General features: G+C 55.9%; 56 protein-coding genes (1 of these 56 running past the window's edge). 35 read left to right on the forward strand and 21 right to left on the reverse strand.

Features of this window, described 5'->3' with window-relative positions:
• Positions 1–65: 65 nt before the first annotated feature.
• The 6 genes from RT120_RS09115 to ftsY form a co-directional block, all read right to left on the reverse strand.
• Positions 66–1,169 carry a branched-chain amino acid ABC transporter substrate-binding protein gene (locus tag RT120_RS09115; RefSeq protein WP_312981990.1) on the reverse strand — a complete coding sequence of 368 codons (1,104 nt, stop codon included), beginning with the start codon at positions 1,167–1,169 and terminating at the stop codon, positions 66–68.
• Positions 1,170–1,428: 259 nt separating this feature from the next.
• Entirely contained in the window at positions 1,429–2,694 is a 1,266-nt protein-coding gene (locus RT120_RS09120; protein ID WP_312981992.1) for a 4-aminobutyrate--2-oxoglutarate transaminase, read from the reverse strand.
• Between the two features lie 890 nt (positions 2,695–3,584).
• A complete protein-coding gene (gene rpoH, locus RT120_RS09125) occupies positions 3,585–4,442 on the reverse strand; it encodes an RNA polymerase sigma factor RpoH (RefSeq protein WP_125292615.1) in 858 nt (285 codons plus the stop codon).
• 254 nt (positions 4,443–4,696) lie between these two features.
• Positions 4,697–5,752 (reverse strand): permease-like cell division protein FtsX, encoded by a 1,056-nt coding sequence (gene ftsX / locus RT120_RS09130; protein WP_312981993.1) that lies wholly within the window; start codon positions 5,750–5,752, stop codon positions 4,697–4,699.
• A complete protein-coding gene (ftsE, locus tag RT120_RS09135) occupies positions 5,745–6,413 on the reverse strand; it encodes a cell division ATP-binding protein FtsE (RefSeq protein WP_125292617.1) in 669 nt (222 codons plus the stop codon). The genes ftsX and ftsE overlap by 8 nt, the downstream gene beginning before the upstream one ends.
• 2 nt (positions 6,414–6,415) lie before the next feature.
• Positions 6,416–7,888 carry a signal recognition particle-docking protein FtsY gene (gene ftsY, locus RT120_RS09140; protein ID WP_312981995.1) on the reverse strand — a complete coding sequence of 491 codons (1,473 nt, stop codon included), beginning with the start codon at positions 7,886–7,888 and terminating at the stop codon, positions 6,416–6,418.
• Between the two features lie 193 nt (positions 7,889–8,081).
• Here ftsY and rsmD point away from each other — a divergent pair, with 193 nt between their 5' ends.
• Entirely contained in the window at positions 8,082–8,678 is a 597-nt protein-coding gene (gene rsmD / locus RT120_RS09145; protein ID WP_312981997.1) for a 16S rRNA (guanine(966)-N(2))-methyltransferase, read from the forward strand.
• Positions 8,668–8,934 carry a DUF1145 family protein gene (locus RT120_RS09150; protein ID WP_312981998.1) on the forward strand — a complete coding sequence of 89 codons (267 nt, stop codon included), beginning with the start codon at positions 8,668–8,670 and terminating at the stop codon, positions 8,932–8,934. The genes rsmD and RT120_RS09150 overlap by 11 nt, the downstream gene beginning before the upstream one ends.
• Positions 8,935–8,951: 17 nt before the next feature.
• Here the strand turns inward: RT120_RS09150 and RT120_RS09155 are convergent, their stop codons facing one another.
• Positions 8,952–9,311, reverse strand: a complete 360-nt coding sequence (locus RT120_RS09155) for a DUF2500 domain-containing protein (RefSeq protein WP_312982074.1) — start codon at positions 9,309–9,311, stop codon at positions 8,952–8,954.
• 141 nt (positions 9,312–9,452) lie between these two features.
• On the opposite strand from RT120_RS09155, the gene RT120_RS09160 reads away from it, so the two are divergent.
• Positions 9,453–10,079 (forward strand): lysoplasmalogenase, encoded by a 627-nt coding sequence (locus RT120_RS09160; protein ID WP_312982000.1) that lies wholly within the window; start codon positions 9,453–9,455, stop codon positions 10,077–10,079.
• Positions 10,080–10,174: 95 nt separating this feature from the next.
• A complete protein-coding gene (zntA, locus tag RT120_RS09165; protein WP_312982001.1) occupies positions 10,175–12,397 on the forward strand; it encodes a Zn(II)/Cd(II)/Pb(II) translocating P-type ATPase ZntA in 2,223 nt (740 codons plus the stop codon).
• A gap of 455 nt (positions 12,398–12,852) precedes the next feature.
• Here the strand turns inward: zntA and RT120_RS09170 are convergent, their stop codons facing one another.
• From RT120_RS09170 to tusA, 4 genes are all read right to left on the reverse strand, one after another.
• A complete protein-coding gene (locus RT120_RS09170) occupies positions 12,853–14,139 on the reverse strand; it encodes a TRAP transporter large permease (protein ID WP_312982002.1) in 1,287 nt (428 codons plus the stop codon).
• Positions 14,140–14,149: 10 nt separating this feature from the next.
• Complete coding sequence (locus tag RT120_RS09175; protein ID WP_312982003.1) at positions 14,150–14,659, reverse strand: TRAP transporter small permease; 510 nt, start codon at positions 14,657–14,659, stop codon at positions 14,150–14,152.
• A gap of 42 nt (positions 14,660–14,701) precedes the next feature.
• Complete coding sequence (locus RT120_RS09180) at positions 14,702–15,679, reverse strand: TRAP transporter substrate-binding protein (RefSeq protein WP_312982004.1); 978 nt, start codon at positions 15,677–15,679, stop codon at positions 14,702–14,704.
• Positions 15,680–15,866: 187 nt separating this feature from the next.
• On the reverse strand, positions 15,867–16,112 hold the full coding sequence (gene tusA / locus RT120_RS09185; protein WP_125292627.1) for a sulfurtransferase TusA: 246 nt from the start codon (positions 16,110–16,112) through the stop codon (positions 15,867–15,869).
• 171 nt (positions 16,113–16,283) lie between these two features.
• Between tusA and RT120_RS09190 the strand changes: the two genes are divergently transcribed.
• From RT120_RS09190 to RT120_RS09205, 4 genes are all read left to right on the forward strand, one after another.
• Entirely contained in the window at positions 16,284–16,949 is a 666-nt protein-coding gene (locus RT120_RS09190; protein WP_312982005.1) for a 7-cyano-7-deazaguanine/7-aminomethyl-7-deazaguanine transporter, read from the forward strand.
• A gap of 71 nt (positions 16,950–17,020) precedes the next feature.
• Entirely contained in the window at positions 17,021–17,578 is a 558-nt protein-coding gene (locus tag RT120_RS09195) for a DcrB family lipoprotein (RefSeq protein ID WP_125292629.1), read from the forward strand.
• A gap of 264 nt (positions 17,579–17,842) precedes the next feature.
• Entirely contained in the window at positions 17,843–18,547 is a 705-nt protein-coding gene (locus tag RT120_RS09200) for a hypothetical protein (RefSeq protein ID WP_312982007.1), read from the forward strand.
• A 205-nt stretch (positions 18,548–18,752) separates the two neighbouring features.
• Positions 18,753–19,232, forward strand: a complete 480-nt coding sequence (locus RT120_RS09205) for a type VI secretion system tube protein TssD (protein ID WP_312982008.1) — start codon at positions 18,753–18,755, stop codon at positions 19,230–19,232.
• 143 nt (positions 19,233–19,375) lie between these two features.
• Here the strand turns inward: RT120_RS09205 and RT120_RS09210 are convergent, their stop codons facing one another.
• Positions 19,376–20,584: an MFS transporter gene (locus RT120_RS09210; RefSeq protein WP_312982010.1), complete on the reverse strand. Its 1,209-nt coding sequence runs from the start codon at positions 20,582–20,584 to the stop codon at positions 19,376–19,378.
• A gap of 199 nt (positions 20,585–20,783) precedes the next feature.
• On the opposite strand from RT120_RS09210, the gene RT120_RS09215 reads away from it, so the two are divergent.
• From RT120_RS09215 to acpT, 20 genes are all read left to right on the forward strand, one after another.
• Positions 20,784–21,833 (forward strand): AI-2E family transporter, encoded by a 1,050-nt coding sequence (locus RT120_RS09215; RefSeq protein ID WP_312982076.1) that lies wholly within the window; start codon positions 20,784–20,786, stop codon positions 21,831–21,833.
• A 506-nt stretch (positions 21,834–22,339) separates the two neighbouring features.
• The gene (locus RT120_RS09220) at positions 22,340–22,729 is read left to right on the forward strand and encodes a hypothetical protein (protein WP_312982012.1); all 390 of its coding nucleotides are present in this window, start codon (positions 22,340–22,342) and stop codon (positions 22,727–22,729) included.
• Positions 22,730–22,797: 68 nt separating this feature from the next.
• Positions 22,798–23,868, forward strand: a complete 1,071-nt coding sequence (locus RT120_RS09225) for a methyltransferase (RefSeq protein ID WP_312982013.1) — start codon at positions 22,798–22,800, stop codon at positions 23,866–23,868.
• Positions 23,869–23,918: 50 nt separating this feature from the next.
• Entirely contained in the window at positions 23,919–24,641 is a 723-nt protein-coding gene (locus RT120_RS09230) for a beta-ketoacyl synthase chain length factor (protein WP_312982015.1), read from the forward strand.
• A complete protein-coding gene (locus tag RT120_RS09235; protein ID WP_409515036.1) occupies positions 24,620–25,456 on the forward strand; it encodes a lysophospholipid acyltransferase family protein in 837 nt (278 codons plus the stop codon). Before RT120_RS09230 ends, RT120_RS09235 begins: the two co-directional genes overlap by 22 nt.
• Entirely contained in the window at positions 25,437–25,694 is a 258-nt protein-coding gene (locus tag RT120_RS09240) for a phosphopantetheine-binding protein (protein WP_125292640.1), read from the forward strand. The genes RT120_RS09235 and RT120_RS09240 overlap by 20 nt, the downstream gene beginning before the upstream one ends.
• 13 nt (positions 25,695–25,707) lie before the next feature.
• On the forward strand, positions 25,708–25,959 hold the full coding sequence (locus tag RT120_RS09245; protein ID WP_312982019.1) for an acyl carrier protein: 252 nt from the start codon (positions 25,708–25,710) through the stop codon (positions 25,957–25,959).
• 3 nt (positions 25,960–25,962) lie between these two features.
• Positions 25,963–26,553 carry a hypothetical protein gene (locus RT120_RS09250; RefSeq protein WP_312982021.1) on the forward strand — a complete coding sequence of 197 codons (591 nt, stop codon included), beginning with the start codon at positions 25,963–25,965 and terminating at the stop codon, positions 26,551–26,553.
• A complete protein-coding gene (locus tag RT120_RS09255; protein ID WP_312982022.1) occupies positions 26,550–27,908 on the forward strand; it encodes an AMP-dependent synthetase in 1,359 nt (452 codons plus the stop codon). The genes RT120_RS09250 and RT120_RS09255 overlap by 4 nt, the downstream gene beginning before the upstream one ends.
• The gene (locus RT120_RS09260; RefSeq protein ID WP_312982024.1) at positions 27,895–28,248 is read left to right on the forward strand and encodes a hydroxymyristoyl-ACP dehydratase; all 354 of its coding nucleotides are present in this window, start codon (positions 27,895–27,897) and stop codon (positions 28,246–28,248) included. Before RT120_RS09255 ends, RT120_RS09260 begins: the two co-directional genes overlap by 14 nt.
• Positions 28,239–29,945, forward strand: a complete 1,707-nt coding sequence (locus tag RT120_RS09265; RefSeq protein ID WP_312982026.1) for a glycosyltransferase — start codon at positions 28,239–28,241, stop codon at positions 29,943–29,945. The genes RT120_RS09260 and RT120_RS09265 overlap by 10 nt, the downstream gene beginning before the upstream one ends.
• A gap of 3 nt (positions 29,946–29,948) precedes the next feature.
• Positions 29,949–30,371, forward strand: coding sequence for an acyl-CoA thioesterase (locus RT120_RS09270; protein ID WP_002436590.1), 423 nt, complete (start codon positions 29,949–29,951; stop codon positions 30,369–30,371).
• Positions 30,368–30,970 carry an outer membrane lipoprotein carrier protein LolA gene (locus tag RT120_RS09275; RefSeq protein WP_312982028.1) on the forward strand — a complete coding sequence of 201 codons (603 nt, stop codon included), beginning with the start codon at positions 30,368–30,370 and terminating at the stop codon, positions 30,968–30,970. The genes RT120_RS09270 and RT120_RS09275 overlap by 4 nt, the downstream gene beginning before the upstream one ends.
• Complete coding sequence (locus RT120_RS09280; RefSeq protein WP_312982030.1) at positions 30,942–33,266, forward strand: MMPL family transporter; 2,325 nt, start codon at positions 30,942–30,944, stop codon at positions 33,264–33,266. Before RT120_RS09275 ends, RT120_RS09280 begins: the two co-directional genes overlap by 29 nt.
• Positions 33,263–33,841: a DUF3261 domain-containing protein gene (locus RT120_RS09285; protein WP_312982033.1), complete on the forward strand. Its 579-nt coding sequence runs from the start codon at positions 33,263–33,265 to the stop codon at positions 33,839–33,841. Before RT120_RS09280 ends, RT120_RS09285 begins: the two co-directional genes overlap by 4 nt.
• Position 33,842: 1 nt before the next feature.
• Positions 33,843–35,009 carry a beta-ketoacyl-[acyl-carrier-protein] synthase family protein gene (locus RT120_RS09290; protein ID WP_312982035.1) on the forward strand — a complete coding sequence of 389 codons (1,167 nt, stop codon included), beginning with the start codon at positions 33,843–33,845 and terminating at the stop codon, positions 35,007–35,009.
• Positions 35,009–35,485, forward strand: a complete 477-nt coding sequence (locus RT120_RS09295) for a hotdog family protein (protein ID WP_312982037.1) — start codon at positions 35,009–35,011, stop codon at positions 35,483–35,485. The genes RT120_RS09290 and RT120_RS09295 overlap by 1 nt, the downstream gene beginning before the upstream one ends.
• Positions 35,482–36,213 (forward strand): 3-ketoacyl-ACP reductase FabG2, encoded by a 732-nt coding sequence (locus tag RT120_RS09300; RefSeq protein WP_312982039.1) that lies wholly within the window; start codon positions 35,482–35,484, stop codon positions 36,211–36,213. Before RT120_RS09295 ends, RT120_RS09300 begins: the two co-directional genes overlap by 4 nt.
• The gene (locus RT120_RS09305; protein WP_312982041.1) at positions 36,210–37,439 is read left to right on the forward strand and encodes a beta-ketoacyl-ACP synthase; all 1,230 of its coding nucleotides are present in this window, start codon (positions 36,210–36,212) and stop codon (positions 37,437–37,439) included. Before RT120_RS09300 ends, RT120_RS09305 begins: the two co-directional genes overlap by 4 nt.
• Before the next feature lie 2 nt (positions 37,440–37,441).
• Complete coding sequence (gene acpT / locus RT120_RS09310) at positions 37,442–38,050, forward strand: 4'-phosphopantetheinyl transferase AcpT (protein ID WP_312982042.1); 609 nt, start codon at positions 37,442–37,444, stop codon at positions 38,048–38,050.
• On the opposite strand, the gene RT120_RS09315 is transcribed toward acpT, so the two are convergent.
• On the reverse strand, positions 38,047–38,460 hold the full coding sequence (locus tag RT120_RS09315; RefSeq protein WP_312982044.1) for an NlpC/P60 family protein: 414 nt from the start codon (positions 38,458–38,460) through the stop codon (positions 38,047–38,049). The genes acpT and RT120_RS09315 overlap by 4 nt on opposite strands.
• Before the next feature lie 522 nt (positions 38,461–38,982).
• On the opposite strand from RT120_RS09315, the gene RT120_RS09320 reads away from it, so the two are divergent.
• Positions 38,983–39,417: a hypothetical protein gene (locus tag RT120_RS09320; protein WP_312982045.1), complete on the forward strand. Its 435-nt coding sequence runs from the start codon at positions 38,983–38,985 to the stop codon at positions 39,415–39,417.
• On the opposite strand, the gene RT120_RS09325 is transcribed toward RT120_RS09320, so the two are convergent.
• Positions 39,412–40,158, reverse strand: coding sequence for a transcriptional regulator (locus RT120_RS09325; RefSeq protein WP_312982046.1), 747 nt, complete (start codon positions 40,156–40,158; stop codon positions 39,412–39,414). The two genes, RT120_RS09320 and RT120_RS09325, sit on opposite strands and share 6 nt — an antisense overlap.
• Positions 40,159–40,661: 503 nt before the next feature.
• Here RT120_RS09325 and RT120_RS09330 point away from each other — a divergent pair.
• Together RT120_RS09330 and RT120_RS09335 are read left to right on the forward strand one after the other, a co-directional pair.
• Positions 40,662–41,546, forward strand: coding sequence for an SDR family oxidoreductase (locus tag RT120_RS09330; RefSeq protein WP_312982048.1), 885 nt, complete (start codon positions 40,662–40,664; stop codon positions 41,544–41,546).
• A 51-nt stretch (positions 41,547–41,597) separates the two neighbouring features.
• Entirely contained in the window at positions 41,598–43,430 is a 1,833-nt protein-coding gene (locus RT120_RS09335) for a glycoside hydrolase family 15 protein (RefSeq protein ID WP_312982050.1), read from the forward strand.
• A gap of 43 nt (positions 43,431–43,473) precedes the next feature.
• Here the strand turns inward: RT120_RS09335 and RT120_RS09340 are convergent, their stop codons facing one another.
• The 6 genes from RT120_RS09340 to RT120_RS09365 all read right to left on the reverse strand — a co-directional run bounded on the left by RT120_RS09340 (position 43,474) and on the right by RT120_RS09365 (position 49,681).
• Positions 43,474–44,688 (reverse strand): diguanylate phosphodiesterase, encoded by a 1,215-nt coding sequence (locus RT120_RS09340; protein WP_312982052.1) that lies wholly within the window; start codon positions 44,686–44,688, stop codon positions 43,474–43,476.
• 921 nt (positions 44,689–45,609) lie between these two features.
• On the reverse strand, positions 45,610–46,374 hold the full coding sequence (locus RT120_RS09345; protein ID WP_312982054.1) for a diguanylate cyclase: 765 nt from the start codon (positions 46,372–46,374) through the stop codon (positions 45,610–45,612).
• Positions 46,368–46,781: a DUF1987 domain-containing protein gene (locus RT120_RS09350; protein ID WP_312982056.1), complete on the reverse strand. Its 414-nt coding sequence runs from the start codon at positions 46,779–46,781 to the stop codon at positions 46,368–46,370. Before RT120_RS09350 ends, RT120_RS09345 begins: the two co-directional genes overlap by 7 nt.
• Positions 46,774–47,355 carry a SiaB family protein kinase gene (locus RT120_RS09355; protein ID WP_312982058.1) on the reverse strand — a complete coding sequence of 194 codons (582 nt, stop codon included), beginning with the start codon at positions 47,353–47,355 and terminating at the stop codon, positions 46,774–46,776. Before RT120_RS09355 ends, RT120_RS09350 begins: the two co-directional genes overlap by 8 nt.
• 7 nt (positions 47,356–47,362) lie before the next feature.
• Complete coding sequence (locus RT120_RS09360; RefSeq protein WP_312982060.1) at positions 47,363–48,583, reverse strand: SpoIIE family protein phosphatase; 1,221 nt, start codon at positions 48,581–48,583, stop codon at positions 47,363–47,365.
• A 132-nt stretch (positions 48,584–48,715) separates the two neighbouring features.
• Entirely contained in the window at positions 48,716–49,681 is a 966-nt protein-coding gene (locus RT120_RS09365) for an AEC family transporter (protein WP_312982061.1), read from the reverse strand.
• 900 nt (positions 49,682–50,581) lie between these two features.
• On the opposite strand from RT120_RS09365, the gene fdnG reads away from it, so the two are divergent.
• The 3 genes from fdnG to fdnI are packed head-to-tail and all read left to right on the forward strand — an operon-like array spanning position 50,582 to position 55,162.
• On the forward strand, positions 50,582–53,629 hold the full coding sequence (fdnG, locus tag RT120_RS09370; protein WP_312982062.1) for a formate dehydrogenase-N subunit alpha: 3,048 nt from the start codon (positions 50,582–50,584) through the stop codon (positions 53,627–53,629).
• 11 nt (positions 53,630–53,640) lie between these two features.
• The gene (gene fdxH / locus RT120_RS09375; RefSeq protein ID WP_312982063.1) at positions 53,641–54,528 is read left to right on the forward strand and encodes a formate dehydrogenase subunit beta; all 888 of its coding nucleotides are present in this window, start codon (positions 53,641–53,643) and stop codon (positions 54,526–54,528) included.
• A complete protein-coding gene (gene fdnI / locus RT120_RS09380) occupies positions 54,521–55,162 on the forward strand; it encodes a formate dehydrogenase-N subunit gamma (RefSeq protein WP_312982064.1) in 642 nt (213 codons plus the stop codon). Before fdxH ends, fdnI begins: the two co-directional genes overlap by 8 nt.
• Before the next feature lie 67 nt (positions 55,163–55,229).
• On the opposite strand, the gene RT120_RS09385 is transcribed toward fdnI, so the two are convergent.
• Positions 55,230–55,886: a hypothetical protein gene (locus RT120_RS09385; RefSeq protein WP_312982065.1), complete on the reverse strand. Its 657-nt coding sequence runs from the start codon at positions 55,884–55,886 to the stop codon at positions 55,230–55,232.
• An 825-nt stretch (positions 55,887–56,711) separates the two neighbouring features.
• On the opposite strand from RT120_RS09385, the gene RT120_RS09390 reads away from it, so the two are divergent.
• Positions 56,712–57,170, forward strand: partial view of a response regulator transcription factor gene (locus tag RT120_RS09390; RefSeq protein WP_312982066.1) — the 5' portion only. The gene runs 270 nt beyond the window's last position; only the first 459 of its 729 coding nucleotides appear in the window; its start codon is at positions 56,712–56,714; the stop codon falls past the right edge of the window.

Raw genomic sequence — 57,170 nt, forward strand, 5'->3', positions numbered from 1 at the left:
TCAGTAAGTGACCGGGGTTTTCGAACGCAGTCAACGCCGCTACGGCGTGAAAGGCGACAGGCAAATTATTTAGCGTCGGTCGCCGTGCCGTTCGCATGCCATGTAAACACGCCGAACTCAAACCCTTTCAGATCGCCCTTCTCATCCCATGACAGCGGACCCATCACGGTTTCAACAGAGTTTGCTTTCAGATACTTGGCGATTTCAGCAGGATCGTCAGACTGGTTCAGGCCCGCCTGCAACGATTGCAGCGCTGCGTAGGTGGTCCACACAAACGCGCCGCTTGGATCCTGTTTCTTGGCTTTGATCGCGTCCACAATCGGTTTGTTCGCCGGAACCTGATCGTAGTTTTTCGGCTTGGTGACTAACATGCCTTCGGCGGATTCGCCGGCGATGTTAGACAGCGACACGTTTGCCACACCTTCCGGGCCCATAAACTGGGTTTTCAGGCCTGCCGCGCGCGACTGGCGCAGGATCTGGCCCATTTCCGGGTGGTAGCCGCCGTAGTATACAAAGTCGATGTTTTCTTTCTTCAGGCGCGCCACCAGGGTAGAGAAGTCTTTCTCGCCTGCGGTGATACCGTCAAAGAACACCACGTTCGCACCCGCTTTTTTCAGGTTATCCTGCACGGAACGCGCCAGACCTTCGCCATACTGCTGTTTGTCGTGGATCACTGCGATGCGCTGCGGTTTCACTTTCTCAGCAATGTATTTTGCGGCGGTCGGGCCCTGGTCGGAGTCCAGGCCGGTGGTGCGCATTACCAGCTGATAACCACGCGCGGTCAACTCCGGTGCGGTCGCCGCTGGCGTAATCATCAGAATGCCTTCATCTTCGTAGATATCAGATGCAGGCTGTGTAGAAGAGGAGCACAGGTGGCCGATAACGTATTTGATGCCGTCGTTAACCACTTTGTTCGCTACCGCTACCGCTTGTTTTGGGTCGCAGGCGTCATCGTATTTGGTCACAACCAGTTTGTTGCCTTTGATGCCGCCCTTAGCGTTAATATCAGCAACCGCTTGCTCTGCGCCAGTAAACTCCTGGTCTCCATACTGCGCAACCGGGCCGGACATTGCGCCGACGACAGCGATCTTAATATCTTCTGCCATTGCCGCGCTGCTCATCGCCAGAGCGATACATCCCGCCAGTAACGCTTTACCCGTCATTTTCATCCTGAGGATCCCCATTGTTGTGGTTGTTGAAGTTGTTTTGTTGTTTTAATTTGGCACATTATATCGCCATCGCACTTAGGCGCAGCATTAGATAGTAGAAAGGAGGGATGCCACCGGTGCCTGAGCAGCATACTCTGCTAAAACATACCCCATTTTTCTGATTTTGGAACAACAATTTTGTGGGGTGAATAACAGAAAGTGAGCGCGACGGGGTCTTATTGCAACATTAGTGCAACAACAACGCCCCGCCGCGTCTGGCTTAGCGCGGTAAAACCTGCTTCAGAATGGTAAGCGCCTGAGTGAATTGCGCTTGCGGGATCGTTAATGGATACAGGAAGCGAATCACATTGCCGTATACCCCACAGGTGAGTAATAGCAGCCCTTGTTCCAACGCGGCCTGTTGCACATCACGGGTAATTTCCGGGGACGGTTTGCCGGTTTGCGGGTCGTTAAACTCCACGGCAACCATCGAACCCAGCCCGCGCACCTGCACCACGGCTTTGCTCTGCGCCTGGGCCTGCTCCAGCACCTCTTTCAGTTGTGCGCCGAGTTCATTCGCGCGTTGGCACAGGTTTTCACCGTCAATCACATCCAGTACCGCATGGGCCGAGGCAATCGCCAGCGGATTACCGGCATAGGTGCCGCCCAGCCCGCCCGGCGCGGGCGCATCCATCACTTCAGCGCGTCCGGCCACGGCAGACAGCGGCATCCCGCCCGCCAGGCTTTTCGCCATGGTGATCAGATCGGCTTTCACTGGGTAATGCTCCATAGCGAACAGTTTGCCGGTACGCGCAAAACCGGTCTGCACTTCATCGGCAATCAGCAGGATGCCGTGCTGGTCGCAAATCTGCCGCAGCGCGCTGAAAAACGCTGGCGGCGCGACGTTAAAACCGCCCTCGCCCTGGATGGGCTCCAGCACAATCGCCGCGACCTGATCCGGGGCAATATCGGCTTTAAAAATGTATTCGAGGCTTTCCAGCGCCTGCTCCACGCTAACGCCATGCAGGTCGTTAGGATAGCGAGCGTGGAATACCGAGCCGGGGAACGGCCCAAAGCCAAGCTTGTACGGGGCCACTTTGCCGGTGAGCGCCATGGTCATAAAGGTTCGGCCATGGAACGCGCCGCTAAACGTAATAATGCCAGGGCGGCGGGTGCTGGCTCTGGCGATTTTCACGGCGTTCTCTACCGCTTCTGCGCCAGTAGTGAAAAACGCGGTTTTCACCGGCCCTTCAATGGGCGCGCGTTCGTTGATGCGCTCCGCCAGCGACACATAACCCTCATAAGGCACAATCTGGTAGGCGGTGTGAGTAAAAGCGTGGAGCTGTTTTTCAATCGCCTCGACAATGCGCGGGTGGCGATGCCCGGTATTCAACACCGCAATCCCGGCGGCAAAATCAATCACTTCCCGGCCTTCCACATCCCACAAGGTGGCGTTTTCCGCTCGCTCAGCGTAAAACCCACACATCACGCCGATACCGCGCGGCGTTGCATTCTGACGGCGTTGATTTAGTTCTGAATTCTTCACTTTCTTCTCTCCGCAGCTCTTTTACGTTGATGCAACAAGTACACTACATTGTGTGATTATTTAGCGCGCTTTAGGGTTTTAAGCCAGTAGGATTTTTAGATGCTGGCGGGCAGCTCATGTTTTTTTGATAGGGATAAAATTTTTGTGATTTGCGCTGCAAATAGACTGTCCTGTAAATTTAAGCTGTATATTTTTCCACAATTACCACGCTTTATTATGCTTAAAAATATGCCGAAAAATCGATGATTCAGTAGCTGTAAAAACGTGAACTTCAGCAAAGTATTTGTATTTAAAAAGCACAAAATAAATAACGTTATTTTATGACCGTTAATTATTTTAGGTAAGGTAAAAAATATGACAAATGTATTCATAGAGCCGCAACCAACCGGAAGACCCGAAGGCGCAAAGATTACCTGTTACACGCTGGAATATTCTCACGGAAGAAGCGTTGATGATAAGGAGCACGCCACGCAAGAAAGCGCGATCCAATCAGCTAAATCACGAGGCTTAAACCCGCTTATCGCAAGGGTAAGAAATACCAATAAAGGTAACCCGGATCATTGGCGGCCTGCCTAATTTTTAATTAAGGATTATTTATGAGTTTAATTAAACCCGGCCCTAAACCAAAACGGGATGATGGACAAGACGATAGAAGGCATCATGTAAATCCACCGACAAAACCCAAGCATCCTAGTTTGCCGGTACATAAAAATAAGTAAATTCAATCTCGCGGGAATTAACAATATTTATTCAGACAAACCTATTCCATAAATAACGAAAGTTCCAGGTCGAGAGTAAATCCAGACTCACTTTTATTCAGACATTAACCATTGGTTAAAACAAAAATACCCCATGATTTCTCATGGGGTATTTTTTCTCGCCAGGGCTTATCAGGCTTCGATAGCGGCGCGCAGTTTCTTCATTGCATTCTTTTCAAGCTGGCGCACACGTTCAGCGGAGACGCCATAACGGTCGGCCAGTTCCTGCAAGGTGGTTTTGCTGTCTTCATCCAGCCAACGGGCACGAATAATGTGCTGGCTGCGTTCGTCCAGCCCCTGCATCGCATCAGACAGTTTGTCCGCCGCGTGCTCTTCCCAGTTATCATCCTCAATGCCGTCGGCAAAGTTCGAAGATTTATCCTGTAGGTAGAGAACCGGGGCCATCGGCTGTCCGTCCGGCGCATCGTCGTCCGGCGACATGTCAAACGTCATGTCCTGGGCCGCCATACGCGACTCCATTTCACGTACGTCTTTGCTGGTAACGCCCAGCTCGCGAGCCACCATTTCCACTTCATCCTGGTTAAACCAGCCCAGACGCTGCTTGGTTTTACGCAGGTTAAAAAACAGCTTACGCTGCGCTTTGGTGGTTGCCACTTTCACGATACGCCAGTTGCGCAGCACGTATTCGTGAATTTCCGCTTTGATCCAGTGAACCGCGAAGGACACCAGACGCACGCCTACTTCAGGGTTGAAGCGACGCACGGCTTTCATCAGGCCGATATTACCTTCCTGAATCAGATCCGCCTGCGGCAGGCCATAGCCCGCGTAGTTACGAGCGATATGAACAACAAACCGCAGGTGAGACAGGATCAGCTTTTTCGCTGCTTCCAGATCGCCCTGGTAATGCAGCTTTTCAGCAAGTGTCCGTTCTTCCTCAGCCGATAACATCGGCCAGGCATTGGCGGCCCGGATATACGATTCCAGGTTGCCTACCGGAGCGAGCGCTAAAGTTTGCATTTCTTTGGTCATTCAAATCCTCTCAATCATTATCAGACTGGCGGTGCGTTGTCCCCATCAGGCAACAACCGGGCCAGTTCTTATGAGCAACGAGAATATCATCCACTCTTTTTTTAGACAGTGATTTTATCCACAAGTTCCATGTCGGTTTGTGAACAGTTTACACACAGAGTGTGACAACGCTATGAAAAAGCGCGGCAGGGATCGTGATACTTCTCCCCTGCGGACGGGAACTCGTAGCAGGGGAGAAGTATACCAAACTTTTTTTAGTCGGGGGTAAAGTGACGTAAATGTTGCACAGTGGCAAGCCAGGCTGCCAGCCAGCCGATCATTGAGCACACCAGCAGGAGCAGCAGACACTCATCGAAGGATAACCCGTTGAGATCAAAAGAAGTCCCGAACACGCGCGCCACGTCGGTTACGGCGGAAGACAGACGCATCACCAAAATTTCTGAAAGAATCAGTGACAAAAATGCACCGCTAAAACCAAGCAATGCGCCGCCATACAGGAACGGACGCAGGATGAATCCGTCGGTCGCGCCAATCAGCTTTTGCACGTTGATGGTATCGCGACGGGCGAAAATACTCAGCCGCACACTGTTGCCAATCACCAGGAACACCGCAGCGACCATCAGTACCCCGATCATCGCCGCCACACGCCCCACCAGCCCGGTTAAGGCTGCGAGACGGGCGAACCAGCTGTCGTCCATGCGCACTTCATCTACGCCCTGCACGCGCGCAACGCGGTCGCGCAGCGTATTCAGCGATTCAGTGCCCTGGAAATCCAGCTTCGGGACGATCACCGCCACGGCGGGCAGCGGGTTCTCTTCCAGCATATCCAGCGCGCCGCCAAAGCCCGACCAATTGCGGAACTCGCCTAACGCCTCTTCCCGCGACAGGTAATTCACCTTCTCAACGCCCTGCTCGGCCTGTAACTGCCCGACCACCTGTTGAGCCGCATCGTCGTCCAGCGCCTTATCAAGATAAACGGTGATCTGCGGAGAAGGGTAATACTGGGTCGCCGCCTGGTTGACGTTTTTATAAACCATATAACAAACGCTCGGCAGCGTCAGAGAAATGGCGATAACCATGATGGTTAAAAAGGTAGCAAACGGTTTGCTTTTCAGATCCTGAAGCGCCCCGTTCCAGGCGTAGCGGAACTGTTCGTTAACGCCGCCCTTGCGGGATTTCGCTTTGGTGGGCTGGCCTTTAGCGCGTTTTGGCGGCTGACGGTTGCTGTCGCCGCCCATCTTCTGCCGGGTAAAACCGCTGAGCTTGTTGCCAAAGCGCTTCATTTCATTCAGCGCATCACGTTTATTCACCGGGGCGGCCTCCATGCAAATGCCCTTCGCTCAGGGTCAACATCGGATAATGGCGGCTGGAAATCAGCCCCATATCATGCGTAGCCATCAGTACCGTGACGCCCACGCGGTTAAACTCTTCGAACAGGCGCAAAATACCTTCCGACAGCGCTTCATCCAGGTTGCCGGTCGGTTCATCCGCCAGCAAAACCGCGGGTTTGTTCACCACCGCACGGGCGATACCCACGCGCTGTTGTTCACCACCGGAAAGCTGGATCGGAAAGCTTTTGGCTTTATCCAGCAGGCCGACTTTATCCAGCGCAGCGCTGACGCGGCGGCGGATATCTTCGCTGCTGGCCCCGGCGATGATCAGCGGGATCGCCACGTTATCGAATACCGTTCTGTCCATCAGCAGGTGGTGATCCTGGAAGATCATGCCTATCTGACGGCGCAAGAACGGGACTTCCCGATTTTTCAGGCGGCTGATCTCATGACCGGCAAAATAAATTTGCCCCGCACTGGGGCGTTCAATGCCGCAGATAAGCTTCAGCAACGTACTCTTACCGGCGCCGGAGTGGCCGGTAAGGAATGCCATCTCGCCAGGTTGCAGGTGAAACGTCACCCCCTGCAGAGCCTGTCTCCCACCAAGATAGGCTTTGCTGACCTGTTCAAAGCGAATCATTGTTAATCCTCTCGGGCAAAAAGTGCCTCTATAAAGTCACCCGCATTAAACGGGCGCAAATCAGAAATTTGTTCGCCAACGCCAATGTAGCGAATTGGAATACTGAACTGGTCCGCAACAGAGAAAATCACCCCGCCTTTGGCCGTACCATCCAGCTTCGTCAGCGTAATGCCCGTCAGGCCCACCGCCTCATGGAACAGTTTGGCCTGGCTAATGGCATTCTGCCCGGTGCTGGCGTCGATGGTCAGCATAATCTCATGCGGAGCGTCTTCGTCGAGCTTTTTCATCACCCGGACGATTTTCTTCAGTTCTTCCATCAGGTGCGATTTGTTCTGCAAACGCCCGGCGGTATCGGCAATTAATACATCGACATGACGCGCTTTCGCCGCCTGGATGGCGTCGAAAATCACCGATGCGGAGTCCGCGCCGGTATGCTGCGCCACCACCGGAATGTTGTTGCGCTGGCCCCAGACCTGGAGCTGCTCTACCGCCGCCGCGCGGAAAGTATCTCCCGCCGCCAGCATCACTGATTTCCCCTGCTGCTCGAACTGACGCGCCAGTTTGCCGATAGTGGTGGTTTTACCCACGCCGTTGACGCCAACCATCAGAATAACAAATGGCGTTTTGCCTTCAACGTTCAGCGGCTCATCCACTTTCGCCAGGATCTCGCCCATCTCTTCCTTCAGCAAACCGTACAGCGCTTCTGCGTCACGCAGTTGCTTGCGGCTGGCCCCTTCGGTGAGATGAGTGATGATTTTGCGGGTGGTTTCCACGCCCACGTCGGCAATCAGCAGTTGTTCTTCCAGTTCCTCAAACAGATCATCATCGATTTTCTTGCCGCGGAATAGACTGATAAATCCGGAACCAAGATTTTCTTTGGTTTTAATCAGGCTGCGCTTAAGGCGCGCAAAGAACCCTTCTTTGGTCGGTTTTTCCTGAACCGGAACGACCACGTCGGCCTGCTGGAACTCGTCAACCCGTTCCTCTGCCTGCTGGCTCGCCGACAACGCCTGGGCTTCCAGCTCTTCGTCGCTGATTTCCGGCTCGGCTAATGGCTCTTGTTCCGCCTGCCACTCTTCCGGCTCGATCGCCTGCGCCTGCACTTCTTCCGGCAGCGGCAGGGTTTCATGTTCGATAATCGCAATTTCCTGCGGCTCGGGCTCGATGGCTTCAGGCGCTTGTTGCTCAATCACCTCGATGATTTCATCAGCAACCGGCTGCGGCTCTTCCACTTGCGCCGCCTGCTGCTCGGTGATTTCAACGACGTCTTCCGCAAAGGCCTGCGATTCTTCCAGCGTATGCGGGGCAGGCGTTTCAACCTCTGCAACAGGCTGCTCAACGGTTTCTGGCGCAAGTTCAGTAACCTGCTGCTCAACCTCTTGTTCCGTTACCTGCTGTTGTTCAACTTCTGGTTCCTGCTCTTTTTGGCCGAAACCCAGCCAGGAAAAAAAGCCCCGTTTTTTATCTTTTGCCATTGGCGACTACACCCCTCGCGGTTGAATCCTGGCAGCATCTCCGCGCAATCACATCGCGGGCGCTAAATTTTTTACGAATGAATACGTTATTCTATCACTTTCCCGTCAGCGCATCACGCCGACGGATTCAGGTTTCGCCTGGCGGCCTGCGCCGCTAGAATAGCAGGCCAAATTATTAAGCCCAGTGAACAGCATGAAGAAACCCACCTCCTCTGGCAGCGGCCAGATTCGTATTATCGGCGGCCAATGGCGAGGCCGAAAACTGCCGGTCACCGACAGCCCCGGGCTGCGCCCAACGACTGACCGGGTGCGCGAAACGCTGTTCAACTGGCTGGCGCCTTACATGGTGGATGCACGCTGTCTCGACTGTTTCGCCGGTAGCGGCGCGTTAGGGCTGGAGTCGCTGTCCCGCTACGCCGCCAGCGCCACCTTGTTGGAGATGGAACGCGCCGTCGCGCAACAGTTGCAGAAAAACCTCGCGACGCTGAAAGCCGCCAACGGCAAGGTGGTTAACACCAACACCCTGAACTACCTTAATCAAACCGGTACGCCGCACGACATCGTGTTTATCGATCCGCCGTTTCGCAAAGGCCTGCTCGATGAGACGTTGAACCTGCTGGAGAAAAACGGCTGGCTGGCAAACGGCGCGTTAATCTACGTCGAAAGCGAAGTGGAGAACGGTATGCCGCCGGTGCCGGCAAGCTGGCAATTACACCGGGAAAAAGTGGCGGGCCAGGTGGCCTATCGCCTTTATTTACGCGAAACGCAAGGAGCGGAAGATGCTGATTAATCTGGGACGGCTATTGATGCTGTGCATGTGGGGGTTTTTGATCCTCAACCTGATCCAACCCTTTCCGCGCCCGCTGAACATCTTCGTCAACGTGGCGCTGATATTTATGGTGCTGATGCACGGTTTGCAGCTGGCGATGCTGAAAGCCACCCAGCCGAAAAACGCGCCGCCGATGGGCAAACCGGAACAGATCCGCATCTTTTTGTTCGGCGTGTTCGAACTGCTGGCGTGGCAGAAAAAGCAAAAATCAAAGTGAGGCGGCCGTGGGCGCGGTTACGGCTGCGCCTCGAAACGCACAAATCGCGTCCCCTGATACACCAGTACGCCCTTCTCCCCCACCGTTAGCCGATGGTAATCCACCTCCTCCAGACGGAAGGTCATTTCCAGCCCGCCCTGTAATGGCTTAAAGCTGGCCTCATAACGCATCGTCTCGCCCGCAGGGGTGACTTCACGCTGGCGCGAGCGGCGGTCGTTGGCCGGTTTCTCCCGCTTGTTGGTAATCTCTACCTGTTTTTGCAGCTGCGGCGCGGCGTCGTTACTGGCATTCTCCCGGCGCTGCTGCACAAAGCGAAAGGAGGCGGCAATGACGATTATCGCGATGATAATTATCAGGAAAAACGGCATTTTACTCATAAAAGCATTCACATTGTTGCGGTGCTTTTTAGAATACTCCGGGCGGATAAGCATTGTCATCTGCCACGCCAGGACACTAGACTGAAAGACAGAGCCGCGCACAATGGGTGCGCGTTACAATAACTGAATCAGGGACTTATCATGCTTTGGTCGTTTATTGCTGTCTGTTTTTCCGCCTGGCTATACGTAGACGCCTCTTATCGCGGCCCAGCCTGGCAACGCTGGGTATTTAAACCCGTCACGCTGCTGCTGTTGCTGCTGCTGGCCTGGCAGGCCCCAATGTTTGAGGCGCTGGGCTATCTGGTGGTCGCCGGTCTGCTGGCGACGCTGGTCGGCGATGCGCTGACGCTGCTGTCCCGCGAACGCCTGCTCTACGCTATTGGCGCGTTTTTCCTGTCTCATTTGCTGTACACGATCTATTTCGCCAGCCAGATGACGCTGTCGTTCTTCTGGCCGCTGCCGCTGGTACTGGCGATTATTGGCGTGGCGCTGATTGCCGTAATCTGGACGCGCCTTGAAGAGCTGCGCTGGCCCATCTGCACCTTTATCGGCATGACGCTGGTGATGGTCTGGCTTGCTGGCGAACTGTGGTTCTTCCGCCCAACCGATACCAGTCTGTCGGCATTTGTCGGCGCGGCACTGCTGCTGTTGAGCAACGTGGTCTGGCTGGGCAGCCACTACCGCAAACGCTTTACGGCGGATAACGCCATTGCCTCGGCCTGCTATTTTGCCGGGCACTTCCTGATTGTGCGTTCGCTGTATCTGTAAATTTTGCAGGAAAGTTGATCAATGGCTTGACTCTGGAGTGCACTCCAGAGTGTACCCTTCCGGTAATGAGAAAATTATCGTTACCGGAGGCAGCCATGACGACCCCTACGCCAGATGGCAAACCCACCCCTCAGTTTGGTTCGGTTAAATTCAAACCGCTTGAGGCGCAAACACCGTGCTGCGCAGACGGGCAGTGCAGCCAGCCCGCGCCACAACCCTTAACGCCGCCTGACGACGCGACTCTGCGCTATAGCTGGCACGTGCAGGGCATGGACTGCGCCGCCTGCGCCCGCAAAGTAGAAAACGTGGCGCGCCAGATCCCCGGCGTCAGCCAGGCCCAGGTGGTCTTCGCCACCGAAAAATTGCTGGTGGATGTCGCCAATGATGTACGCGAGCAGGTTGAACAGGCGATCCGTCAGGCGGGCTACACCCTCACCGATAGCGCCTCTCCTGCGCCCGCAACGGGCAGCCCCTTCGCCTGGCGCGACAACCTCCCGCTTATTGGCCTGATCGTACTGATGGCGCTGAGCTGGGGCGTTGCGCAGTTTTATCCGCCGCTGGGTAACATTGCGTTTATCGCCACTACGCTGGTGGGCCTGTGGCCCATCGCCCACCAGGCACTACGGCTGATGCGCAGCGGTAACCCGTTCGCCATCGAAACCTTAATGAGCGTGGCCGCCATCGGCGCGCTGTTTATTGGCGCGACCGCCGAAGCCGCGATGGTATTACTGCTGTTTTTAATCGGTGAGCGGTTAGAAGGCTGGGCGGCAAACCGCGCACGGCAAGGTGTCAGCGCGTTGATGGCGCTGAAGCCGGAAACCGCCACGCGCCTCAACGGCGACCAGCGCGAAACGGTGGCGCTGGGGGATTTGCGCCCTGGCGATGTGATTGAAGTGTCGGCAGGCGGCAGGTTGCCTGCGGATGGCAGACTGCTTTCGCCGTTCGCCAGTTTTGATGAAAGCGCGCTTACCGGCGAATCATTGCCCGTGGAGCGCAGCCAGGGCGACAGCATCGCCGCCGGGGCTACCAGCGTCGACCGGCTGGTAACGCTGAAAGTCATCTCCGAACCCGGCGACAGCGCCATTGACCGGATTTTACGGCTTATCGAAGAAGCCGAAGAGCGCCGCGCCCCCATTGAACGCTTTATCGACCGGTTCAGCCGGGTCTACACGCCCGCCATCATGCTGTTTGCGCTGCTGGTGACCGTGCTTCCTCCGCTGTTAACCGGCGCGCAGTGGCTGCCGTGGATCTACAAGGGGCTGACGCTTCTGCTGATTGGCTGCCCGTGCGCGCTGGTGATTTCCACGCCTGCGGCCATTACCTCCGGTCTGGCTGCCGCCGCGCGGCGCGGGGCGCTGATTAAAGGCGGCGCGGCGCTGGAACAGCTCGGCCAGATCCGTCAGGTGGCGTTTGATAAAACCGGCACCCTGACGCTGGGCAAACCCCAGGTTACCGCGATTTCTCCGGCATCGGGCCTGGATGAAAACGCGCTGTTACGCCTGGCGGCGGCGATTGAGCAAGGCTCGACGCATCCGCTGGCGTTAGCGATTATCGAACGGGCAAAAAATCAGGGCATTGCCCTGCCCGTAACGACCAACCAGCGCACGCTGGCGGGTATCGGCATTGAGGCAACGGTTGAGGGTGAAACTTACCTGCTCAGCGCGCCGGATAAACTCCCCGCCACCGTTCTGAACGAGGCGGCCCAGGCCGCAGTTCAACAGCAGGAAGCGCAGGGCCAGACGGTGGTGGCGCTGGTGCGCAACAATCAGTTGCTGGGTACGCTGGCGCTGCGCGACACGCTGCGGCCTGATGCCCGGGAAGCCGTGCAACGATTGCATGATTTGGGCGTACAGGGCGTGATCCTCACCGGCGATAACCCACGCGCCGCTGCTGCCATTGCCGGCGAGCTGGGGCTGGAATTCTGCGCGGGCCTGCTGCCTGCCGATAAAGTGGCGGAAGTGAACCGGATGAATCACCACGCACCGCTGGCGATGGTCGGCGACGGGATTAATGATGCTCCGGCGATGAAAGCGGCGACTATTGGCATCGCCATGGGCAGCGGCACCGACGTGGCGCTGGAAACCGCCGACGCGGCTCTCACCCATAACCGCCTCAAGGAACTGGCGGGCATGATTGATCTCGCCCGCGCCACCCACGCCAACATCCGGCAAAATATCGCTATCGCGCTGGGGTTAAAGGGGCTGTTCCTGGTCACAACGCTGCTTGGCATCACCGGCCTGTGGCTGGCGGTGCTGGCCGATACTGGCGCAACGGTGCTGGTAACCGCCAATGCGTTAAGGCTGCTGGGCAGGAAATAAGCAGATAATAACCCATGGTTTCTACAGGCGTCTTTCCGTAGGATATTTTCAGCCAGTTTTACTGGTGAGGTGCAGCGTTGCGGGGGCTTCTTCCCCGGCGGCGTGAGTTGCAGGAAAGAAAAAACCCTCGCACGTTGTTTGGTAATTAAACCTGGCAACATAACGAGGGCTATCTCTTGATCAGCAAACCAAGAATAGCCGCGAACGGTTGTCATTGCAACGTAGGCGGTTATATGACGTTCAAACAAGCCTTTTGGCTTGCGGTCTTAACGTCGATCATCGGGCCGATTGTGGTCGCGCTGATCCGTTATTTCCTCAGCTTCTAAGCTAATTTGGGCGTCATCGCTGCTGTAATGGCACCCTGCGCCCGAACGGGCCGCAGGCGTAAAAACCTGCGGCCTTTTTGCCTGGAGACAAAAAAGCCCGGCCACAGCGACCGGGCTCCGATTAACGAATCACATCATCCCTAATATTCCGGGCAACCACAGCGATATCGCCGGGACGTAAGTCACCAGCGCCAACACCACCAGCAGCGTGGCATAGAACGGCAGCATTGCGCGCACCACGTCCTCGATTTTGCGCTTACTGACGGCGCTCGCCACGAACAGCACCGAGCCTACCGGCGGAGTGATCAAGCCAATACCCAGGTTCACCATCATGATCATCCCGAAATGCACCGGGTCGATCCCCAGCATATTGGTCACCGGCAGCAGCACCGGCGTCAGGATCAGGATCAGAGGCGCCATGTCCATCAGCGTACCCACCAGCAGCAGCATCACGTTCAGGTACATCAGGATGACGTATTTGTTATCCGACAGCGAGGTGAAGAACTCGGTGATGCGCATCGGCAGTTGCATATAGGTCATCACCGCGCCAAATGCCGCCGCGAAACCGATAAGGATCATCACGATGGTCACCGTTTTCACGGTGCGGAACATCAGCTTTGGCAACTCGTTCCACTTGTAATCGCGGTAGATAAACATGGTCACGAAGAACGACCATAAGCAGGCCACCGCCGCGGATTCCGTTGCCGTGAACACACCCGTGAGAATGCCGCCCATGATGATGACCACAGTCATCAGGCCCCACAGCGCGTCGAAGAAAATCTTCAGCGCCTGTTTGAACGGAATGCGCTCGCCTTTCGGGTAGCCGCGTCGGTGGGCGAAGCCCATGCACAGTACCATCAGGCTGACACCCAACAACAGGCCTGGCAGCACGCCCGCGATAAACAACGACGCGATCGACACCGTACCGCCCGCCGCAAGCGAGTAAATCACCGAGTTATGGCTGGGCGGGATCAGAATCGCCTGTACCGAGCCGCTGGCGGTAACCGCCGCCGCGTATTCGCGCGGATAACCTTTTTTCTCCATTTCCGGGATCATCACGCTGCCGATGGAAGCGGTATCCGCCACCGAGGAACCGGAAATTGCGCCGAAAAAGGTCGAGGCGACGATATTCACCAGCGACAACCCGCCGCGAATAAAGCCCACAAAGATATAGGCGAAGTTCACCAGACGGCGTGCGATACCGCCTTCCGCCATGATTGCCCCCGCCAGAATAAAAAACGGGATCGCCAGCAGGCTGAATTTATTCACGCCGCTGGTGATTTGAATCATGATTGCTTCCAGCGGCAGATCGATATACAGCGCCCCAACCACGGCGCTCAGACCTACCGCAAAGGCCACCGGCATGCCGACCGCCAATAATACGCCCAACGTACAAAGTAAAACGAACGCGTCCATGAGGCCCCCGTTAACCGTGATTGCCGATAAGCACTACCGGACGATTCTCCTGGGAACCGAACAACAGCCGCTCAATAACGAAAAGAATAATGATCGCCGAGCCTATCGGCAGTGGCAGGTAACTTTCACCGGAGGTCAAAATGGGGAATTCCGCCACCGGCTGTTCCCAGAGTTCAATGCACAGCAACGCGCTGTACCAGAACATAATCCCGGAAATAGTCAGCATCAACAGATCCACCAGTTTGGCGCACAGGCGCTGCATCGCCGGTGGAATACGGTCAGTCAACATGTTGACCGCAATATGCGAGTTAGCGCGATAGCTCACCGCAGCCCCCACAAAGCTGAACGTCACCATGCAGATAATTGCGATGGGCTCCGGCCAGGATTCACCACGGTTCAACACGTAGCGGGAAAAGATGCCAATCGGGATGACAATCGTCATCAGCAGCAGCGAAAACCCGGCCACAAACATGGCGAACAAATACAGGCGATCCATCCACTTTATATATAAAGAGGTCATAAATACTCCGGGAATATGCGCCGGGCTAGCCGGCGCCTGAGATCACTGTACGTCTGCTATCGCTTTCATCAGATCCTGATGCTTATCGCCAAACTGGGCGCGCACCGGCTCTGTGGCTTTAACGAAAACAGCTTTGTCGATGTCGTGGAATTGTACGCCGCCCGCTTTCATTTTCTCCAGCGCCTGGGCGTTATAGGCGTCCCAGAGTTTGCGCTGTTCCATCTGGGCTTCGCGGGCCAGGGTCAAGATTTTTTGCTGCTGATCGGCGTTGAGCTTGTCCCATTTCACTTTGGAATAGAGCAGCATTTCCGGGGTGATAAAGTGGCCGCTCAGGGTATAGTTTTTAGCGACCGGCATGTAGTTGTGGGCGATAAAGGTCGGCGGATTGTTTTCCGCGCCGTCGATAACGCCGGTTTGCATGCCGCTATACACTTCACTCACGCCCATCGCGACGGAGTTGGCACCCATATCTTTCAATGTGGCCAACGCCACCGGGCTACCCTGAACGCGGATTTTCATCCCTTTCAGGTCTTCCGGCTTCACCACCGGTTTCACGGTGATCAGGTTACGCGTGCCGGAATCCATCCAGCCCAGGAACACCAGTTTCGATTTCGGGTTATTAGTCAGTTTCTCACCGATTTGTTTGCCGATATCGCCGTCGATCACTTTGTGCATATGATCTTCATCGCGGAAGACATACGGCAGCGTAAAGACTTCGATATCTGGCAGGATAGCGGCAACCGGGGCCATTGAGACGCGAATAATATCGATAGCGCCCATTTGTGCCTGCTCAATCATCTGCTTCTCATCGCCCAGCACGCCGCCAGGAAACACTTTGATTTCAAGATCGCCGTTGGTTTGTTGTTTGAGCTTTTCACCCATGTTTTGCACGGCCACCACGTTGGGATAACCCTGCGGGTGGACGTCGGCGGCTTTTATGGTCTGCGCCAGTACGGTTGGTGCGAATAACGCGGTGGAGAGGCACAGGCCGGCCAAAACCGGTATCAGAGTCTTTTTCATCGGGTCAGCTCCAGAAGGTACGTATGTAAGAGGTAAAACGTTGTTTTGATTTTCCGCTTATAAACTAGCCGAAGATGTTAAAAGACGTGGTGAAGCACTTCACAAAAGTAGCAAAATATGAAACAGGGGTTTAAAGAGAATGCACCAAGGGTTCAGCGCAGAGTTTTATGCCTCTGCGCACAAACAATCAGTGTTTTTTACGAAGTAAATAGCGGTACGGCAGAGCTTCCGTTTGCGATGCGATCAGATCGTGCTCCATAAAACGGCAAAATCCTGGGATATCGCGCGTGGTGGCCGGGTCATCAGCGATGACCAGCAGCGTTTCGCCTGTTTGCATGCCGCGCACGGTTTTGCGCACCATCATCACCGGCTCAGGGCAACGCAGCCCCTGGGCATCCAGGGTATGATCGGGATGGTTAAAAAGGTCGGTCATGGTTATCTCGGGGAAAGGTAAAAACGGCACTAGTTTACCCGGGGATTTAGTCGGTGCAAGCCAGGTTAACGATTGCGTTAAAATTAACCATTGCAAAGATAAGCTGAAGCAGTATGATGCGGCGGTTTTGATTCTGGGTTCCCTCACCCCATCCGACAAAAAGGTCACAATATGACGACGTTTACATCACGCCAGCGCCGCAATGCGCTTATCTGGCTATCGCTGTTTCATTTGCTGGTCATTACGTCCAGTAACTACCTGGTGCAGCTACCGATCACCATTTTCGGTTTTCACACCACCTGGGGCGCGTTCAGCTTTCCCTTTATCTTCCTGGCTACCGACCTGACCGTGCGGATTTTTGGCGCGCCGTTAGCGCGACGCATCATCTTTGCGGTGATGATCCCGGCGCTGGCGATTTCCTACGGCATCTCCTCGCTGTTTTATATGGGAAGCTGGCAGGGATTCGAGGCATTAGCCCACTTCAATCTGTTCGTGGCGCGTATCGCAACGGCAAGCTTTATGGCCTACGCGCTGGGGCAAATCCTTGATGTGCATGTGTTTAACCGCCTGCGCAAAAACCGCCGCTGGTGGCTGGCCCCGACCGCATCGACCCTTTTCGGCAACGTCAGCGACACCCTCGCGTTCTTCTTTATCGCCTTCTGGCGCAGCCCGGACGCCTTTATGGCGGAGCACTGGGTAGAAATCGCGCTGGTGGATTACTGCTTCAAAGTACTTATCAGCATCGTGTTCTTCCTGCCGATGTACGGCGTACTGCTGAATATGCTGTTGAAAAAACTGGCAGATAAATCTGATTTCGCGCGGTTCCAGCCGGGTTGACGGTCGCCAGGAATTCTTGTGATAAGATGCGGAGCAAGGTCACTTGACCGTTATCGTAAAGGAAGAATTCAATGCGCAATCTGGTTAAATATGTCGGGATTGGCCTGCTGGTGATGGGGCTGGCGGCCTGCGACAACAATGACAGCAGCAAGCCGGCGGAAGGCGCCGCAGCCGAAAGCAATGCGGCAGCTCAGCAGGTCACTCTGCTGGACGGCAAGCTGAGTTTTTCGCTGCCGGCGGATATGACGGATCAGAGCGGGAAGCTGGGCACCCAGGCCAACAATATGCACGTTTATTCTGACGCTACCGGGCAGAAAGCGGTAATTGTGATTGTCGGCGACGACACTACCGAAGGGCTGGATGTGCTGGCGAAACGCCTTGAAGATCAGCAACGCAGCCGCGACCCACAGTTGCAGGTTGTGACCAATAAATCCATTGAAGTTAAAGGCCATACCTTACAGCAGCTGGACAGCATTATTTCCGCCAAAGGCCAGACCGCGTACTCGTCTGTGGTGCTGGGTAAAGTGGATAACAAACTGCTGACCCTGCAAATCACCCTGCCAGCAGATAACCAGCAGCAGGCTCAGGCAACGGCTGAAAACATTATTAATACCCTGGAAGTGAAGTAAGGCGATTCGCTTTCGTGGAAAAAGCCTGCCAGTGAAAACCGGCAGGCTTTTTTATTTGATGAAGTGATGGGCGCAGCAAGATTTAAATCAATAGTTTAATCCAGACCAGGCCACAATTACTGTCTCTTTTGTGCTCCTCGATTAATTTTCCCTTCCCCTTAGACACTTCAGTTATTACATCCTGCAATACTGGTTGGACAAAATTTCCCAAACCTAAATTTTCAACGTATATTCGTATAACCTCATTCCTCATATGGATACGTTATGCAGGCATCTGATTATTTAAAGATGAAGTTCCAGAGCGACCGGCAATTGGCTATTTATGGACAGCAAGGCGTTGCTGGAACGTGGAAGGCGTTAAAAGGGATCGGTTCTGATATTTACTCAGGAATGGAGCGTGTAAGCTGGTATTCATCGTGCTTATTCCCCGGCTATCACGATGTGTGCGATGAGCTTCTTTCAGAAGAAAAGAGAATGTATCTCTCAATAGTGTCTATTTACCGGTATCGTGATGTAATAGCACAAATGCTCTATCTTTATTTTGTCAGTATTTTAAACGATTCTGAAAATAGAAATGAACAAAATCGCGTTCGCAAAACGGATTCCAAAGTAACAGGGCTAGTTAAAAACATCCCGGCAAGCAAGACTGCACGTTTAGCGATAGCATTGGCGCTGGCTAAATCTCTTTCAGCATCGGGTCTACTCTCAGATGTTGTCGTCGAACGGCTTGCACGACGCGTACCTACCGCTGTCATGGCGCTTCAATTGATTGGCTCGGACCAGAAGTGCGCTCTTGCTGCCCGTCACCTGAAAACATTAGATCCGAAGTATTACGCTATCCTGTATGGCGCACAGCTGGAGATGCTTTACTACTTTGTTGAGCCGTTCCTGTCGGATCTGATAAATAAAGTACAAATGGGATTCTATCAGGATTTCGATGCAATTTATGACGACTTAAAGGGCAAGTGACATGTTTAAGAGCCTGCTATCAATCCTATTTACGGATATTTTATTCCCCGTTTATATTTTTGCGTGCGCCTCTTTATTCCTGTGGCTGATGCCTGACCATTGGGTGTTATTAACATTCATTGCAATCGTCGTATTTATTATTGTTCATCCGATAATTTTCGGCCGCTTTGATAAATATGATTAAATTTTATAAAAAGGAAATTTTATGTCAAACCCGGCTTATTTACTTCTAACCGATGAAAACGGTTCTCCCATGATTGGCCCCTCCCTTGTGATCGGGCGTGAAGGTACCATTGAATTAAAGTCGTTCACTCACAATGTCAACATTCCCGTCGATGGAAATACCGGAAAATTGACGGGTACTCGCATACATATGCCTGTTATGTTTCAGAAGGAGTTTGACCGTGTAACCCCGCTTTTATTTCGCGCGCTGAGTACAGGCAGAACACTAAAATCAGCCATCATAAAGATGTACCAAATAAATGAGGCTGGTTTAGAGCAGGAGTATTTTAATATCATCCTGGAGGGTGTGAAAATAACCTCTATCACACCAGACCTGTATCCAGGTGCAGGCACTGGCACACACCTTGAGACGGTTCTTATGCGCTACGAGAAAATCACCTGGAAGCATTGCGATGGAAACGTCATTTACAGCGACGCCTGGAATGAGTGGGCAACGTATTAAAGCGCCATAACAAGCACTCAGGGCGACGTTCTGCCCTGAGCTACGTTATGCCACCTCATTATATCTGGAACATGGGCAACTATTCGCAGTGCCAGCAGGCATCGGTTGTAGAACTGCTGGCAAGAGAATGAATGCCAGTGACCCTAAAGGTTCGCGCCAGCGCCTGAATGGCGGGATGACGCCCGCAGCGTAAACGTCAACCCTGCCGCCAGCGCCACCAGCCCCGCCGTCGCCAGATAAATACTCGAGACCCCCGCCCAGGCCATCAGCAAGCCTGCCAGCGGGCCGGTGATGCCCAGCGACATATCCATAAACACCGTATAGGTCGCCAGCGCGCTGCCCTGGTTTTGCGCCGGCACGGCTTTTACCGCCACCACGCCCAGCGCCGGGAACACCAGCGAGAAACCCGCGCCGGTTAAGAAGGTGCCCAGTTTCGCCATCCACGGGCTGAACGCCATGCCCACCAGCAGCAGGCCGACAATCTCAACGGCAAAGCAAACCAGCGCCACGTTTAATCCGCCAAAGCGGTTGATGCCGTTGGGGAACAGCAGACGTGTGCCGACAAAGGCCGCGCTGAACAGCGTTAAGGCAAACGCGGCATCATCCCAGCCCTTCGCGTCGTAAAACAGCGTGATAAAAGTAGCGATAACGCCGAAACCCGCCGAACCCAGCGCCAGCGCCATGCCGTACAGCCAAACCTTGCCCAGCACGGCCCGGAACGGCAGCGGCTTGCCTTTGCTGGCGTTGACGGGTTTGCGCGGCAAGGCGCACAGAATAGCCACCAGCGCGATGGCCATAATCACCCCGGCCAGCAGCTTCATGCCGCCAAAATGGAAAATCCACACCCCGAGCGGTGCGCCAATCGCCATCGCGCCATAAGTAACAATCCCGTTCCAGGAAATCACCCGGCCAATATGCAGCGAACCCACAACGCCCACGCCCCACAGCGTCGATCCGGTCCCGGCGAAACTTTGCCCAATGCCCAAAATAAGCCGCCCGGCGCACAGCAGGATCAGGCTTAACAGTGCGGCCTCGGTATTCAGCCCGGCAAGAAAATAACCCAATCCGCTAAGAAAACAGCCGCAAAGCCCAAAAATAACAATTTTCTTCGGCCCGAACAGATCGGCATAGCGCCCGGCGTAAGGACGGCTTAACAACGTGGCTAAATACTGGAGGCTGATCACCAGCCCGGCCCAGAAGGCGCTGAAGCCCATCACATCATGGACATAGCCTGGCAGGACGGCCAACGGCAGGCCGATGGTGAGATAGCTGGCAAAATTGAAAATAGCGACAGAAACGATGCGCAGATTTAAACGCAATCCACTTATTGCCGGTTCAGCGGCTTCGGGCATGACAATCACCGGAATTGTAAAACGAGGGTTCAGTATAACCCTGATAGCGTAACGCTTCACACCCACCACTTTCGGAGCGATCTACTCCATCACCTTATACGTCACGCACTACACTTTATCCGTCGCCCTGTTAATTGCAGATCCCCTGCGTTGGGCGAATCAAGGACTTCCCACGCAGATGGTAAAAATGAATCCAAAAATAACGACTCCCCCAACCGATAAAGTCGGTTTGCATATGCTGCAAAAACTGGCGGCGCTGGTGATCATTCTCGCGGGTATTCACGCCGCCGCCGATATCTTAGTGCCTATGCTACTGGCGCTTTTTTTCGCTATCGTTCTTAACCCGTTAGTCACCTGGTTTTTGCGCCGGGGTTTTAATCGCACCATGTCGATCACCATTGTGGTGATGGTGATGCTGATTGGCCTGACGCTGCTGTTCGGCGTGCTGGCGGCCTCGCTCAACGAATTTATCGCGCTGTTGCCTAAATACAATAAAGAACTCACGCGTAAGCTGCTTAGTTTGCAGGAGTTTTTTCCGTTTCTGAATCTGCATATCTCACCGGAGCGGATGTTAAAACGCATGGATTCAGAAAAGGTGATGACCTTCGCTACCGCGCTGATGACCCAGCTTTCCGGGGCGATGGCCAGCATTGTGCTGTTGGTGATGACAGTCGTGTTTATGTTGTTTGAGGTACGCCATGTGCCGTACAAACTGCGTTTCGCCCTGTCTAATCCGCAAATCCATATTGCTGGTCTGCACCGCGCGCTAAAAGGGGTGAGCCATTATCTGGCATTGAAGACGTTAATCAGCCTGTGGACCGGGGTCATTATCTGGCTGGGGCTGGAATTAATGGGTATCCAGTTTGCCCTGATGTGGGGGGTGCTGGGCTTTTTGCTCAACTACATACCGAATATCGGTTCGGTGATTTCCGCTATTCCGCCGATGATCCAGGCGCTGCTGTTTAATGGCTTCTACGAATTTATGCTGGTGGGTTCGCTGTTCCTGGTGGTGCATATGGTGCTGGGCAATATGGTGGAACCGCGCATGATGGGCCACCGGCTGGGCATGTCGACGCTGGTGGTGTTCCTGTCGTTGTTGTTCTGGGGATGGCTGCTGGGGCCTGTGGGAATGCTGTTGTCGGTGCCGTTAACCAGCGTATGCAAAATCTGGATGGAAACCACAGTCGGCGGCAGTAAAGTCGCGGTACTGCTGGGGCCAGGCAGGCCCAAAAGTCGGCTACCCGGATAAGTTACCTACCTGTGTTGGTAGCTGAACAATAACGCGCCAGGAAATAAACTTGGCGCGTTATATTTTTATGGGATAAAAAATTACCCTGACTTAAATCCACCGCAATTTTGTTCTGTAAAACGAGACTTCTTTATTGGTAGCGATCGGGTTTTACGGCGTTAAACTCTGAATTTTTATGAGTATTATCGCTTGCCCTTAACCAAACGGTGGTTATTTCACTTAAGAATGTCCTTATGCCAGACAAAATATTGCGTCATGTTTTTTGTTAATTTACCATCACACCTCTTCAGGTTAATCGAAATGAATGAGCAGAAGGAACAGCGAAAACCAACACGGATGAAAAAATCATTATTTTTAATGACCTATAAAAGCTAACCCATCTGTTTTCGTTGTCCATTACACAGTTTCACCGACTGGTCTTTGTGAGCCAGCAAATCATTTTTGCCCGATGCGCTTCAACGCGTTGGGTAATTGGGTTGTATTGATGAAACGTCTATGGAGATCGTATGAAGAAAATCGTTAAGCTTTTAACCGCTATTGCTTTCGCTGGCGCGCTGGCTGGGTGTGCAAACACCGCACCGGTTCAACAGGTCAACGCCACCGTGGCGGGCAAACACACCGCTGAACAGGTACGCACCGCGATCCTGAAAGCGGGCGTTCAGCGCAAGTGGGTGATGACCGACGCGGGCGCGGGTTTGATCAAAGGCCGTCTGCAGGCGCGCGACCATGTCGCTGAAGTACGTATTCCTTACTCTGCTAATAGTTACTCCATTATTTATGACAGCAGCATGAACCTGAAAGCCGCCGACGGTAAAATTCACAAGAATTACAACCGTTGGGTCAACAACCTGAACCAGGATATTCAGATCAATCTGTCCGCTGGCGCGAACCTGTAATTTCAATGAATTAACAACCGGCCCTTTCCGGCCGGTTTTTTTGTTTACCTCTGGTTAAGGAACGCACCGTGCGTCATCACTACGATCGGGATACACTCTCCGCGCTGGACGCTATTACCGAAGCGCAACGCATCGCCTTTGCGCCGATGTTATTTCAAACGGCGGTGATATTACGCGACAGCGGCATCCTCGGTTTTCTGGATAAACAGGGAAAAGCGGGAGCCACATTAGAAAATATCGAAGAAAATTGTACTCTCGATAAATATGCGGTTAGCGTACTGCTGGATATGGGGTTAAGCGGCCGTATTATCACCCAACAAAATGAGCATTATCTCATCGCTAAGGTCGGACATTTCTTACTTCACGACCCGATGACCCGCGTGAATATGGATTTCACCCGTGATGTTTGTTATCAAGGGCTGTTTTTTCTCCAGGATGCGCTGCGCAGCGGTAAACCGGAAGGGCTAAAAGTTTTTGGCGACTGGCCGACAATCTATCCAGCCCTGTCGCAATTACCTGAACCGGCGCGCAGCAGTTGGTTCGCCTTCGATCACTATTATTCTGACGCGGCTTTTAACGCGGCACTGCCGCATGTCTTTGAGCTGGCACCGAAAAAACTGTACGACGTGGGCGGAAATACCGGCAAGTGGGCGATTCGCTGCTGCCGTTATAACCCGGCGGTGAATGTCACTATTCTGGATTTGCCGCAGCAAATCGCGCTGGCGCAGGAAAATATCGCGGCCAATGGCCTGAGCGATCGCATTGATTTTCATCCGGTGGATATGCTCAGCGACGCGCCATTACCTGACGAGGCCGACGTCTGGTGGATGAGCCAGTTCCTCGACTGCTTCTCCGCCGAACAGATCGTTGCCCTGCTGGGGAACATCGCCAAAGTCATGAAACCCGGTGCCCGCGTGTGCATCATGGAGCTTTTCTGGGATGCGCAAAAATTTGAAGCCGCCGCATTCAGCCTGAACGCATCATCGCTCTATTTCACCACGATGGCGAATGGCAACAGTCGTTTTTATAGCGTCGCCACCTTTATCAAACTGGTGGGGCAGGCAGGGTTTGAGATTGAACAACGGCTCGACGATCTGGGCGTTGGGCATACGCTGTTGGTGTGCCGCAAAAAAGCGTAACGGGCGGCGTAGCTGCTTAATCAGAAACAAAAAGCGCGGAAAGCGTGTAGATGAAATTTTCACTTAACATCATTGACTGGCAAGCCAGAGCACCGGGGCTCAGCGATGCCGCAGACTGGCGCGCATGGGCGCAACAGGATCGGGAAATCGATCCGGCGTCCCCGTATGCCAAACCCAGCGAATTGCCGATGATGACCAGCCGCCGTCTTAACTCAGGCAGCCGCCTGGCGGTGGACAGCGGCCTGGCGATGCTGCGTCGCCACGCGCCGGATGCGGTGCTGTTTACCAGCCGCCACGGCGAGCTGGAGCGTAATCTGCGCATTCTCGAGGCCATTGCCACCGCGCAACCCCTCTCGCCCACCGATTTCGCCATGTCAGTGCATAACTCGTCGGTAGGCAACCTGACCATCACCGCGAAACAGCCGCTGCCGTCGTCGTCACTTTCCGCCGGCCAGGACACGTTCCAGCAAGGGCTGATTGAAGCGCTGACGCTATTCCAGGCGGGCTATCAACGGGTGCTGATGGTGGACTTCGACGGTCTGCTGCCCGCGTTTTATCACCCTCACCTGCCCGCTAACATGCCCACCTGGGCATGGTCGCTGGCGCTGGTGCTGGAAGCGGGCGCGGATTTACATTGCGAAACCCACGCCCACACCCTGCACCGTGAAGCGCCGCTGCCGCAGGGATTACAGTTCCTGCGCGGCTGGCTGAAAGACGACGCGGCGTTCAGCGTGGACGGCGAGCGCACCGACTGGCGGTGGAGCAAATCATGAATCGCATCCTGGCGCAGGTGAACTGGCTGTGGCGTCTGGTGATGACCGGCGTTTGCTTCGCGCTGTTCGGCCTCGGCGGGCTGCTGCTCTCCGTGGTGTGGTTCAACCTGTTGCTGCTGGTGCAGCGTAACCCGGAAAAGCGCCGCCGTCTGGCGCGCCGCAGCATCGCGGCCAGCTTCCGGTTTTTCCTGCGCGCGGCGCGGGCGGTGGGCGTGCTGGACTACCGCATCGAAGGCAAATCCGTGCTGGATAACGAGCGCGGCTGCCTGGTGGTGGCTAATCACCCGACGCTGATTGATTACGTGCTGATCGCCTCGGTGATGCCGGAAACCGACTGTCTGGTGAAGAACGCCCTGCTGAAAAACCCGTTTCTCGGCGGCGTGGTGCGCGCGGCGGATTATCTGATTAACGACCAGGCGGATGCGCTGCTGCCCGCCTGCCGCGAACGGCTTGGCCGCGGCGAAACCGTGCTGATTTTCCCGGAAGGCACCCGTACCGTGCCCGGCCAGCCGCTGACGCTCCAGCGCGGCGCGGCCAATATCGCGGTGCGTTGCCACAGCGACTTACGGGTGGTGCACATCCTTTGCAGCGAAAACCTGCTGGACAAGCACAGCCGCTGGTATGACGTTCCGCCCCGCAAACCGCTGTTCGAGGTGGTGGTGCGCGAGCGTATTCATACCCAACACTTTTACGATCCGATGTTGGATCAGGAGCCCGCGCTGGCGGCTCGCAAACTTAATCGACACCTTTTGCACCAATTAACACCAGGCCTGACGCCTGGCCCAGGAAACAACGATGCAAGCGCTCTACTCTGAAATCAAAAATCTGATTATCACCACCCTGAACCTCGACGAACTGTCCGCCGACGATATCGACGCCGACGCGCCGCTGTTTGGCGACGGTCTGGGTCTCGATTCCATCGACGCGCTGGAATTAGGGCTGGCCGTGAAAACCCAGTATGGCGTGGTGCTTTCCGCCGAAAGCGAAGAGATGCGCCAGCATTTCTATTCCGTCGCCACGCTGGCTGCTTTCATTGATTCTCAACGCGCCTGAAGACGAGCACGATATGGTTGATAAACACGCGATTTACCAGGAAGTGTCTACACTTCTGACCCAGCTTTTCGAAATCCCCGCCGAGGATATCTCCCCTGAGGCGCGCCTGTACGAAGATCTGGAACTCGACAGCATCGACGCCGTGGACATGGTGGTGCATCTGCAAAAGAAAACCGGCAAGAAAATCAAACCGGAAACGTTCAAAACAGTGCGTACCGTTCAGGACGTGGTGGACGCGGTTGAGCGTCTACTGAACGACGAGTAACCGATGCTGCACGCTGCCCTCACGGTCGCGCGGCGTCTGACGCAGCCGGCCATCGCCCTGGTGATGGTCGCCTGGCCGTTCATTATCTGGTTCGGCATCACGCATCACGCCCTCGCCTGGCTGCTGCCGGTGATGGTGCTGCTGCTGTTGATCCGCCTGCGCCAGGCGCGGTTGCGCGGCGGCCCGCTGCGGCTGATCGCCAAAGGCGTCGCCCTGACCGGCGTCGTGCTGTGCGTGGCGAGCCTGGTACTGCGCAGCCATCACCTGCTGCTGTGGTATCCGGTGGTGGTGAATACGCTGCTGCTGGGCATGTTTGGCGCGTCGCTGTGGAGCAACATGCCGCTGGTGGAGCGTATCGCCCGCCTCAGAGAACCGGACCTGCCGCCTGCGGGTGTGCGCTACACCCGGCGCGTCACCCAGGTCTGGTGCGGCTTTTTTATTATTAATGGCGGTGTTGCGGCCTTTACCTGCTGGTACGGCGACACCGATCTCTGGACGTTGTGGAACGGCATGATCGCCTATCTGCTGATGGGCGCTTTAATGGCGGGGGAATGGCTGGTGCGCCAACGCGTGATCCAGCGGGACGTATCATGATAAGCACCTTACCTCTGGGGCAGTGGCTGAGCACGCAGCGCCCCGACGACACGCCCGTCGCCTGGCTGGGCGACCACACCTGGACGCTGGGCCAGATGCGCCACGACGTGGCAACGCTCACCCACCATCTACGGGCGCAGCCCGGCGCACGCTGGGCGCTGTGCTTTGAAGACAGCTATCTGTTTATCGTGGCGCTGCTCGGCGCGCTGCACGCGGGCAAAACGCCGGTGATCCCCGGCCACAGCCGCCTGTCGCTGCTGGACGAACAGCGGGAATTATTCCACGGGGTATTGAGCGACCGCACCCTCGGCTGGAACGGCCCGATGGTGGTCGTGGCCTCGGCAAAACGCGCGTCCGGGGCGATCGACCTGCCGGCGATCGATCCCGACAGTTTCGTGGAGATCTTCACGTCAGGATCGACCGGCACGCCGCGCCGGGTAATCAAACCCATCGCGTCACTTGACCGCGAAGCCGCGCTGCTGGCGGAACGCTTCGCTGAACGGCTGGCGGGCTGCCGGATTGTCGCCTCGGTGGTGCCACAGCATCTTTACGGCCTGACGTTCCGCATCTTCCTGCCGATGTCCCTCGGTTTACCGCTGCACGCCGCCATGACTTATTACGCGGAGCAACTGTCGGCGCTGCCCGCGACGCACCGCTATGGCTTTATCAGCAGCCCGGCATTTTTAAAGCGCCTCGACCACACCCTGACGCCGCCGCCGATTGCCCTGATTGTCTCCGCAGGCGGTATGCTGCCCTGGGGCGATGTGGTGCAAACGCGGGCCTGGGCCGACGTGACCCCGGATGAAATTTACGGCAGCACCGAAACCGGCATTCTGGCCTGGCGCTACCGCGCCGAAGATGACACGCCCTGGCTGCCTTTTGCCGGGATGCGCTTTGAGCTGGAAAACGACGCCTGGCGGGCGTTCTCCCCGCTGATCCCCGATCCCGCCGGGCTGCTGCTTGACGATAATCTGGCCTTTGAAGACAACGGCCTGTTTCGCCTGCATGGTCGGCGGGGCCGGGTGGTGAAAATCGAAGAAAAACGCATTTCGCTGTGCGAAGTGGAACAACGGCTGCTGGCGCTGGACGGCATCGTTGAGGCCGCCGCTCTGCCCATCACTCGCAACGGTCGCCAGGGCATCGGCGTGCTGGTGGTGGTAGATGATACCACCCGCGCCCATCTTAACGCTGCCGCAGGCAAACAGCTTGAGCTGGCCTGGCGTAAAGCGCTGATCCCCTGGCTGGAGCCGGTGGCGATCCCGCGCTACTGGCGGGTGATCGACACAATCCCGGTGAACAGCATGAATAAACGCGTCTATGCGCAACTGCAGGAGTTTTTCCATGACCCCGCATGAAATTGCCCGCACGCGGCTTTCTCCCCATCGCTGGGAGCTTCACTTGCGCCTCGACCCGGCGCTGTTCTGGTTTAAAGGCCACTTCGCCGTGCAGCCGCTGCTGCCGGGCGTGGCGCAGCTCGACTGGGTGATGCATTACGCCCGGGAACTGCTGGCCCCGGAGGCCCGGTTCCACAAGATCGTCAATGTGAAATTTCAGGCCCCACTGCTGCCGGAAAATGAGCTGTGCTTAACCCTCGACTGGCAGCCGGAGCGCCACACGCTCTCTTTTAGCTATCAGCGTTTGTGCGGTGAGCAACGTCTGCCTGCCAGCAGCGGGAAAATCCGCTTATGCCCGTAAGCAACGCGTTCTCGCCCTGTGTGGTGATCCCCTGCTACAACCACGGCGCAATGATGCCGCAGGTGCTGGCACGCCTCGCGCCGTTCGGTTTGCCCTGCATCGTGGTGGACGATGGCAGCGATGCCGCCACCCAGCAGGCGCTGACGCAATTACAGGCCGATTTCCCGGCGCTGATGCTGGTGCGGCTGGCACAAAACGCCGGTAAAGGCGCGGCGGTGATCCGCGGGCTGGAAGTGGCCCACGATGCCGGATACAGCCATGCGGTTCAGGTGGACGCCGACGGGCAGCACGCCATCGAAGATATCCCGCAGTTTCTGGCTGAGGCCGAACGCCACCCCGAGGCGCTGATTTCCGGCCAACCAATTTATGACGACTCTATCCCCCGCTCGCGCCTGTATGGCCGCTGGGTCACGCATGTGTGGGTGTGGATTGAAACCCTGTCCCTGAGCCTGAAAGACAGCATGTGCGGGTTTCGCGTCTACCCGGTCGCGCCGACGCTGGCGCTGGCGCAGCATATCGCCCTCGGCAGGCGCATGGATTTTGATACCGAAGTAATGGTGCGCCTCTACTGGCGCGGCCACCCGAGCTATTTCATCCCGACCCGCGTCACCTACCCGCAGGACGGGCTGTCGCATTTTGACGCCCTGCGCGACAACCTGCGCATCTCCTGGATGCACACCCGGCTGTTCTTCGGCATGCTGCCGCGCGCGCCGGGCCTGGTGATGCGCAAGCGCCGCCAGCACTGGGCGCGCACCGAAGAGGTGAAGGGCCTGCTGGGGATGCGCATCATGCTGACCGTCTGGCGCTTGCTGGGACGCGGCGCATTTGAGCTGCTGCTGCGCCCGGTCGTCGGCGTTTATTGGTTGCTGGCCCATGACGCGCGACGCGCCTCGCAGCAGTGGATCGACACGGTGACACAGCAGCGGGCCGCGCAGCAGATCCAGGACCACCCGCGCCTGAGCAGCTACCGCCACTTTTTGCGCTTCGGCAGCGCGATGCTCGATAAAGTCGCCAGCTGGCGCGGCGAACTACAGCTCGGTAAGCAGGTCGTTTTTGCGCAGGGCGCAGAAGCGGCGCTGGATATTACCGGGCCGGACGGCAAGCTGATCCTCGCCTCGCATCTTGGCGATGTGGAAGCCTGCCGGGCGCTGGCCCAGCGTAGCGGCGCGCGCACCGTCAATGCGCTGGTGTTTACCGATAACGCCCGGCGCTTTAAGCAGATTATGGAAGAGATGGCCCCGCAGGCGGGCGTCAACCTGATCCCGGTCAGCCATATCGGGCCGGACACCGCGATGCTGCTAAAAGAGAAACTCGATGCCGGTGAATGGGTGGCGATTGTCGGCGACCGCATCGCGGTTAATCCGCAGCGCGGCGGCGACTGGCGGGTGATCTGGAGCCGCTTTATGGGCCGCCCCGCGCCGTTCCCACAAGGGCCGTTTATCCTGGCCTCGGCGCTGCGCTGCCCGGTGGTGTTGCTGTTCGCGCTGCGTGAACAGGGCCGTCTGGTGCTGCACTGCGAGCCGTTTGCCGACCCGCTGACGCTGCCGCGCGCGACCCGCCAGCAGGCGTTGCAGGAGACGGTGGATCGCTATGCGGCGCGCCTTGAGCATTACGCCCTGCGCTCGCCGCTCGACTGGTTTAATTTTTTCGATTTCTGGCAGTTGCCCGACGCGGCGCGCCATGAAGATAAGGAGTAACAGGTGCTGAACGATCCGCGTTTTACCGCCGAGGTTGAGCTGACCATCCCGTTTCACGATGTCGATATGATGGGCGTGGCGTGGCACGGCAACTATTTCCGCTATTTCGAAGTGGCCCGCGAGGCGCTGCTGAATCAGTTTGATTACGGCTACCGCCAGATGAAAGCGTCCGGCTATCTGTGGCCGGTGGTCGATACCCGTGTGAAATACCGCGATGTGCTGACTTTTGAGCAGCGCATCCGGGTGCGGGCGCGCATCGAGGAGTTTGAGAACCGCCTGCGCATCGGCTATGAAATTTTCGACGCCGCCACCGGCAAACGCACCACCACCGGCTACACCATCCAGGTGGCGGTGGAAGAAGCCACCCGCGAACTTTGCTTTGTGAGCCCCGCTATTCTTTTCGAACGTATGGGAGTGACGCCATGAGAGCCCTGGCCCTTGTCCTGTTATTACTCAGCCCGCTGGTGCACGCCGTCACGCTGGATACCCTGCAACAGCGTTTTACCGCCCAACCGGTGGTGCGCGCGCACTTTGTTCAAGAGCGGCAGATTAAAGATATGCCCCAGCCGCTGCGCTCCTCTGGCGAGATGATCATCGCCCGGGACAACGGCCTGCTGTGGCAGCAAACCGCGCCGTTCCCGATGACGCTGATGCTTAACGATAGCCAGATGGTACAGGTGATCAACGGCCAGGCGCCGCAGGTGATCACCGCGCAAACCAACCCGCAGATGTTCCAGTTTAACCACCTGCTGCGCGCCCTGTTCCAGGCTGACCGCAAGGTGCTGGAGCAGAATTTCCGGCTCGATTTCCAGGACAAAGGCAATAACGCGTGGCAACTGGTGTTAACGCCGATCACCACGCCGCTGGATAAAATCTTCGCCACCATCACGCTGAACGGCAGCGACTATCTGGACGCCATCCAGTTAGACGACAAACAGGGTGATAAAACCCACATTACCTTCAGCCAACACCGCCTGACGCCAGCGACCCTGACCGATGACGAACGCCAACGTTTTGCATTCTAAGCCCCGGCGCAGCGGCGCGCTGGTCTGGCTGGCGGTTTGCCTGGTATTAGCGGCAACGCTGGCGGCGCTGCTGCCCGGCGCGCGGATCAACAGTTCGGTGCTGGCGCTGCTGCCGAGCCAGAGCCTGGGGGCAGTGCCGCCAGCGCTTAACGACGGCTTTATGCAGCGCCTCGACCAGCAACTGGTGTGGATGGTCAGCCCCGGCAAACAGGCCGATCCCTCTGTCGCCCAACGCTATCTGGATTTGTTGCGTCAGCAACCCGCGCTGGCGAAAGTCGGCGGCCCGGTGGATGCCGCCGCGCAGCAGGCGTGGGGCGAGTTTTTCTTTACGCACCGCAACGGCAGCCTCGACAGCGCGACCCGCGCCCGGTTGCAGGACGGCGGCAACGCCCAGGCGCAGTGGATTTTATCCCAGGTCTATTCGGCATTTTCCGGTGTCAGCGGCAAGGAGCTACAGCACGATCCGCTGATGCTGGTGCGCGGCGCGCAAATGAATCTGGCGCAAAACGCCAGCCACCTGCGGCTACTCAACGGCTGGCTGGTGGCCCAGGATGCGCAAGGGAACAATTGGTATCTGCTGCACGGCGAGCTGGCCGGTTCATCGTTCGATATGCAGCAAACCCACCGGATGGTGGAAACGCTGAACGCGCTGCAAACCAAACTGAAAAGCGAATTCCCGCAGGCGCAGGTGCTGTCGCGCGGCACGCTGTTCTACAGCGATTATGCCAGCCAGCAGGCGAAGCACGATGTCTCGACCCTCGGCGTCGCCACGGTGCTGGGCGTGATTTTGCTGATCGTCGCGGTGTTCCGCTCGGTGACGCCGCTGCTGCTGTGCCTGCTGTCGGTGGGCGTCGGCGCGCTGGCGGGCAGCGTGTCGGTATTGATGGTGTTCGGCGAACTGCATTTAATGACCCTGGTGATGAGCATGAGCATCATCGGCATCTCGGCGGATTACACGCTCTACTATCTGACCGAACGCATGGTGCACGGTGCGGAGATGTCGCCGTGGCAAAGCCTCACCAAAGTGCGCAACGCGCTGCTGCTGGCGCTGCTCACCACCGTGGCAGCCTATTTGATCATGATGCTCGCGCCGTTTCCCGGCATCCGCCAGATGGCGCTGTTCGCGGCGGCGGGTCTGAGCGCCTCGTGCCTGACGGTGATTTTCTGGCATCCGTGGCTGTGCCGCCGTTTACCGGTGCGTCCGGTGCCGGGCATGGTATGGCTAATGCGCTGGCTGGCGGCCTGGCGGCGCAACAATGCACTGCGCATTGGGTTGCCGGTGGCGCTGGTGGCGGTCTCCATCGCCGGGTTTAGCCTGTTGAAAGTTAATGATGATATCGCCCAACTCCAGGCGCTGCCCGCCGATATTCTGGCCCAGGAAAAAACCATCACCGCGCTGACCGGCCAGGGCGTCGACCAGAAGTGGTTCGTGGTGTACGGCGATACCCCTGAGCAGACGCTCCAGCGCCTCGAAGCCTTTACGCCAGCGCTGGCGCAGGCCAAAGAGCAGAGGCTGATTGAGAGCTGGCGGCAGATCCCGCTCAACTCCCTCGCCCGCCAGCAGCAGGATGTGGCGCTGATTGGACAGAGCGTGCCGACCGTACGCCAGGTGCTGAGCCAGGCGGGCATTACGTTGAATGAACCGGATACCCGCCCGATGCCAGTTACGCCGGAGCAGTGGCTGAACAGCCCGGTGAGCGAAGGCTGGCGGCTGATGTGGATCACCCTGAAAGATGGCCAGAGCGGCGTACTGGTGCCGGTCAACGGCGTGAAGGCCAGCGATGCGCTGAATCAACTGGCGGAGCAGGCCACGGGCGTAGTGTGGGTCGATCGCAAAGCCAGTTTCGACAGTCTGTTCGCGCTGTACCGCACCCTGCTGGGCGGCTTGCTGGGCGTGGCGCTGGTGGTGATTGCCATCGGCGCGGTGGCGCGGCTTGGCCTGCGCAAAGGCGCGATAAGCCTGGTACCGTCGCTGCTGTCGCTCACCACCGGCCTTGCGGTGCTGGCGTTTACCGGCCACAGTCTGAACCTGTTTTCCCTGCTGGCGCTGGTGCTGGTATTAGGGATCGGGATTAATTACACGCTGTTTTTCAGCAATCCGCGCGGCACGCCGCTGACCTCGCTGCTCGCCGTCACCGTGGCGATGATCACTGCGCTGTTGACCCTCGGGATGTTGGTGTTCAGCAGTACCCAGGCGATCGCCAGCTTTGGGATTGTCTTGTGCAGCGGGATTTTCACCGCCTTCGTGCTATCGCCGCTGGCGATGCCGGACCGAAAAGAGAGAAAGAAACGATGAAGCAGACACTCTGGCGCGCGGGCTTGTTGCTGGCGGCGCTGTGGCTCGCGGGTTGCAGCCACTCCACGCCAACAGAAACACGCCCTAAAGCCTGGCTGAAGCCGGGGGTACAGGTGACGCTACCACCGCCGGGCATCACCCCGGCGGTAAGTTCTCAACAATTGCTGACCGGTAGCTTTAACGGGCAAACCCAATCGCTGCTGGTGTTGCTCAACGCCGATGAGCAAAAGCTCTCGCTGGCCGGGCTGTCATCGGTGGGCATCCGCCTGTTTTTGTTGACCTATGATAAAGCGGGCATCCATACCGAGCAGTCAATTGTGGTGCCGCAACTGCCGCCTGCCAGCCAGGTGCTGGCGGACGTGATGCTGAGCCACTGGCCGCTCGCCGCCTGGCAAACCCAGTTGCCGAAAGGCTGGACGCTGCGTGATATCAACGATCGCCGTGAACTGCGCGACGGCAGCGGCAACTTGGTGACGGAAATCACCTACCTGCTGCGCAAAGGCAAACGTGAGCCGATCAGCATTGAGCAGCACGTGTTCCATTACCACATCACCATTCAATATCTTGGTGACTGATATGATTTATATTTCTGCGATTGGTATGGTCAATGCATTGGGCAACACGCTCGACGATATCGCCCGTCATCTCTCACTCGGCGTCGCGCCGGGCATGAAACCGCGCCAGGGCTGGCTGGTTAACGGCGAGGACGCGGTGCTGGGCGGCGTAGAGGGCGACCTGCCCGCTATTCCCGCGCATCTTGCCGCCCACCGCTCGCGCAATAACCAGTTGCTGCTGGCAGCGCTGGCCCAGATCAAACCGCAGGTGGATGACGCCATTGCCCGCTACGGCAACGCGCGCGTGGCGGTGATCCTCGGCACCAGCACTTCCGGGCTGGATGAGGGCGACCGGTTTGTGAGCCATCACCATCACCGCGAGCGCGACGATAACTGGCACTATTACCAGCAGGAGTTGGGCGATCCGTCGCGCTTCCTGAGCCAGTATCTTGAACTCGCAGGCCCGGCGTATACCCTTTCCACCGCCTGCTCCTCCAGCGCCCGCGCCATTATCAGTGGCCGCCGCCTGATTGAAGCCGGTCTGGTGGATGTGGCGATTGTCGGCGGCGCGGATTCGCTCAGCCGGATGCCGGTGAACGGTTTCGACAGCCTGGAGTCGTTTTCCACTACCCTTTGCCGGCCGTTCGCCCGCGAGCGTTGCGGTATCACCATTGGCGAGGCGGCGGGCCTGCTGCTACTCACCCGCGAGCCGCAGCCGCTGGCGCTGCTGGGCGTGGGCGAATCCAGCGACGCGTTTCATATTTCCGCGCCGCATCCCGAAGGCGAAGGGGCGATCCGGGCGATTCACCAGGCGTTGCAGGACGCCGGGCTGACGCCGCAGGATATCGGCTATATCAATCTGCACGGCACCGCCACGCCGCTTAACGACCAGATTGAGTCGAAAGTGGTAAACGCGATTTTCGGCACCTCCACGCCAGGCAGTTCTACCAAGCACTTAACCGGGCATACCCTGGGCGCGGCGGGCGTCACCGAAGCGGCGCTCAGCGCGCTGATATTGCTACGCGGGCTGGATTTACCGGCTCAGGACTTCCGCAACTCGACGCCGGACGACAGCCTACCGGAATGCGGTTTGCTGCACACCCCCGCGCCGCTGGCCCGTCCGGTTATCCTGTCGAATTCCTTCGCGTTCGGCGGCAATAATGCCAGCCTGATTATTGGGAGATGTTGATGAGCGGTTATCTCGCCCCAGGCGATTATTTACCCCACGAGGCGCCGATGCTCTTGCTGGACGAGGTACTGAACGTCAGCGCCGACAGCGCCCGTTGCCGGGTTGCGCTCAGCGCGGACGGCGTGCTTGCGTCGTTTCTGGATAGCGAAGGCCGCCTGCCCGGCTGGTACGCGCTGGAACTGATGGCGCAGACCGTCGGCGTCTGGTCCGGCTGGCATCGCCACCAGCAGGGCGAAAAGCGAATTTCGCTCGGCATGGTGCTGGGCGCGCGGGATCTGGAATCTACAGTCAGCCACTTCCCCGCCGACGCCACGCTGGATATCGCGGTACAGTTGCTGATGCAGGACAGCCGCTTCGGCAGCTTTGAGGCAACGATTTACCAGGGCGAGCAGCCCGTGGCGACGGGACGTATTAATACTTTTCAGCCGGACGAGGCTGAATTAGCACAGTTATTTAACCAGGGATCACCACAATGAGTCGTTCAGTTCTGGTCACCGGGGCCAGCAAAGGCATTGGCCGGGCCATCGCCGTTAAACTGGCTGCGGACGGGTTTACCGTCGGCGTGCATTACCATCGCGACCAGGCAGGCGCACAGCAGACGCTGGAGCAGATCGCGGCGGCGGGCGGCCAGGGCCGTTTGCTGAGTTTTGACGTGGGCAACCGCGAGCAGTGCCGCACAGCGATTGAACAGGACATCGACGCCCACGGCGCGTGGTACGGCGTGGTAAGCAATGCCGGCATCGCCCGCGACGGCGCGTTCCCGGCGCTGAGCGATGAGGACTGGGACGGCGTGATACACACCAATCTCGACAGTTTTTACAACGTTATCCAGCCCTGCGTGATGCCGATGATTGGCCTGCGCAGCGGCGGGCGCATTATCACCTTGTCATCGGTTTCCGGGATCATGGGCAACCGTGGCCAGGTGAACTACAGCGCCGCCAAAGCCGGGATTATCGGGGCGACCAAAGCGCTGTCTATCGAATTGGCGAAGCGCAACATCACCGTTAACTGTATCGCCCCCGGCCTGATCGACACCGGGATGATTGACATGGAAGAGGCCGCGCTGAAAGAGGCGATGAGCATGATTCCCATGAAACGTATGGGCCAGGCGGACGACGTCGCCGGGCTCGCCAGCTACCTGATGTCGGATATCGCCGGTTACGTCACCCGCCAGGTTATCTCTGTAAACGGAGGCATGTTATGACACGTCGCGTTGTTATTACCGGTATGGCCGGGGTCACCGCGTTTGGCGAAACCTGGCAACAGGTAGCGGCCCGGCTTAAACAGGGCGAAAACGCCGTGCGTCATATGCCGGAATGGCAGGTTTACGACGGGCTGCACACGCTGCTGGGCGCGCCGATAGACGATTTCGCGCTGCCGGAGCATTACACCCGCAAACGCATCCGCTCAATGGGCCGGGTATCGTTGATGTCGACCCGCGCCACCGAACTGGCGCTTGAACAGGCGGGATTAATTGGTGAGGAAGTGCTCACTAATGGCGAAACCGGGATTGCCTATGGTTCTTCCACCGGCAGCACCGGGCCGGTGAGCGAATTCGCCACCATGCTCACCGAGAAGCACACCAATAACATCACCGGCACCACCTATGTGCAGATGATGCCGCACACCACGGCGGTGAATACCGGGCTGTTCTTCGGACTGAAAGGCCGGGTGATCCCCACGTCCAGCGCCTGCACCTCCGGCAGCCAGGCGATTGGCTACGCCTGGGAAGCGATTCGCCACGGTTATCAGACGGTAATGGTCGCGGGCGGTGCGGAAGAATTGTGTCCGTCAGAAGCGGCGGTATTCGATACGCTGTTCGCCACCAGCCAGCGCAACGACGCGCCGAAAACCACCCCGTCGCCGTTTGATAAAAACCGCGATGGCCTGGTGATTGGCGAAGGCGCGGGGACGCTGATCCTCGAAGAGCTGGAGCACGCCAAAGCGCGCGGCGCAATGATTTACGGCGAGATTGTCAGCTTCGCCACCAACTGCGATGCGGCGCATATTACCCAGCCACAGCGGGAAACCATGCAGATATGCATCGAAAAAGCGCTGAAGATGGCGGGCCTCGGGCCGCGTGATATCGGCTATATCAGCGCCCACGGCACCGCCACCGATCGCGGCGACATCGCCGAAAGCCAGGCGACCGAAGCGCTGTTCGGCGCGCATACGCCAATCTCATCACTGAAAAGCTACTTCGGGCACACTCTCGGCGCGTGCGGCGCGCTGGAGGCCTGGATGAGCCTGGAGATGATGCGTGAAGGCTGGTTCGCCCCAACCCTGAACCTCCAGCAGCCCGACGAGCAGTGCGGCGCGCTGGATTACATCATGGGCGAACCGCGCTATATCGACTGCGAGTTCCTGCAAAGTAACAACTTCGCCTTTGGCGGCATTAACACGTCGCTGGTGATCCGCCGCTGGTCGTAACCATGCTGCGGCTGATTAAAGGTGAAATTGCGCAGCTCAGCGCGCCGGAAGTGGTGGCGCGCTGGTTGCCAGCGGATATCGCCGCCGCTGCGCCCGAAGGCCCGCGCCGCCAGAGCTGGCTGGCGGGCCGGGTGATGCTGGCGGCGCATTGCCCGTCAGAAAGCTTGCAGGCACTCACTTACAATCAGCACGGCAAACCCACCTTTGCCCGCCCCGGCGCGCCGCATTTCAATATGAGCCACAGTGGCGACCGGATCGTGCTGGCCATTGACGACCGCGCGCCGGTCGGCGTGGATATTGAGATCCTGCGCCCGCGCCGCGCCTGGCAGCGCATCGCCGCAGATTACTTCGGTGAGGCTGAACGCCAGCGCTTAGCCGCCCTGCCGCACGCTGAACAGTTACTGGCCTTCTGGCGCGGCTGGACGCTGCGGGAAGCGGTACTGAAACAACGCGGCGGCAGCGTCTGGCAAATGGCGGCGCTGGACGTGTCGCCCGAGTCGCTTAACCAGCAGAATTTGTTTACCGGATGGCACCACGGCACCACGGCGATGATTGCCGTCTGCGCCGCCCATCCGTTTGACCTCACTGTCAGCGTCATGGCAGGCGTTTAAGCCGCTATACGGCGCGCCGCCTGATAGTGCGCGCGCCAGTAGTCATTGCTCAGGGACGAAATCGTTACGCCCTGGCTGGTCGAAGCGTGGATAAATTCATCGCCGCCAATAAACACCCCCACGTGGCGCTGGCTACAGCCCGTTTTGAAAAACACCAAATCGCCGGGCTTTAATTCACCGCGCGAAACCGCCCTACCGTGGCGCATTTGTTCTGCGGCGGTACGCGGCAGCGATAACGCGGCGGATTCAGAAAACAGGTGTTGCATCAGCGCCGAGCAGTCCACGCCACGGTGGCTGCTACCGCCCATATGATAATGGGTGCCTTTCCAGGCGGCATATTGCTTTAATAAGCGCGCCTTCAATACTTCATTGGTGACATCGCGGGCAATAAACATTCTGCCGCCATGCATTCGATTTACCTGAAAGAGTGATGAATGCAATTCTGGGGATAATTCAGCCGCAAAGGTTACCCGTGAAATAATAACCAATAAAATAATAAATAATGACTTAAGCATAACCATTAATCGCTGATTGATTTGCTCCTTACCAGAGGGTGGGAACCCGGTTCGAATAGCCTTTTCGAGAGGCCAACCTTAACAGCGGGTTATAACTCACTCAATTTACATTCACTACAACAACCCTTAAGCACATACCAATCGTCATATATTTCATGCTGTTAGACCAGATAATGTGATAAAAGCGTTAATAATCCTCCCACCCAGGTTCAGGATTAATCTGAAGTTAATGTCTTCTAACACAATTTAATTTTCGCCTTAGTGGGTTTACGGCAAAATAGGATAAATAATCGCGTAATAGCGACAAAATAAAAGCATGACTTATTTCGCATTTGGCAAGGCATAACATTTATGATGCTGGATATCTTTCGAAACGCATTGGATGTGCGACGTGTTAAAAAGTGTGCGCGTAAACAAATGGCGCTGATTAATTTAACCTGGCTGGCACGTAATTTTGATAAAGCCAATGCCCGACTTGCGGTATACGGCAAAACTTACGCCATTGATGATTCACACTTACCGGTAGAAATGCCGCTTCCCATACAGTACATCGCGCCGGGGCTGCCGTTGGAGAGCATCATTCAGGATCTGATGGCGCAGTTTTTTTGCTACTTACCGGCGCGCATGTCGGAGATCCGTATCCTGGAGGATTTGCCCGGCATTTTGACCCTGGGATTGTTTATTCGCGGCAGCGACACGCGGCTCATGGAATACACCCTGGTGGATGAAGTCGCCTGGTATCTGTTTCACTGCGGATGGGAAGTCTCGGTATCGGAGGAGATGCTGGAGCAAGCCGACGCGCGTTATCGTCAGCTTACCCGGCATGAGGTTGCGCACCACGCGCCATCATGACAGCGTAATGCGTGTATCTGGCCCGCACAGGCGAATCGGCTGCCCGGCATCAAGCTTTGCAAGAAACTGGCTGTGTTTGTTGCTGCTGATCCCGGTACTGCACCACAACAAATGGTGTTCATAGCGTTGGGTTGAAACCGCCGGGGTATCGCTTACCCGCGAGGAGAGTTCAACATCGAAACCCTGGCGCGTCAGCCGGATCGCTTCCATCCAGACATCGGTCTCATCTTCGACGCTGATGGCTTCAAGGAACAGCGGCACCCGTTTATTACGCCAGGCATGACGCATAACGCACTGGGCACGGTGCAATACCGCGCCATGGAAGCGGAAAAGGCGTTGCGCCGCGCCGCTCATGATATCTTCTTCACGCAGCCATTTATTTAATGGCCGCAGCACGTGCTTAATATAATCATCGCCGCAATAATCATGGTCAATTTGCCGCATCAGTCGCGCCAGCGTCCGGTCAGAACCATATTCAAGCTGCCATAATAATTCGCCGCGATGGGCAGACCAGCCGGGCGTCCAGGACTGTTTTCCTTCTAATTGCCACTGGCGTATTTCATTCAGCGTTGCGCCGCTAGCCGCCATATTAACGACATGATGAATATCGCCAATCTGCTCAACTTTCCAGCCGGTTTCTGAATCGTGGAGGCTGATTAATCCTGCTTTTGACCACCGTTCGAGACAGGCCGGGTGGCTGCCGGTAATCGCGCAAATGGCTTCAGTTGAAAAAGTTTTCATTCGAACCCCTTAGTGAGGGGAGAATTGCCGTCGGATTTAATCCGGGGATGGAGGACTAGTGTGGACCCTTCTGTCGTAAAAATATACGTTTATTTATTAACCGGCTAAATGCGTTCGCGCAATAATTATTCCCCAGCATAATCAGGGACTAATAAACACGTAAAGATATATGATGTATTGTATCATTAAAAATTAGGCGCTTCGCTTGCTTATTGGTAAGTAGGCTTACCCGCTATAAAATAGCATCAGAAAACGGTAACGAATAAAATTAAGAGAATTCCCGCGCTGATAAATATATTTTCCAGGCGCTTTTTGATCATTATTGATGTTTAAACGTGATTAACCGCTTAAGCATTTATTTTCGCCTCATAGAACATTCTGAAAATTACTCAAGAAAAGCTATGTAAAGTCCATTAAATATCCGAACAAAAATTAAAACTATTCGCGGGTTCGCCGTCTGGAGTCTACCTTTATTAATCCCGCACATAAACGAGACGCGAACCATGACGATTAATGATAAACGCCATCTTCACTACCCCCGCCCACCTTTTGTTGAGCAACCGCAAAAAGCACCAGGCCTGGCCTCAGAAATGAAGCCACTGCCCGATCATGGCGAAACCAGTTATATTGGCTCGGGTAAACTGGAAGGGAAAAAAGCATTAATCACCGGCGGTGATTCCGGTATTGGCCGCGCCGTGGCGATTGCATTTGCCCGTGAAGGCGCAGACGTGGCGATTAATTATCTGCCGGAAGAAGAAACCGATGCGGCTGCGGTGATTGCCTTAATTGCCTCAGAAGGAAAAAAAGCCGTCGCTATTCCTGGCGATATTCGTTCAGAAACCTTTTGCCAACAATTAGTTGAAAAAGCCGTTCAACAACTGGGCGGTCTGGATATTCTGGTGAACAATGCCGGTCGCCAACAATATTGCGAATCGATTGAAGAACTGACCACCGAAGCCTTCGACGATACCTTTAAAACTAACGTATATGCCCCGTTCTGGATCACCAAAGCCGCCGTGCCGCATCTCCAGGAAGGCGCAGTGATCATCAACACCTCCTCGGTACAGGCCTATAACCCCAGCGATATTCTGCTCGACTACGCCCAGACCAAAGCCTGTAACGTGGCCTTCACCAAGTCGCTGGCGAAACAGTTGGGCAAGAAAGGCATCCGCGTTAACGCCGTCGCGCCAGGCCCGTACTGGACACCGTTACAGTCCAGCGGCGGCCAACCGCAAGAGAAAGTCATGCAGTTCGGCGCGACCGCACCGCTGGGCCGCCCTGGCCAGCCAGCGGAAATCGCGCCGCTGTATGTCACCTTCGCTTCTGACGTCTGTTCATTTGCTTCCGGCCAGGTGTGGTGCTCAGACGGCGGTACAGGAACGCTATAATTAGACGGTCGTCGCTACCGACGACCGCTGCTGGCGCAAGGGGATTGCCTGATGAAAAACCAGTCGTACCACCATCACCAACGCATCGACGGCTATGCGGGCCTCGGCGATTATGCCGCCATCGGCGACGGACGTTCCGTCGCCCTGATAGCACCAGACGGTGCCATCGACTGGTGGTGCGCCCCCAATATGGATTCGCCGCCGCTGTTTGACCGGATCCTTGACGCTAACCAAGGCGGCTATTTCCAGATAGCGCCGTCAGGCGATTATCAGGTCGAACGGCGATACCGGGAAAACAGCAATGTGCTGGAAACCTGCTTTAAAACGCCCACCGGCGAGGTCCGCTTCACGGAATCCCTGAACAGTACGTTCGCTGGCCGCCTGCCGTGGTGTGAACTGGCGCGGCGTATTGAAGGCGTAAAAGGCGAGGTGCAGCTTAAGCTCACCTTCGCGCCCGGCACGGCGGCCTGCACCCGCGCCCCGTGGATCGCGCCGTCCCGGCTGGGCGACGTGGTGCACATCGGCGATTTAATGGCGATGCTGCGAACGCCAGACGAGATGGATTGCACGCTAAAAGATGACCAGAGGATCGAAGGGTCTTTTACGGTGCGTGAAGGCGAGCGTACCCTGGTCGCCTTGCTGGTCAGCCAGAAGGAGCCGCTGGCGGTGCCGACCATGGAATCGATTGACGAGCGTATCGAGAACAGCGACCACGCCTGGCGGCACTGGACCGAGCATTTAACCTATCAGGGTGAGTTCAAAACCCATGTTAACCGCTCGGCGCTGGCGCTGAAATTCCTGCTTTACTCCCCTACCGGCGCGCTGGCAGCGGCCCCAACCACCTCGCTGCCGGAAGGTATCGGCGGGATTAAAAATTACGATTACCGTTACGCCTGGATCCGCGACGCCTGCCTGATTATTCGCGCCTTCGCGTTTATCGGCGCGCTGGCGGAGTGCAAAGCGGCGTTTTCCTGGCTGACTAACACCATTATTCGCCACGAAGGGTCGCTGCGGGCCTGCTACACCCTGGATGGCGATATCGTACCGGACGAAAAATTCCTGCCGTTGGATGGCTATATGGGCTCCCAGCCGGTGCGGCTCGGCAATAACGCCCAGAGCCAGCAGCAGCTCAGCATGTATGGCGATATGCTGGAGACGGCGTTTTTGTTCGTTAACGCCGGGCACGTGCTGGATCTCACCACCGCGCGCCTGCTGGCGAAGCTTGCCAATGAATGCGCTGACCTGTGGCGGCAGGACGATTCCGGCATCTGGGAACTGCACGAGCGCCGTCATTACACCCATTCGAAAATCGCCTGTTGGATCACACTGGATATCGCCATACGCCTGGCGGAGGAAGGCCATATCGAAACAACCTGGCTGCATCGTTGGGAACGTGAAAAAACGCGCATCAGCGAATGGGTGGAAACCCACTGCTGGTCTGAAGAAAAGCAGGCGTACACCTTTTATGCCGGGACCGACCAACTCGACGCCGCGCTGGGCCTGGTGTGGTATTACGGGCTAAAGGTGAACCCGGATCGCATGAAATCCACCTATGACGCGATAGTCGAGGAACTGGGGCACGGCACCCCGATGCTTTACCGCTACAGCGAAGTGGAGCGCGAAGAGAGTACGTTTGTCGCCTGCTCGTTCTGGCTGGTGGAAGCCTGGGCGCGGCTGGGGGATCGGCAAAAAGCCCGGGGTTATATGAACCACATCCTGGAAACGCTGTGCGATAAGGGCAACGTCGAAACCTTCAATGAGATGTTCGACGTACGTACCGGCGAATGGCGCGGCAACGTGCCGCAGGGCTTAAGCCATTTAGCGCTGATCTGCGCGGCGGATGCCTTAGCCGGAAACCGCTTCTGGGTTAAAGAGGACGAATAGCCGTTACGCCGCCGTTGAGCATATGCTTAACGGCGGCAGTGCCTTACAGCACCCGCTCCGGCCAGAGCACGTCTGGAACGCCGTTCAGTACCGGTCTTGCGAATAAGAAACCCTGAAAGCGCTGAACGCCCGCAGCCTCCAGCCAGCACCACTCCTCCACTTTCTCCACGCCTTCGGCGACGACGCTGATTTCCAGCGCCGAACAGCAACTCAGGATCGCCTGCACAATCGCCTGTTTTGGCCCATGCACGTGAATATCGCTGACAATACTGCGGTCGATTTTCAATTTATCCGGCTGGAAGCGGGTTAATAACGACAGCCCGGCAAACCCGGAGCCAAAATCGTCAATCGCCAGGCCAATGCCCGCTGAACGCAACTCGCGCACCGCGACCTGAAACGCGTCGAAGCGGGAAATCACTTCATCTTCCGTCACCTCGACGATCACCTGCTCCGGCACCAGACCGTTCCGGGCGATTTGCTCCAGCAAAATATTCACCGCGTTCGGCACCGTTACCAGCGACATCGGCAGTAAATTAATGGAGATCTTATGGTCGCCAATGCCGATTTTATTGGCCAGCGCAAAGGCCCAGGCTTTGGAATAGAGGTCGGCTTCATGCAATTTATCGTGCGGGATGGTGCTGAAAAATTCCTGGGGAGAACCACCGTCCGGGCTGCGGATCAACGCTTCAAGAGAACTGATTTTTCCTTCCAGTGGTTCAACGATGGGTTGCAGGGCAAACTGGCAGGGCTGCGCTGACGCCAGAGGCACGGTGATAGAGTCAAAGGCCCGGCTATCCTGGATAAACGACCAGTCGCGTGGCTCGGTGCTGTGCGTTAACAGGCTTTTCCAGTCGCCCTTGATAAACGCTTTAATAAATTTGTAGACGCGATCATCGCCTGCCAGGTCGAAAAACCGCGAACGCTTGATGAGTGGCATACGAAACATTGCGCTCTGCTGTGCGCTGCGTAGGTCGATCAGCTCCATGCCCAGATTATTGAAGCGCCGCCGCGGCGCATAATCGCGCATCAGCTCTACCACGCTATCGTGCCGGGGGTCCTTGCAGAGGGTTCGGTACAGGAAGTTGACTGATTCCAGCGGTCCTTCAAGGACCTGAAGAAAATGCGTACCGTCAAACAGCAGGATGCCCGTGACTTGTAAGCTTTCATTTTTCGCCTGCGCCCTGGCTACCAGCGGCGGTAATTGTTCAGGGCTAAACCCTGATTTTAAGCGACTCCGGTAGATTAACGTCGAAAGCATCAAATCAAGTCCTTTTGCGTAGAAGACGTGCTAAGGAGATAAGCACCGCGTAGCGAGCTTAAGCAGTCTCAGAATACCTTTAAATTTTTGGAAATAACAACCAGCCAGGCTAAGAAATAGAGTCGTCAGAGGAGTATGCGCATAAAGGCCATAATCAATTAAGGGATAAAGAATAAGTTTTTAGGTCTGCACCGGGGATAGCGCAAGGAAAGAGAGTTCAGGTCATTAAAGTGAAAGAGTTTCATCACATAAGTGAAATACTTACAACCACCGGGCCATCGCCCGGTGGCATAAACTCACAACCGCTATTTCTGTTCAGGTTTTTTATCGCCCGATTCTGGTGCGTTGGTCGGATCGTCTTTTTCTTTTTCGTCAACGTTCAGATTCACGAATAATTTCATTATGCCTCCTCAGTGTCTGGGATATTTTCAGCAGTAAAAGTATGGTTCAGGCTGCCGACTTTGTCATACAGAAAAATCTTTATCAGGTTTTTCCAGGTATAGCGCGTTGTGCCGTCACGCTTATTTGCCGCTGCGTTTAAACCCACCGGGAATAATCAGGGATATATCATATTATTTATTTTGCGCCGTACTTATGGCGGATCTTAATTATTTTCAGGCTGTAACGTTTAAATAATGACCGTGGGTCCAGGATTGTTCTGATACAAAACCCCACGTTTCATTCTAAATATAAAGAGGATGGCAATTCATGTTTTGTTGTTTCCGTTAACACTTTGATACTTAACCATCAACTTGGTAATGGAGATTATTATGTTTTCGCATTGGCTGGTTCATAAAAAAGGCGCGATAAACGATCTTTTTTTCCCGGTACGCATTGGCAATAAGCTCTGCCTGATCCTCCGCAAAGGCGGCGTGATATATAAGCCAGCCAGTTGGCTAAAAAAGGAAAAAAATCATCTTTTCAGGCTGAATAAATTTTAAGTGTTCGGGCTTCACCTGCGCCGCGAAAAAACGCATCGTGCAGCGCGACCTGATTTCGGCCACGGTGTTTTGCGCAATAAAGCGCGGTATCCGCCGCGCTGTATAACGACTCAAAATCGCTACCGCGCATTCCGAGGCTAACGCCGATGCTGGCAGTGACCAGTTGATCCGGCATCACGTCCAGCGGCGAGGCGTTCAGCGAAGCGTGGATATAACCCGCCGTGATCATGGCGTCCTCAATCCGCGCGTTGGGCAGCAGAAGGGTAAATTCTTCACCCCCCACCCGGCCAATAGCCGCAAACTCCGGCACCGCGCGGCGGACCCGCGCCACCAGTGAACAAATCACTTTATCGCCCATCGGATGACCGTGTTCATCGTTGATCCGTTTGAAATGATCGATATCCAGCAGGATCAGCGCCACATTGCCCTGAGCCAGCGCCTGGTTGATCTGATTGATAATGGCGCTGCGGTTAAATACCGCCGTCAGAGGATCGTGCGTCGCCTCGTATTCCAGCTGTTTCGCCAGTTGTTGTAGCTGCTCGTTGATACGGTTTAACTCGCGTTCCGCGCGGTCGCTGCGGGAAATGAGCCGGTAGGATTCGCGGATCAGGCGCTGATAGCGCAGAGCCAACACCAGCAACTCTTCGCGGCAGGCGTCCGCAGGCAGCGAGGCGTTGGCGGCAGCTTTCCGCGCCTCCTCCAGTACCGAAAATTCGTCCCTGAATAATTCATTAATATCTAACATGCGCTCAAATCCGCAATCAGCGTGACGTTCAGCGCCGGGAAATCAAGGCTCAGTTCCTGGCCGAACTCTTCGGAAATATCGTCCTCGGCATCGTAATACCAGTGCAAATGGCATGGCTTTCCGGCCTGCGCAAAGCGGTTCAGCGCGTCAAAAAACTCAAACAGCAGTTTGGTGCTTGAACTGTTGAAATAGCTCAGCGCCACGTGAACCGCCACGGGGTGCGGAACGGCGCTTTCCTGAAGCCATGTCTCAACCGCCTCCAGCAGCGGACGAAAAAACGCGGCGGCGTTTTCAGGGTAGGCTTCACCTTTGATCATCAGGCGGCAGCCCGGAAAATCAAAATGGACTTCCGGGGTGGAGTGCGTGGCGGCAAGCGCGATGGACGGTGTTAACGTAGTTTCAGTCATGGCAAAAGGTTGCCTTCAGGTGGAAGGCGGACAACGGGCTGGCCGCCAGTGGATGTAAGCGATATTCCAGCGGTTCGCTGGTGTCTCGCGCCATAGTCAGCAAGCCGATATTCGCGCCTTTGCTGGTCGGTGGCGCTTCGCTGCGCAGGCCCTGTTTCCAGGCCTGTTTAATTTCGTCCTGCGTCATGCTGCGCAAGACTTCAAGGTTGGTCTGGAGTAACGATGACGCCTCTTCGCCCACCAGATTGGCGGTTTCAAGGTAGTAATGGCGATGATCGGTGTGGAAGCACAGCGAGCCGAAGCGCAGCTCTTCCTGCCCGGTACACAAATAGCGTTCGTCCGACGAGTAGCGGACAATGTTCTGCCCCATCTCGACGAACACAGAAAACAGGCGACGGCGAATGACCGATGAGGATTCGTGCTTATCCAGCCAGACCCGAATGACCTCCCCCATCGCAATAATGTTCTGTTGGGAAAAATAGCCGGTATAAAACAGCGCGACGTCACTGTGGCGCGACAACCCGAACAGGGGCATCAGTACCGCTTCTTTTACCTGAATGTCGTTCATTTTCATCTGCATCTCACCAGCGGAAGCCAAACCATGTCATGTCGTCCCGGCACATTTGTTCGCCCTGCCAGCTTTTTAACGCGGCCAGCAGCGCGTCGGAACGCTGCGCCATCGGCTGCGCGCGCGCCTGCAACAGCAGCGCCTGGATGCGTTTTTTGCCGAACATGATCCCGCGCTCGCCGCCAATCTGGTCGGTGACGCCGTCGCTAACAATCAGCAACTGATCGCCGCGCCTGAGCGGGCACTGATGGCGCTGCCACTGGTAATCCGAGGGCGTATCGGTATAGCCCAGGCCTTTGCGGTCGCCGCTCAGTGTCGTGACCGCATCCGCCTCGGCTGCCAGTTGAAAAGCGTGCATCTGGGCATTGGCCCATACCAGCCTGCTGTTTTCGGTATCAACAAACAGCGCGATAGCGTCGCAGCCGTCGTTAGACTGGCTTTTCTCTGCGCTGGGATGGAGCTGGCTCAGGGTGTGTTTAATGTGCTGGTTGATGATGCTCAACAGCCGCTCAGGCTCATGGGGCGGTACCTGAGTCAGCGCTTTTTCCAGCGCCGAGGCGAAAATAAACGTCATAAACGCGCCAGGCACGCCGTGCCCGGTACAATCGGCCATCACCTGTAGCCAGCCGTGATCGAACGGGTAAAAGGCGTAGATGTCGCCGCCCACGCAGTCGCGCGGATGCCAGTACAGGCACCAGTCGTCGAGATGGGTTTCCATCGACTGGCGCGAGCGGTTAAGCATTGATTCCTGGATCACCCGCGCATATTCGATGCTCTGCATAATCTGCTGGTGCTGCTTCGCCTGGAGCTCAGAAACGGTTTTAATCAGATCGATACCCAGCCCGATGCCCACATAATGCCCGTCATCGGTGAGAATAAAGCCTTCCATCACCGCTTTATCACCGGTTTCGATTACCCGATCCGCCAGATAATCCAGCCCGGCGCTGGCCTCAACGATCAGCGGCGTTTTATCCATAAACGCGATGCAGCTTTTCTGATCGTACAGTTCATGAAAGAACGGGCGGCTCATCTGAGAAAGAAAAATATGGCGGTTGATCATGCCAATGGGCCGGTTCAGTTCCAGCACCGGCAGGCCAATCAGCGATTTATGATGATTAAACAGCGCCATAACCTGCTGGTTATTGGACGAGGGCGTCACGTGCGGCACCACGATACGCAGCATCCCTGCGTTCAGCTCGCGTGACGAAGAAACCATTGCCAGGGGTAAATCCATGATAGGTGATGACTCATTACCGTAAGAATTATCTTAGGGTAAGAGCCTATTGTGACAGTTTTATCTCAGCGGCGCGGTCTGGTTAAAATCAAGATAAAATAATCACTTAAACCAAATCTCGCCCGTTGAACACTACGGGTAAAAGCGCGCCATCATCAGCATCAGTAATGGCGTCGTCACCGTGGAAAGCACCGTGGTCAGCAGCATGCTGGTCGCCGTTGCGCCCTGTAGCGCATTGAATTTTTGCGCCATCAGATACACGTTTACGCCCACGGCCATCGACCCCAGCAGTACCACTACCTGGCTTTCCTGCTGCGGCAGATGCAATAAAATTGCCGCGCCCCAAACCATTAGCGGCATGACGATGAGCTTTAAAATGCTGATTGCCGCGCTCTCGCGCAGGCCGTGGCGGATTTTGTAGCGCGCCAGGCTCATCCCCAGGGTGATCAGCGTCAGCGGTGCGGAAATCTGGCCCAGCAGGGTAACGGGCGAATCGATGATATACGGCAGCGGGCGATGCAGCAGGCTCCAGGCGAAGCCGGTAAAGATGCCGATAATGATCGGATTACGCACCACGTTAATCAGCGTTTTCACGATGCCGCGCAGGGAAAAGCTACCGCTTTGCGCCCACTCCACGGAGACCGTTACCAGCGTCCAGAGGATTAGGCTGTTAAACACCAGTACCAGCGCCACTGACGGCAGGCTGGCCTGGCCCAGCAGAATAATCGCCACCGGAATGCCGAGCATCACGTTGTTCGAGAAAATCCCGCCGAGGCTGAACACCGACGAGGAAACCGGATCGAGATGGAACAGATGTTTTGCCACCAGACGGCCAATAAAATAGACCACGAAGCAGCTACCGAAAAAGGCAATCAATAAGCGCATGTCCACCGGCGGGCTTTCGTAGAACTTGCTCATGACCTTAAACAGCATGCACGGCAGCGCCACGGTAAAGCAGAAGCGGTTGAGCCCTTCTGCTACCGAATCCGGCCAACCGGCGAAGCGCCCGATGCCATATCCCGTCGCCATTAATAAAAACAGCGGTGCCGACAGCACAACCTGATGTGAGAGTTGCCCGAAGAAGCCGATCGATTCCATTCTTATCCCTGCCAGAAACATTAAACTGATAATTTTTTAATCGTTTTTTGTCAGTATAAGGGATTAGGATCGGTGCGTCAGGTGACGTTGCGCCTGGCGGATAATTTTGTGCATTTGCCTGGCGGCGGCCAGCGAACCTCGCCGCGTTAGCCTGCACGTGCGTTTTATCGACCGGCAATACCACCCAAAAGGCAAAATAAAAACCGCTGCGCTGAATCGAGTCATATTGATCGTTTACAGGGTGCTATTTTCAGAATAAACAGTGATTCGTTGCGGCATTATCATGGGTAAAAGACGCGTTTATTTTTTCAAATAACAGCGGTGCCGCTGAATATTTAACAATTCGCCGCCAATTAAAAAAGCAAAACGGATGAATAATTTACCCATCAAAAATACTCCCTTTTAAGTATATTTTTCTGCGCGCCAACGCTTGCCGCTTTACCGTTAAAAAATAACCTTAAAGATTTAGCTTAAAGTGCATAATTTTCATGATATTAGTGCCATTTAATTTTCACTTGCGCCTTTTAAACCCTTGTACTGCGCCATTTTTAGCCCATGCTCAAAATTTAAACCGTTTTAACAACACTATTTGAGATCACAAAACGCCCACCCCTCGATAACACTCACCCTACAAATTGACCTTGAACAAAAATAGACCTTTTTGTCTGTGATAATTTTCGCACGGCAATTTCTGCAATGTGGTGCTTTTCCTACACCCAACACCCGGGAAGTTTCTCCGGCCAATAACTAACCATTAATGAGTAATTAATTTTAGTTAGCGGCAGGATTATTTAACTGGCATCACTCTTTACCAATAAAGAAGAAGAGAAAAATAACTTCTGTTTCTGGTTAAGGAATGAGGTTCAAAACAAAATTATTCACCATCACATGGGGTAAACAATGGATGTGAATCGCAGGCAATTTTTCCGGATTTGCGCCGGTGGCCTGGCAGGTACCACCGTTGCCGCTCTGGGATTTGCGCCCAAAACGGCACTGGCGGGTATTCGCGACTATAAATTGTTGCGCTCTACCGAAACCCGCAATACCTGTACCTATTGTTCCGTTGGCTGCGGATTATTGATGTACAGCCTCGGCGACGGCTCATTAAACGCCAAATCCGCGCTGTTCCACGTCGAAGGGGACCCGGACCATCCGGTAAGCCGCGGCGCGCTGTGCCCGAAAGGCGCAGGCTTGCTGGATTATGTCCACAGCGAAGGCCGTCTGCGCTACCCGGAATACCGGGCGCCGGGCTCGGATAAATGGCAGCGTATTAGCTGGGACGACGCCTTCAACCGCATCACGCGGCTGATGAAAGAGGACCGCGACGCTAACTTTATCGAGCAAAACGCGGCGGGCACCACGGTGAACCGCTGGGTGTCTACCGGTATGCTGTGCGCGTCTGCCGCCAGCAACGAAACCGGGATGCTGACCCAAAAATTCGCACGTTCCTTAGGGATGGTGGCGGTAGATAACCAGGCGCGCGTCTGACATGGACCAACGGTAGCAAGTCTTGCTCCAACATTTGGTCGCGGTGCGATGACCAACCACTGGGTTGATATCAAAAACGCCAACGTCGTGATGGTGATGGGCGGTAACGCCGCTGAAGCGCATCCGGTGGGTTTCCGCTGGGCGATGGAAGCGAAGAATAAAAATGACGCTACGCTGATTGTGGTCGATCCGCGCTTTACGCGCACGGCATCGGTTGCGGATCTCTACGTCCCTATTCGTTCCGGTACTGACATTACGTTTCTGTCAGGGGTTTTGCTGTACCTGATTGAAAACAACAAAATTAACGCCGAATACGTTAAGCACTATACCAACGCTAACCTGCTGGTGCGTGAAGACTATTCCTTTGAGGATGGTCTGTTCAGCGGCTATGACGCGGAAAAACGCCGCTACGATAAAACCACCTGGAATTATCAGTTCGACGAAAACGGCTACGCCATGCGTGATGAGACGCTCACCCACCCGCGCTGCGTCTGGAACCTGCTGAAAACGCACGTTTCCCGCTATACGCCGGACATGGTTGAGAACATCTGCGGCACACCGAAAGCAGACTTCCTGAAAGTGTGTGAAGTGCTGGCTTCCACCAGCGCCCCGGACCGTACCACCACGTTCCTGTATGCCCTGGGCTGGACGCAGCACACCGTCGGCGCGCAAAACATCCGCACCATGGCGATGATCCAGTTGCTGCTCGGCAACATGGGTATGGCAGGCGGCGGCGTGAACGCCCTGCGCGGTCACTCCAACATTCAGGGACTGACCGACCTCGGCCTGCTGTCCACCAGCCTGCCGGGTTACCTGACGCTGCCGTCGGAGAAACAAGCCGATCTGGAAAGCTATCTGAAGGCCAATACGCCGGTGGCGACGCTGCCGAATCAGGTGAACTACTGGAGCAACTATCCCAAGTTCTTTGTCAGCCTGATGAAGTCGTTCTACGGCGATGAGGCGCAGAAAGAAAACCAATGGGGTTACAACTGGTTGCCGAAGTGGGACCAGGTTTACGACGCCATGAAGTACTTCGACATGATGGATCGCGGCGAAGTGAACGGTTACATCTGCCAGGGCTTTAACCCGGTGGCGTCCCTGCCGGATAAAAACAAGATCGTCAGCCGTCTCAGCAAGCTGAAATACCTGATCATCATTGACCCGCTGGTCACGGAAACCAGTAATTTCTGGCAGAACCACGGCGATATGAACGACGTCGATCCGGCGAGCATTCAGACCGAGGTGTTCCGTCTGCCGTCGACCTGTTTCGCGGAAGAGGACGGTTCCATCGCCAACTCCGGCCGCTGGTTGCAGTGGCACTGGAAAGCGGCGGACGCCCCTGGCGAAGCGATGAACGACGGCGAGATCCTCGCGGGCCTGTACCATCGCCTGCGCGAGATGTACCGCAGCGAAGGCGGCAAAGGCGTGGAGCCGCTGCTGAAGATGAGCTGGACGTACAAACGCCCGGATCACCCGGAATCGGCGGAAGTCGCCAAAGAAAACAACGGCGTGGCGCTGGCGGACCTTTACGATCCGAACGGCAACCTGCTGGCGAAGAAAGGCGAGCTGCTGAGTTCGTTTGCACTGATGCGCGACGACGGCACCACCGCGTCTTCCTGCTGGATTTACGCCGGGAGCTGGACCGAGAAAGGCAACCAGATGGCGAACCGCGACAACAGCGATCCGTCCGGTCTGGGCAATACACTGGGTTGGGCATGGGCGTGGCCGTTGAACCGCCGCATCATTTACAACCGCGCGTCCGCCGACCCGATGGGTAATCCGTGGGACAGCAAACGCATGCTGATTAAATGGAACGGCAGCAAGTGGGTCGGGAATGACATCCCGGACTACAACACCGCCGCGCCAGGCAGCGGCACCGGTCCGTTTATCATGCAGCCGGAAGGGCTGGGCCGTTTGTTCGCCATCGACAAAATGGCGGAGGGCCCGTTCCCGGAACACTACGAGCCGGTTGAAACGCCGATTGGCACCAACCCGCTGCACCCGAACGTGGTCTCCAACCCGGCGGCGCGTTTGTTGCCGGAAGATGCCAAACGTATCGGCGATCGCAGCGAGTTCCCGTATGTGGGCACCACGTACCGTTTAACCGAACATTTCCACACCTGGACCAAGCATGCGTTGCTCAACGCTATCGCCCAGCCGGAGCAGTTCGTGGAAATCAGCGAAACCCTCGCGAAAGCGAAAGGCATCGCTAACGGCGACACGGTGAAAGTCAGCAGCAAGCGCGGGTTTATTCGTGCCGTTGCGGTAGTGACGCCGCGTCTGCAGGTTCTGAACGTGGACGGCAAGCAGGTTGAAACCGTGGGTATCCCGCTGCACTGGGGCTTTGAAGGCACCGCGCGTAAGGGCTACCTGGCAAACACCCTGACGCCGCCGGTCGGTGATGCTAACTCACAGACGCCGGAGTACAAGGCGTTCCTGGTTAACATTGAGAAGGCGTAAGGGGCGAACTCATGTCAATGCAATCTCAGGACATTATTAAACGTTCCGCCACCAACGGAATGACCCCGCCGCCTCAGGCGCGTGACTTTAAGGAAGAGGTCGCGAAGCTTATCGATGTGTCCACCTGTATCGGCTGTAAAGCCTGCCAGGTGGCGTGCTCGGAGTGGAACGACATCCGCGCAGAGGTCGGTCACTGCGTGGGGGTCTACGACAACCCGACGGATTTAACCGCCAAAGCCTGGACGGTGATGCGCTTTAGCGAAACCCGCGCCAACGGCAAGCTGGAGTGGTTGATCCGTAAAGACGGCTGTATGCACTGCGAAGATCCGGGCTGCCTGAAAGCGTGCCCGTCGGCGGGTGCCATTATTCAGTACGCCAACGGTATCGTCGATTTTCAGTCGGAACACTGCATCGGTTGCGGTTACTGCATCGCGGGCTGCCCGTTCAACGTGCCGCGCCTCAATCCGCAAGACAACCGGGTGTACAAATGCACCCTGTGCGTCGACCGGGTGAGCGTGGGCCAGGAGCCCGCGTGCGTGAAAACCTGCCCGACGGGTGCGATCCACTTCGGCACCAAGAAAGAGATGCTGGAAGTGGCAAGCGAGCGCGTGGAGAAACTGAAAAAACGCGGCTACCAGCATGCGGGGATCTACGACCCGGCGGGCGTTGGCGGCACGCACGTCATTTACGTGCTGCACCACAACGACCAGCCGGAGCTGTATCACGGCCTGCCGAAAGATCCGCAAATCGATACGCCGATCAGCCTGTGGAAAGGGATCCTCAAACCGCTCTCCGCCGCGGGCTTTATCGCGACCTTCGCCGGTCTGATTTTCCACTATGTGGGCGTCGGTCCGAACAAGGAAGTCGATGACGACGAAGAGGAGGAGCACCATGACTAAGAAAAGTAAGATGATCGTTCGGACCAGCTTTATTGACCGGGCGTGTCACTGGACAGTGGTGATCTGCTTTTTCCTGGTGTCGTTATCGGGTATCGCGCTGTTTTTCCCGACCTTGCAATGGCTGACCCAAACCTTCGGGACTCCGCAGATGGGGCGGATTCTGCACCCCTTCTTCGGCGTGCTGATCTTCTTCGCGCTGATGTTTATGTTCGTTCGCTTCGTCAAACATAACATCCCGGATAAGCAGGATTTACCCTGGCTGAAGAACATTGTGGAAGTGCTGAAAGGCAACGAACACCATGTGGCGGATGTGGGTAAATACAACGCCGGGCAGAAAATGATGTTCTGGAGCATCATGAGCATGATTTTCGTGCTACTGGTGACCGGCATTATTATCTGGCGTCCGTACTTCACGCACTTCTTCCCGATGTGGATCGTGCGCTGGAGCCTGCTGGTTCACGCGCTGGCGGCCATCGTGCTGATCCATGCGATCCTGATCCATATGTATATGGCGTTCTGGGTCAAAGGATCGATTAAAGGCATGATCGAAGGGAAAGTCAGCCGTCGCTGGGCGGCTAAACACCACCCGCGCTGGTATCGCAAAGTTCAGAAAGCGGAAGACGCTCAGGAGTAACGAGCGGGCTTCAAAACAAAACGGCGCCTTGATTAAGGCGCCGTTTTTTTATGGCATTTTTCCAGAATTAATGGAAATGGGAGTGACCGCCAAAACCTTCTGAACGGCTGTTGTCGCTGCCGTAACCGTGGCCGCCGAACGCATGGGAATGGGCGTTCTCCGCACCACGGCCTTCGTGGCCGGCACGCATGCCGTTATTGCCTGTGCCGTTATTATTCCCTCTACGCGTTGAGGTAACAAACGCGCTGACGAACGGCACGCTGATTTGCGCCTGCGGATTGACTTTAGCGATTTCACCTGCGGTGGTTTGATAGGTTTGATCCCCTATCGTGACGCTTACCGGGGTATTAGCCGGAATATTATCCGCCGCCTGTTTAATGTCGCTGTTAGTTTGAGGTGCAGACGGCCCCATTAGCGTAGCCTGCTGCTGGGCGATAGCATTACGGTAAGCAGCGGGATCGATAGTAGGTACATTCGGGTTTTGCGGCTTTGCAGTCGGCCCCATCAGCGCAGCCTGCTGCTGGGCGATCAGGTTGCGGTACGCCGTGGCATCAATTGTCGGTACTTGCTGGGTTTGCGGCGTGGGACCAATATTAGCCGCCTGCTGTGCACGGATCTGGGTACGGTAATTGGTGCCATTGACCTGCTGCTGGGTTTTGGCAACCATATCCGCTGCAAATCGCATATCACTACGCGCAATGTTTGCCGCTTTCCGCGCAGCCATTACGTCTTGTTCTGCCTGAGTCAGGGCTAATCCACTGATTTGGCGATCATTGTTAGGGATATTAAAATTATTGAGTGCGTCCTTTTCAGCCGCTTGCGCCTGATGAACAGCACTGAGTTGAGCTTTATAATTACGTTGCGCCGCATCCTGGAATGATTGCGCACCTGCTAAATTCGCTACCGCATCATTAAATGCCGTGCTTTTATCGGCAGCGTTCACACTTCCGCATGAAAGCGCAATAAATATTGAAAGAGGAATGATATAATTCTTCTTAAACATAATAATAACCTTTGTAGTAACGAGCTTAACAACCTCTCCCAAATCGGGAGAGGACTTTTTTAAAAAGTAAAAATAAGAAAATATATTTTACTCAACTTGATGAAAATTGAAACACTGATTCATTTCTTATGGAGCATTATTCTGAATTAAGTTGTAACACCCGGCATAACGATCCGATACGCCTCTGCAAAGCCCATCATTTCGCTTAACCACGTAGAATTATCAACATTTTATAAAGTCGGCATTTATGGCGATTTTGTTTACCTCGCGTTAATCTTCTCGCGTTTAATTAATTCTATGTTGTTTTAGCTAACAACTACTATTTATTGAAATAACGCAAAGGCTTTCTCTTATTAACATTCGTTTTATTTGCACACTAATAATCCATATAGAAATATATACCTCTTGTTATCTCTTCACTATTCAGCGGGATAATATCCTCTTTACCCTTAACGATTATTTACGCTGAAAATAAACAAAATGTGATAACTCGCCCGTGGCTTACTGTGTATGCTTTTCGAGAGTGAAGGCGTACAGGAGCGAACAATGGATAAAGCAAAGCGCATTCTGCTGATAGAAGATGATGAAGATATCGCGCAGTTGCTCCAGTTGAATTTACGCGACGAGGGCTACCTGATTACCCATGAAAGCCACGGCGGGCGCGCCCTTGAGCGGCTCGAGCAGCACGCATGGGATGTGGTGATCCTCGATCTGATGTTACCGGAGGTGGACGGGCTGGAGATTTGCCGCCGCATCCGCATGATGACGCGTTACCTGCCCGTCATTATTATCAGCGCGCGGACCAGCGAAATGCACCGGGTATCGGGCCTGGAAATGGGGGCCGATGACTACCTGGCAAAACCTTTTTCCGTACTGGAACTGGTGGCGCGGGTCAAAGCGCTGTTGCGTCGCCAGGAAGCGATGGCGATGAATTTGCGGCTTGATGCCGGTACGCTCTCCTTACATGGATTAATCATCGACCCGCTGGCACGCGCCGTAAACCTA

The organism is Atlantibacter sp., from assembly GCF_032062175.1.
GTDB lineage: Bacteria > Pseudomonadota > Gammaproteobacteria > Enterobacterales > Enterobacteriaceae > Atlantibacter.

Excerpts from the sequence above, each read along its gene's own strand:
- RT120_RS09115 (WP_312981990.1), bottom strand. The coding sequence starts at position 1,169 with ATGAAAATGACGGGTAAAGCGTTACTGGCGGGATGTATCGCTCTGGCG.
- rpoH (WP_125292615.1), bottom strand. The coding sequence starts at position 4,442 with ATGACCAAAGAAATGCAAACTTTAGCGCTCGCTCCGGTAGGCAACCTG.
- ftsE (WP_125292617.1), bottom strand. The coding sequence starts at position 6,413 with ATGATTCGCTTTGAACAGGTCAGCAAAGCCTATCTTGGTGGGAGACAG.
- ftsY (WP_312981995.1), bottom strand. The coding sequence starts at position 7,888 with ATGGCAAAAGATAAAAAACGGGGCTTTTTTTCCTGGCTGGGTTTCGGC.
- rsmD (WP_312981997.1), top strand. The coding sequence starts at position 8,082 with ATGAAGAAACCCACCTCCTCTGGCAGCGGCCAGATTCGTATTATCGGC.
- RT120_RS09150 (WP_312981998.1), top strand. The coding sequence starts at position 8,668 with ATGCTGATTAATCTGGGACGGCTATTGATGCTGTGCATGTGGGGGTTT.
- RT120_RS09155 (WP_312982074.1), bottom strand. The coding sequence starts at position 9,311 with ATGAGTAAAATGCCGTTTTTCCTGATAATTATCATCGCGATAATCGTC.
- RT120_RS09160 (WP_312982000.1), top strand. The coding sequence starts at position 9,453 with ATGCTTTGGTCGTTTATTGCTGTCTGTTTTTCCGCCTGGCTATACGTA.
- zntA (WP_312982001.1), top strand. The coding sequence starts at position 10,175 with ATGACGACCCCTACGCCAGATGGCAAACCCACCCCTCAGTTTGGTTCG.
- RT120_RS09170 (WP_312982002.1), bottom strand. The coding sequence starts at position 14,139 with ATGGACGCGTTCGTTTTACTTTGTACGTTGGGCGTATTATTGGCGGTC.
- RT120_RS09175 (WP_312982003.1), bottom strand. The coding sequence starts at position 14,659 with ATGACCTCTTTATATATAAAGTGGATGGATCGCCTGTATTTGTTCGCC.
- RT120_RS09180 (WP_312982004.1), bottom strand. The coding sequence starts at position 15,679 with ATGAAAAAGACTCTGATACCGGTTTTGGCCGGCCTGTGCCTCTCCACC.
- tusA (WP_125292627.1), bottom strand. The coding sequence starts at position 16,112 with ATGACCGACCTTTTTAACCATCCCGATCATACCCTGGATGCCCAGGGG.
- RT120_RS09190 (WP_312982005.1), top strand. The coding sequence starts at position 16,284 with ATGACGACGTTTACATCACGCCAGCGCCGCAATGCGCTTATCTGGCTA.
- RT120_RS09195 (WP_125292629.1), top strand. The coding sequence starts at position 17,021 with ATGCGCAATCTGGTTAAATATGTCGGGATTGGCCTGCTGGTGATGGGG.
- RT120_RS09200 (WP_312982007.1), top strand. The coding sequence starts at position 17,843 with ATGCAGGCATCTGATTATTTAAAGATGAAGTTCCAGAGCGACCGGCAA.
- RT120_RS09205 (WP_312982008.1), top strand. The coding sequence starts at position 18,753 with ATGTCAAACCCGGCTTATTTACTTCTAACCGATGAAAACGGTTCTCCC.
- RT120_RS09210 (WP_312982010.1), bottom strand. The coding sequence starts at position 20,584 with ATGCCCGAAGCCGCTGAACCGGCAATAAGTGGATTGCGTTTAAATCTG.
- RT120_RS09220 (WP_312982012.1), top strand. The coding sequence starts at position 22,340 with ATGAAGAAAATCGTTAAGCTTTTAACCGCTATTGCTTTCGCTGGCGCG.
- RT120_RS09230 (WP_312982015.1), top strand. The coding sequence starts at position 23,919 with ATGAAATTTTCACTTAACATCATTGACTGGCAAGCCAGAGCACCGGGG.
- RT120_RS09240 (WP_125292640.1), top strand. The coding sequence starts at position 25,437 with ATGCAAGCGCTCTACTCTGAAATCAAAAATCTGATTATCACCACCCTG.
- RT120_RS09245 (WP_312982019.1), top strand. The coding sequence starts at position 25,708 with ATGGTTGATAAACACGCGATTTACCAGGAAGTGTCTACACTTCTGACC.
- RT120_RS09250 (WP_312982021.1), top strand. The coding sequence starts at position 25,963 with ATGCTGCACGCTGCCCTCACGGTCGCGCGGCGTCTGACGCAGCCGGCC.
- RT120_RS09255 (WP_312982022.1), top strand. The coding sequence starts at position 26,550 with ATGATAAGCACCTTACCTCTGGGGCAGTGGCTGAGCACGCAGCGCCCC.
- RT120_RS09260 (WP_312982024.1), top strand. The coding sequence starts at position 27,895 with ATGACCCCGCATGAAATTGCCCGCACGCGGCTTTCTCCCCATCGCTGG.
- RT120_RS09265 (WP_312982026.1), top strand. The coding sequence starts at position 28,239 with ATGCCCGTAAGCAACGCGTTCTCGCCCTGTGTGGTGATCCCCTGCTAC.
- RT120_RS09275 (WP_312982028.1), top strand. The coding sequence starts at position 30,368 with ATGAGAGCCCTGGCCCTTGTCCTGTTATTACTCAGCCCGCTGGTGCAC.
- RT120_RS09280 (WP_312982030.1), top strand. The coding sequence starts at position 30,942 with ATGACGAACGCCAACGTTTTGCATTCTAAGCCCCGGCGCAGCGGCGCG.
- RT120_RS09285 (WP_312982033.1), top strand. The coding sequence starts at position 33,263 with ATGAAGCAGACACTCTGGCGCGCGGGCTTGTTGCTGGCGGCGCTGTGG.
- RT120_RS09290 (WP_312982035.1), top strand. The coding sequence starts at position 33,843 with ATGATTTATATTTCTGCGATTGGTATGGTCAATGCATTGGGCAACACG.
- RT120_RS09295 (WP_312982037.1), top strand. The coding sequence starts at position 35,009 with ATGAGCGGTTATCTCGCCCCAGGCGATTATTTACCCCACGAGGCGCCG.
- RT120_RS09300 (WP_312982039.1), top strand. The coding sequence starts at position 35,482 with ATGAGTCGTTCAGTTCTGGTCACCGGGGCCAGCAAAGGCATTGGCCGG.
- RT120_RS09305 (WP_312982041.1), top strand. The coding sequence starts at position 36,210 with ATGACACGTCGCGTTGTTATTACCGGTATGGCCGGGGTCACCGCGTTT.
- acpT (WP_312982042.1), top strand. The coding sequence starts at position 37,442 with ATGCTGCGGCTGATTAAAGGTGAAATTGCGCAGCTCAGCGCGCCGGAA.
- RT120_RS09315 (WP_312982044.1), bottom strand. The coding sequence starts at position 38,460 with ATGCATGGCGGCAGAATGTTTATTGCCCGCGATGTCACCAATGAAGTA.
- RT120_RS09320 (WP_312982045.1), top strand. The coding sequence starts at position 38,983 with ATGGCGCTGATTAATTTAACCTGGCTGGCACGTAATTTTGATAAAGCC.
- RT120_RS09325 (WP_312982046.1), bottom strand. The coding sequence starts at position 40,158 with ATGAAAACTTTTTCAACTGAAGCCATTTGCGCGATTACCGGCAGCCAC.
- RT120_RS09330 (WP_312982048.1), top strand. The coding sequence starts at position 40,662 with ATGACGATTAATGATAAACGCCATCTTCACTACCCCCGCCCACCTTTT.
- RT120_RS09335 (WP_312982050.1), top strand. The coding sequence starts at position 41,598 with ATGAAAAACCAGTCGTACCACCATCACCAACGCATCGACGGCTATGCG.
- RT120_RS09340 (WP_312982052.1), bottom strand. The coding sequence starts at position 44,688 with ATGCTTTCGACGTTAATCTACCGGAGTCGCTTAAAATCAGGGTTTAGC.
- RT120_RS09345 (WP_312982054.1), bottom strand. The coding sequence starts at position 46,374 with ATGTTAGATATTAATGAATTATTCAGGGACGAATTTTCGGTACTGGAG.
- RT120_RS09350 (WP_312982056.1), bottom strand. The coding sequence starts at position 46,781 with ATGACTGAAACTACGTTAACACCGTCCATCGCGCTTGCCGCCACGCAC.
- RT120_RS09355 (WP_312982058.1), bottom strand. The coding sequence starts at position 47,355 with ATGAAAATGAACGACATTCAGGTAAAAGAAGCGGTACTGATGCCCCTG.
- RT120_RS09360 (WP_312982060.1), bottom strand. The coding sequence starts at position 48,583 with ATGGATTTACCCCTGGCAATGGTTTCTTCGTCACGCGAGCTGAACGCA.
- RT120_RS09365 (WP_312982061.1), bottom strand. The coding sequence starts at position 49,681 with ATGGAATCGATCGGCTTCTTCGGGCAACTCTCACATCAGGTTGTGCTG.
- fdxH (WP_312982063.1), top strand. The coding sequence starts at position 53,641 with ATGTCAATGCAATCTCAGGACATTATTAAACGTTCCGCCACCAACGGA.
- fdnI (WP_312982064.1), top strand. The coding sequence starts at position 54,521 with ATGACTAAGAAAAGTAAGATGATCGTTCGGACCAGCTTTATTGACCGG.
- RT120_RS09385 (WP_312982065.1), bottom strand. The coding sequence starts at position 55,886 with ATGGCTGCGCGGAAAGCGGCAAACATTGCGCGTAGTGATATGCGATTT.